The organism is Halorubrum rutilum (assembly GCF_024494565.1).
Genome location: NZ_JANHDN010000010.1, coordinates 1 through 57,671 on the forward strand (window position 1 = coordinate 1; position 57,671 = coordinate 57,671).

Genomic DNA, 57,671 nt, shown 5'->3' on the forward strand with positions numbered 1-57,671 from the left:
ATTCCCACCTTGATCGGTGGTGGTTTGATTCCCACCTTGATCGGTGGTGGTTTGATTCCCACCTTGATCGGTGGTGGTTTGATTCCCACCTTGATCGGTGGTGGTTTGATTCCCACCTTGATCGGTGATCGGAACCGTCGCGCTTGCTGTCTCTGTGCTAACGTGAGCGCCAATGAGTGGCAGACTCACGAGACAGAGCACAACCACAAGGAGTCTGAGAGAGCGATAATCAGATGACTGCACGTGAATACTCTCACGACGGGTGGCAACCATACTAATTATTTCGCATTCAGTCTGCTCACGAATCACAGGTCTGTCTGTTCTGCTGTCCACAACCATGAGGTCGGCTGTGGAAATAGGCGCTGGGCTCCCACCACCCTCAACGGAGCGATCGAACGGATCGGAGTCCGATCTGGTCGTTCACGATTGTCCGTACGCAGTGACAACGTCACCGAGTTCGGCAGCAGAGAGGTTATTCTGACCATATGCGGTGACGGCGTCACCAAGCTCGGCAGCCGTGATTGACCCATCGCCGTCAGTGTCGTATCTCCCTGCCGTGCCGTCAAGCGGTGAGGTGACCGTCCGAAACTCCGTATCCCCACCGATCTCAATTGTCGTGTCTGGCCCGTTCGTAGCTGTGCCGGCAATCGTTACTGCTGTCCCGTTTGTCTCAGGCGCGGTCACCTGATACGTTATTGTGACGTTTGTCCCGTCGCTGAGTGCGGTTGCACGGATCGCCGTGGTCACGCCTGTTTCGTCGGCGGCACTAGCCGTCAGGTCGGTGGGCGTAGCTGGCTCGCCATCAATCCGCACTGCTTCGATCTCGGCCCCGCCAACTGTCGGCGTGAAGCTCTCGCTCACCCCAAGATTCGCGCTCCCATTACCTACTGTTACGTCTGTGGTAACCGTTACGTTCCCTCCCGGCGTGGGGTTTTCACCGATGGCCCGAGTTGCCTGGAACGTCGCGTCGCTGTCAGTTGTGTTTTCGGTGAGCTGGGCCGTGACCGCGGTCGCATTCACGACGCCGGCCCCCGACTCGGTGTCACGTCCCGATGGACCAACATCCACTGCGGTTGTGTCCAGTGCCGACGCCAGTGTATCAGCCGTCACGTCAGGGCCACCGGCATCGGCCGCTAGGGCGGCCACCCCGGCCACCTGAGGCGCAGCTGCTGATGTCCCAGTAAATACCGTGTTACGGACCTCCACGTTCGTGTAGCCCGCCACGTCAACGACATCCTCTTCAGCGTCGTTCGGGCCGACCGAACTGTATGACGCGATCTGCTCATTATCACGACGGTACGCCGCGACACTCACAACTGATGGGACATCCGCCGGCGGCTTGACGGATGACCGAGCGACCGGGTCCTCAATCGTCGGTGCTCCGAACACGGTGATTTCGAGTTCGTCATCGGCTGGACCACCGGTGTGTTGAACAACCAGGTCGATCGGCTGCTGGGGAACGTTCGTCCTGATCCGCTCGAAGCGCTCATCAGGCTCCGATATGATCGTGGTTGAGCCAACTAGGTACTCCTCTCTAACCGGATTATAGAGATAAACCCGGTAGCTGCTGTCGTCACCGTCGGCATCCCAATGAAGATTCACCTGTAGACTGCCACTGAAAACCGTCTCACAGTTCGGGACGCAGGCCGTCTCGTCAGCCGGATCGAACTCATGGAGGCCATCACCATCAGTATCGGTATACTCACCCTGCCAGTGTCGTTGGCGGTCATTTCCCGCACTGTTGATCACAAGAATTCCGTCCGCCCGCGTCTGATCGACATCGTCGGTCAGCGGATGGTCGCCGTCATCGTCGAAGCCTGGAAAGGAGAGTGGCGCCACAACAACATCAACATCTTGCTCACGGAAATACTGGAGCGCGGCCGCAAAATCCGTCGCTGTCTGAATCGTCGCAAGTGAGAGCTGTGCGTCTGGTGCTGTTTTCACCACCGTCGCAGCAGCGTTCGTCCCGTGGTCTGTGGATCCGGTGGCGGCGAACTGCTCGGTGTTAGCAACGTTCTCCGCAATCGCCGGATCTGTGGGATCGAAGCCACCATCGATCACGCCGACAGTGACATTGTCCCCGGTGATCCCCTGCTCGTGGAGGCCACTCACCCCGAGCGTGTCAGCTGCCCCAGGCCCCGAAACATCAGCAGGTTCTGCCGACTGAGCGAGATGGACCTCACTCACCCACGAGAGGTTTCGAACTGCAGATATCTGGTCGGGCGTCGTCGTTAGCTCCACTTGCGTCTCCACCTGCGTTCCAACAGTGCCGTACGCTTCGAGCTCCTCGATGTCCATGGCAGTACTGTTGGTGGCGACGACGGTGTACTGTTGTGACTCGTCACTAACCTCCGTCTCAACTGCCGATGTCGTCGTGTCGGCTGGCGGTGAGATATTTGCGTTCTCCGGCCGCTCTGCCTCCTGTGAGAGTACTGGTGCTACAGCCGCCACGCTGACGGCCACTACCACCACGACAACCACAAGAGCAAGACGAGACCGGCTGAGCGAATTCATTATCAGTATCATCAATGCCGTCGCAAAAGTATTACGGGAAAAACACATCTGCGGTGCGTGACTGCAAATCCTCATACGCTACCGCTCATGATTCCTCCATTTTCAGGCAGAGGAGAATGTCAAGACTGACCGAACGCCGTGACGACCTCACCAAGCTCACTGGCTGTCAAGTCTCCCTCTCCAAACGCCGTAACGGCGTCGCCAAGGTCATTGGCCGTAACTTCTCCGTCATCGCCGCTGTAGCGGGCGACGACTGACTCAAACTCGTCGATCATTTGTTGTCGGTGAAACGCGAGAATATCGTTGGTCACTGAAGGGGGAGTCTCATGTCCGACTCCATCGTACACACTGAACTCGGCTGCAGCCCCGACATTCTCAAAGATGTCGCGACTCGTTGCGAACCGCTCGTCAACCTGCTCCCAGCCAAAAACATCCACGAGAAGCTGCTGTCGCCGGTCTCCCCAGGCGTTATAGCTCTTCGCGTGGATATACTCATTATCGAGATCTGATTTGTCGGGATTCCCTTGATCTTCGCCGCCAATATACCGGTACTGATCGATATCAAGCCACGCTTGCTTCTTAAACGCTGTCCCGGTAAGCTCAGCGAGGTCTGCTGTCCCTACCGGCCACGGAAGCGTGGTGGTGTCAGGATCGGTTCGCACAGGGATCGCTTCATCTAGCTGTGCCTGCGGGATCGTGGCGAATCCGTTCCCACCACTTGAGACTGCGTTGACCCGATCAGGATGCAGAATCGTGAACTGGTCGTTGAACCGGCCGCTGTTTGAGAACCCGTACAGCTGGACCGTGTCTGCGACAGTGTATGGTTCATCATTAAGTCGGCTTCGAGCGTCATCGATCATCGCGAGCAACTGCTGATCAAGCCGGTCGTACGGCGGTTCCGCGTTGCGGAGCGAATTCTGATCGAGCAGTTCGAATGAACCGTCTGGGGGACTGCTCGGAAGCAGCGCAACCACAGCAGGCGTATTCAACTCATCCGCGATTGCGCGGCCACGCCCTGACTGGATCTCTGCCCGCCCATCCGCAATCTGTTGATCGCGTGGTTCTGTTCCCGCTCGCAGTACGACACCGACGACCAACGGTCGGGTCTCAATGCTGTCTAAGACCTGATCCCCGCTGTTCTGTACCGTCTCCGCTGGAGGCGTATACAGGAAATACGGGAACCGGAACCCGGCCTCCGAATCCGCGCTAATTAATTCGAAGTTGTACGTATACTGCTGTGGATTCGATACCGTGACCTCAATCTCGGTCGCGTCGGTCACCGTGATTGTCCGGAGCGATTGTACTTGATTGGGATCTGCTGGTGATTGCACCTCAATTTCCGTTTCGCCGGCGAGTTCGACACCCCGACCGGCCGCATCGAAGTAGGTGACGTACCCATCAGCATCGGTAGTGAACCGGCCTGGCGGGAGTCCCGTTCCGTTTGCAGCCCGAAAATTGACCGGGAGACTTTCGATGGGGTTGCCCTCCGTATCAACACACTGTATCAGTGTTCGGTATCCTTCGGGTAGTACAAGCTCCCTGATATCTCCATCCGTCGTAATCTCAATATTGTCAAACGAATAGATGGCTGGAATCTGGTTTCGTTCTCCGCTCTCATCGATAGTCGTCACTCTGTATGTCCCAACGGTAAGTGACAGCTCGATGCCCCCATCTGCGCCGACCGTATACTCGATCTGCTCTCCCGTCTCGACATTGCTGAACTGGATCACGGTCCCATCAACGCTTGTGTCTGCCTCTGAGCTGAGGCGCCCTGTAGCTGTGACCTCCTCTTGTCCAGCCGCGGTTCTAACGGTCGTAGCCAGCACCCCAACCGCCCCGGCAAGACAAAACTGACGGCGAGTTACCATGTCACATGATACTGAATCTTCCCACTAATATTGTGGGTTGCGCTGAAACTCTCGAATTAGTTGCCGACACGTCTCTCGATGGAGGTCAAACTCCTCACGGTGGAGGTCGGACGGCTCACGCCGACGCAGGGCGACCGCACGCGGCTGTGGACCCACAAGAAAGATCGGCTTGGAGACAGCCCGTGCGGCGCCACAACGCTGTCGGCTGGGACGCTGACGCGGGCATTCGCGAATACGCGACGCTGTTCGCAAGACGAGCAGTTCACGCCGAGCGAGCAGGCTGTTGAGCCGCTCTCGACAGTGTAGTCACTGAGTCATGAAGCCGTCCAAAAAATGGAGCCGCAAGCCGCAGCCGCACTGCAAGGAACCCGTGTGGGAGCGGGTGGTTAGTTACGACTGACCGAACGCGTTGACGACGTCACCGAGTTCGGCAGCGGTCAGGTTGCCCTGGCCGAACGCATTGACGGCGTCACCGAGTTCGCTGGCGGTGATGGTGCCGTCACCATCATCGTCGAACTCGCCAGCCGCACCGTCAAGCGGCGAGTCGGTCGGAGCGACGACCTCTGCGTCGACAGTGAGTTCGTCATTGTCGGACGCGAACACGTGAGTGTAGTTACCCGTGTCGAGACCGGCCGTCGCGCTGGCCGGCACCTCGAAGGTGATCTCCGTCGAGTTGCCCGCGTCGAGGGAGACCTCCTGACTGGCCGAGAGCTGGCTGATGCCAGTCTCGTCCTCGAGATCGTACGTGATATCCTGCGTGGTCGCAGCGTCACCGACGTTGGTGACGTTCAGCGTTGCGCTGAAGGACTCGTTCTGGGTGATGGTCGTCGGACCCTCAACCAGGTCGAGCGTGAGGTTGGCCGCTGCCGGCTCAACCGTACTAATCTCGACGTTGTCCGCGTTGTTGTTGGAGCCGTCGATGCCGGTCACGGTGAACGTTTCACCGGCCGTCTCGGCGGTCACCGTCAGCGTGGCCTGACCGTTCGCGTCAGTGTTCGTGTCAGCGCTGACACGCTCGACGCCAGCGGCCTGGTTGTTATCGATCGACCAGCTGATGTCGCCGTCTGTGAGACTCCGCGGAACGGGGTTCCCGTCGCTGTCGACCAGCTGAAGGGTCACGTTCGCGGTGGTCTCGCCGTCAGCGGCGAGGTTGGTCGTGTCTGTGGTCACGTTGACATCGGCAACGGCGCCCGAGAACTGCTGGACGGCCGAGCCACTGTCAACGGCGTCCTCAGTGTTGACCGCCTGGATCTCGTAGTCACCGGGCGTATCACTCTGAGGAACGATGCTATCAGTACCGAACGTCGCGGTACTCCCATCTCCGTCAGTACCGTCTGGCACAAGCAGCGGACTGACTGCGCTTAACTGACCGTTCACCGCGTTTTGTCCAAGAGATTCCTCACTGCCAGCAGTGTCAATCAGGGTGTCGGGCCCGTCAACGACGAAGGTCGTACTACCCGGATTGACATTGGATTGACCGGCAAGGTCATCATCAAGAACGGCCACAAGCACCAGCGCACCTTCGCCACCAGTGGCGTCAGCGGGCGGTGCGGTCGGATCCGTGACGACAACCATGCGGTCCTGCGGAAGCTCCGTGTAGGAGCTCGTCAACCACGGCCGGAGTTCAGCGTCTGTCCGGGCGAGGTTGTCAGTGTTGCTGACAAGGATATCAGCATCTGCGCCAGTTTCTTCAGTGATGGTCGGGCCATCTTCGCTACCCCACCAGTTGGCCTTTGCGCTGAAGGCGGCACTGGCGTCAGCAAATTCAACACCCACCTCGTTGCTAACGATATCGTTGAAGTGGATGACGTGGTCGTTGTCACCAGTATCCTGGATGTTCACGCCGAGGGTATTCCCAGCGATCTCGTTCCGGACAAGCTGCACCGACTCTCCAAGCCCACTCTGGAGCGTAACACCGGTTTCGCTCCCGGTGATGACGCTGTCTTGGACCGTAGCCGAGCCAGTAACGCCACTGACTGTGATGCCTGTGGCGTAGTTGGAGACCGTAACGTTACTCACTTCAGTCGTATCGCCCTCACTATCAGAGATCGTGATTCCGACTCGGTCCGTAGTGCCAGCCCCTTCAAGTGTGCTGTTGAGGAGCTGGGCATCCGCACCGCCACTAATCGTAACGTCAGACTGGGCACTATCAGTAGTTGACTGGAAGGTAAATCCGTCAACCTCGTGACCGCTGTCGATAGCGAGGATTGTGGATTCCGCGTCGGTAGTCAGCACCGTCTCATCTGCCGAGCCGGTCGAAACTACGTTCGCGCCCGCATTATCTCCAGTTCCGACTCCAGACTCAACGTAGGTTCCGGGGCGGACCTGCACGTAGTCTCCGGCAGTACTACCGGTTACACCCACATCACCAACACCGCCCCCAACAGTCCCGTAAATCCGCTGGGTGTTAACGAGGCTATTGGTGAAGTCATCCTCTTCGTTACTGGTGATGTAGACGAAGCTATTGAATTCGTTGTCAGACTCGAGCGCCTCAGCTCCGTTGGAAGCACCATCACCAGCTCCAACGTCAGCGTCAAAGTCGATGTGAACGTCGTTATTGTCGAAGGTATTGTCCTGGACAGTCGCTCCGGTACCTTCGTCTGCAATCACGAGACCGATGCTGTCATGATTGCTCGTCGTCAGCCCGGAAATATCGTTCTCGGTTACTTCGACGCTGTCACCTTGGTCCGTTGAATCAACACTGATCCCGGTGAGCGTGGTACCAACGGTGCTACTGTCGTCAGCTCCGAGAATCGTATTACCCGAGACTACAAGTGACTGAACCGTGTTCGCGGTGGCCGTGATTCCCGTGCCGTAATTCACACCGACAATTTCGTTGTCAGTGATTTCGACGGCCGCACCGTCATCATTCACACCAGCGAGATCGATCCCGGTGAAAGCACTCGAGACGGTGCCATTGATGGTATTGCTATCGACGGTGACAGTCGCGTCCTCACCGACGAGGTTGTCACCGAGATCAATGGCGTTGTAGTCGTCATTACTCGGATCAACTGCCTCGAACCCATTGTTGCTGAGTTCAATATCGTTGATCGTACTGGCACCAGTCAGGTCCACCACGGTGTCGCCACCAGCCGCTTCGAAGTCAACGTTCGAAACGGTCAGACCGTTCAGGGTCCCGAGATTGTCACCCGAGCCTTCAGCTATCGTGCCCTCACTGTTACTGTTGTCATCGTTAATGAGGGTCAGCCCATCAATCGTCACATCGGACACGGTGTCAGTGTCGGTGTTAGTACCAAGCTGGACGCTCGGTCCACCGCTGCTACTTGCGAGAGTCACATTCGTCGTATCGGCACCAGCACCCTGCACAGTGACAGCATCCGGCTGTGCGCCGATACGGAGTTGGCTGGTCTGCGTGAAGTCGCCTTCACTCAGCTCAATCGTGTATTCACCAGATGTGGTGACTTCAGGAGTGACACCGACGTCACCATCAGCAAAGGCGCTTCCAGCTAGTGTGTCACCACCAATTCCGAGGATGAGGCCTCCAGCTTGACCGCGCACGGTCTGGCCGTCCTCGTCGACAGTGACAGCCGTCTGATCGAATTCATTGTTTTGGAAGATTGCGCTCAGATCTAGCGACGGATCTCCGGTGACATCACCGTATTGGGAAGCTATGTCACTAATGTGGTAGCTGTTACTCTCGAAGGTGTTTCCGCTGAAGTCAGCAACATTACGGAACGCACCACTCTCGGACGTCTGTACCGCGTCATTCAGGTTCGTGAATGTGTTGCCCGTGACAGTGAGCTCAAGACCCTCATCACTGTCGACAATCTGGACACCATCGACGGACTGGTCATTACCCTCGAAAGTGTTGTCCTCGAGAGTCAGCGCGTCGTCAGCACCGCCACCGACATCTGCATCTATAAACGGTGCGCCGGGGTCGGTGAAGTTACTCCCGGAGACAGTCAGCTGAGCATCATCGTTCACCACAATCGCGTCGTTGGCATTGCCAGCCTGATCGAAGGTGATGTCACTGACCTCGACGCCGTCATTATCCGTTTGGAGAGTCGGAGCAGCGCCGTTGTTCTCGAAGGTAACATCCGCACCATCAGCCGTGATACGCGTGTTGTCCGCGTTGATGTCAAGCGCAGTATCGATGGTGTACGTGCCTGAACCAGGACGGATCTCAATCTGATCCGAAGCTTCCCCGTCAAGATCAGTGGGGTTGTTTGCCTCATCGATTGCGTTGCTCAGGCTACTCTCGGTGACGACGGTCCCAGTGTCAATGTTCTCGACCTCAACCGTGGCAATCGAGAATGTGGGCGTCTGGGAGATTGCAGCGGTTTCGAAGTTCGTGTTGAAGTCACCGCTGTTTCCATCGTCCACACGGATCGTATACCGTAGCCCTGAGGCGGTCGACACACCGCTGGTGCCAATGCCGCTCAGTTCAAGCGAATCGATGACAATGTTACCACTACCATCATCAGTCACAACGAGTTGGATTTCCTCATCCTCAGCGTCGACGTTTTGGAAATTAACAGTCCCAGTCCCGGCGTTAACATCCGAGATGGTGACATCACTCAGATCTGCCCCCGCGTTTTCAAGCTCACTGAGGCTGATCCTTATGGCGTCTTGATCTCCGCTAGCCGACAGACCAGTAATGTCGATATTATTGCCTGAGTCCGCAACCAGCTTCTGGGACGTGTCGGCGTTGTTGCCAGCGATATCAACAGGACTGCCGCTCCCGCTTTCCGCAAACGACTGTGCTGCCGCCGTTCCAGCGAACGCGGCACCTCCAATAGCCACCATGGAGGTGACCATCACGAACGCGAAGAAGACGGCACCGAACTTCTCGCGGATATTCTTTTGACCGCCTGTCATGCGATTCCTCCGTCCGTATACCCGAACGACCGGGCTTGCTTATCTACCATTATAAGTTGGTTACGCAGTGTCATCCTCGAGCTCGACATGGTCCCGAAGGATCTCCTCGAGCTTTTCGGAGACGTTTTTGCCTTCACTCACGGCCTCGGCGCGCACTTGCCGCCACACCTGGCGGTCGACCTCGATTGTCGTCCGCGCCATCGGGCCGTTGCTATCCTCGTTTGTCATTGCTTCACTCATACCGCTATCATCCGGCTATCATTTTTGTGGTAGTTCAGTGTAGCCTGTCGGCACGCTACGACTTGCACGTCGGGCGCACCTGTGTTAATGCTAACGGTGACGCGAACGTGTGCCGCAAGCAACATATGAGGGAAATAGAGCGGCTGTACCTCGCAATTCGTTACCGTGACTCCCTATTCATGTGAGTCGATCACACGGGCTCTGAGAATCAGTCGGCATCCTCGTCTTTCTCCTTTGCCACGTCGTGTCGCCTCCTACTCGTCGTCTCTCCAGCTCCCCCACACTTCTCGGTACTTGCCGAGTTCGCGGTACTCCTTCTTCCGCTCGAAGGCGTCGATGGCGTAGATCACCTCGTTGTCCTTGTCCCAATCGATCAGCACGCGAAAGTCGCCGACGCGAAGCTTGTAGCCGGGATGGTTCTTCAACCGGTCAAGGAAATGGTCCGGAAAGTCGCCGATGTCCTCCAGCTTGGTGATGATCCGCTCGGCGTCCTCCGTCTCAAACTGTTCCAGCGTTTCGACCAACGTCTCTGTCAGAACGATCTCGTGAGCCACCGTTTAGCCCTCAGTCGTCGATGCCGAGGCGTTCGCGGGCCTCGTCCGTGGACATCGTCCGCCCCGCTGCAACGTCCGCGTAGCCCTCCGAGACGCCCTCCTGCGCGCCGGGCGTCAGAATCGGCTCCGTGGTATCGCGCAGAACCTCACGGATGAACTCCGAGCGGTTGGTGTAATTCAATTCCTCAGCCAGTTCGTCGATTTCTTCGAGAAGCCGCTTCGGGACTTTGACGTTCAATTTGACCATGTCTCCGTCGCCGTTGTCGCTCGCGTCCGTACTCATAATGCGTGGTATGCGGGTGGTACTCAAAGAACTGTCGCTCAGTCGTCGCGCGGATCGGCGACCGCCCGGTGGAGACCGCGAAGAACGGCCTCCAGCGGGTCGGCTCACACTCCCGATACGGCTTCGGAGAGCTTCGAGTGAAGCCCGTCGAACCCCGGTCAGACCAGTGTAAGAACTCAGAGAAGAACGGCGAAACAACGGAGTGAGAAATCCGACTGATGACAGGCGAATCGGCGACTAAACATCACGCGGTTCCGTGAATAAAAAATCGTATTCACAACAACTGCTAACTGGCCATCAAACACCAGAATAAAGAAATCGTATTACCAACAACTGTCAACCGTCAACTGTTAGAGGGTGCTTTGTTCGAAGATGCGCTTGGTATCGTCGTGTGGCGTGGTGTCGTCAGCCTCGGCGAGTTGCTCCCGGCCGGCCGCGGTCAGCCGCCAGTGATTTGTTTTCTGGCTATCGTCGCGCTCGACGAGCTCGTCGTCGTGCATTCTTATCAGCCGGACGCGAATCGTCGATTTCGCGTATGGGAGCGCATCGTACAGCATGCTCGTCGGCGTCCACTCGGCTTCATAAATCGCAATCTCGTGGAGGATGGTGTTCGGGTTAAGGCTGGTCTGGCGTCCGGCGAAGTACTCTTCGAGATCCACCTTTTCGATCGGCGGGAGATCGGCCTCGTCAACTACGGCGCGACCAGCATCAGTCAGCCACCACCTGAAATCGCGTTGTGGGGGTTCCTCGTGCTCGACGTAGGTGCCATCAAACCGTCGCAAGCGCATGTAGGCGCCCTTGTATGAGGTTGGGAGGTGCTCGGCAATCTCACGTGTACCCGCCGGGCCAAGCCAGTCGAGGACCCAACAGAACTCGGCTTCGGTGACGAGAGAATAAGACATGCTACATGATACCACCGGCTGACTGATAACGCTATCGGCGAGAAACACGCTTCTGGCCGGCGAGCGAGCGTGTCTCCGCCGCGAGCGGCTTTTATTTCTGGATTTTGTATGCGCGTTCGCATGGCGCGCTCGCGAGAAGGAAGATGTTGAGGCGAGCGAGTAGCTTTGCTTTCTGCTTCGCCCACGTGCGCGGCCTCTCGCTCTCACATAAGGCGCTGGCTACCGCTCCCGTCATTCGTCGACCGCCTCGATATCGACCGAGAAGGTGACACCCCACGAGTAGTGGACGCCGATCGTGCCGTCGTGATCGGTCATCGGCCTCTTCGTCGTGCCACAGCCCGGACAGTCGACAGCGAAAGTTTCGGCCATACGGGCTGTCTATCCCAAATCGAAAAGAGCGTGTAGGATCGTTCTCTATTGTTACGAAGCGAAGTATTTTGCCACGTGGTGTGATACTGTCTTCTGCTGGCACCCACCTCCGAGATGGAACGAGACATGTCACGCACACGCGGCAGCCCATGAGGGCCCGGGTGCCAGCCCCCTGCTGTAGGGGCTCTCTGGTATGATGGCAACTAGTTACGACTCCAACTGCGAACAGAGGGATGTCGTGTCGCAGTACTTCGAAGAGCGATTCGTCCGGTCGGAAGTGGACCGCTCAGACGGCTGAATCCCATCTCGGTCGCTCATGGCAGAATCCCAAGACGGAACGACATCAACACTGTGATACACATATGTATTGTATTATTTCAAAACTGTCAGATGTCACCTAATGTTTAAGCCACGGTAGTGTCACATGGAGTTGAGATGAGACTAATTGTGATCACTCTCCTGGTGATTGTCGCTACAGTGAGCGGCGGTGTCGTGGCTGCTGACGGTGCAGCTATTGAGACGAGCAGCGACATGAACAGTGTTCAAGATGCTAATGCCGTCTCTGAAACGCAGTCCCTACAGGAAACTACCGGAGCGAGAGAAACAACGACTTCTCGTGATCTGAGCGGTTCCAGCTGGGATCTCGCTCTCGGAAACGGCGCGCTAGTTGCCGACACAGCGAATCAAACCGCTGGCAACAACAGTTCAAGTAGTGAGCCCGCTGCTGAACGCACACTGAGCTCTGACCAGGTCGTCCCTGGTGGGGAGGTAACCGTTACTGTGGAGGCGGAGGCACAAGGTGACACGTTTACCGTCTCTGAGAACTTCAATCCGACTGTTGATGACGCGTCGATCGAGTCAATTACTGTTAATGGAGACCCGCCGATCCCCATTGCGAGCGCAGCAGATTCAACTGGTGCAACCGTCGCGCTTGATGGACTGAATCTCGGTGACAATATTGTCATCGAATACCGTATTGGAGTGTCTACTGATGCAGAAGTTGGGACAAACTACTCAATCACAGGCGATGTCACAAATGATGGCGAAGCGTCCCTCGGTACTGATAAGATTGATGTGACAAAGTACGCTGTTGAGCGCAACCTGAGCTCCAATCAGGTGGCACCTGGCGGAGAACTGACGGTCACTACGCAAACGGAAGCGCGAGACAGTACGCTTACGATCAGTGAAGTAGTTACGCCTGCTGTCAACGAGACGGAAATTGAGTCAGTGACTGTCGGTGAAGATTCTGTCACGCCAGCAACTGAAACAGCAAATGCAACTGCTGTCACGGTCACAGTTGATGACCTCAATTCTAGTGATAGTGTTAGAGTGGAGTACACGCTGAATATCTCGACGGATGCAGACGTTGGAACGAACTACTCGATAACAGGCACGGTCGCAGACAGCAATATAGAAACGTCCACAAAAAGGACTGAATTTACTATCAAGGATGCATCACCACTCGACGGCGCTGCTGGCGAGTATGATGAGGACAATGACGGTGATGTAACTGCAAGTGAGTTGGGGAGCGCAGTCGCCGACTTTGGACAAGGAGACGTGTCTGCGAGTGAACTCGGTGAGGTTGTCACTGCGTTCGGTCAGTCATAGGTGTGTGAGTCGTGTTCCGGCGAGTGAGGGCGTGCGGCGCCCTCACCAATTGCGGCGAGAGATTTACGTTGACATCCTCCTCGCGCTAAACAGTAGTTGCCGAATCAAATCTTGTTCCGTAGTGAACTACCCCTGCCTACTCGCCGCCTTCGGCGGCTCCTTGAGGCAGGGGCTTCCTGTTTCCACGACGCGCTTTGCAGACACAACCGCAGTGTCCACAGCGAGCGCAGTCTCCACAGGCGGTAATTCGGAGTGTCCCACTCCTAGATCGGTGAGTCCGCGAGAAAGAATGTTCCACGCTGCGTTTGCGTCTCTGTCCGCCTTGAAGCCACAGGCAAGACAGGAGTGCTCACGCACCCACAGAGGTTTATCGGTTTCGACGCCACACTGGGCGCACTCTTTGGTGGTTCCTTCGGGTTCAACTTCCGCGAAATACGTGGCTTCCCGCTCGCACTTCGTTTCGAGCATGTCGGTGAAGATATTCCATGCTGCTAACTCTGCGATGACGTGAATTTGGTCGAATCCACGGTCGAGGTAGGCGTGTCGAATCGAGACGTACTGTTTGGCTGTCTCGGGCAAGGAACGAACGGCTTCGCGCTTGGCGCGAAAGCCGTTCGCGTCCATCGGGACCACCGCAAGCGTAAATCGCGTGCGAGGAGCGACAATATACAGTGTTGCGAAGCAAAACGCTTTGTTCGTTCCGAGATCTGGATACGTGGTTAGGACGTGGCCTGTGTCGGCAGACCCGTAGAAGCGCCACTCGTGGAGATCGATGGCAACATCGACGAACGCAGGAAGTTGGCGCTGAGACTAGGGGACTTCGAACACTCGATCTCGGACGCCATCGAACTAGTCAGTGACGGCGTCTGGTGAGGGATTGCGCAAGTGGTACAGCAGCGATTTAGCGAGCGAATTTCGAGCGTAGCGGTGATATCGACGTGCTCGTCACGATCAAGCTGGAGCGTTTTCCCACCCGTATTTGCGAGCTCCTGATCAAAAGCAATCCGAGAGAGGATTTCTTGGAAATCCTCTCTCGTGTACTTTCCACACGGTTTCACGCCGAATTCGAGCTCTGGGAACAGCACCGCCGACGCAGCACGGCAAACCTGTTTCGCCTCAGCTGTCTGGATCATCTGTTAACCAACACAGCCCAGCATCAAGAGCCTCAGTCAGATTCGGCAACTACTGTAAAGGGCGTGGCGTTCTCTTTGCACTTCCATAACAATCATATCCCCGTTCTTAATCCCACACTGATCGTAGCCTGTTTGAAAAAAAATATATTCACTCTTTTCATGTAGTTAGTGGAAATGGAACTCGCATTCGAGTGTTCATGCGGGGAGTCGGTGGTAGTAACATCGACGGATGAGCGATCGGTTACTGATAGACCCGTGTGTCCACACTGCGGGACTACCTTCACTGTCACCGTCACCGAGATGCAGCGGCCGCGAGATCGCAACTAGGTCTAGCGCGACCCCCACCCTGAAAGTACACCCTCGTTTTACCATGTATCAACCCTTCGCTCCGGGTATGCCCTCATAGGCTACGCGGATGACGGTCGACCTCCCAGAGCTCGGCTTCGACGCTGACGACGCCGTCGCGGTCGCGATCGACGAGCGTGACGAGACAACGGTGGTTGAGGTCGAACACGACATTGACGACTGGACGCTCACGTTCAACGAGGACGGCGAGCTCACGTGGCCGCCCGGCCAATCGGCGCCACGTTGGCTCGGTCTCGTGATCAAGACGGCGGCACCCGAGCTGCGGGTGACGAGAAATGGGCATCCACGTCGATCGGTCAGGCGTGCGTCGATGGCGCTACACCTGTCCGCGCATGTTCAGGACACCAGCAAAATAGGAGACACGGCTCAGAAGTAATACAGCAGAAACCCCACGGTTTTACAGTAGTTGCTGAAGTGGGAGAGAATCGATTGTCGTCGCGGTCGTTGTCTCGATATGGTCGAGACAGCCGAGGCGAACTAGGTGAGTCGTGCCGCTTCGTCGATGCTGTTCCCGGAGCTGAATTTCGGTGTTGCGGACAACGGCACCCATCCGAGCGAGGACTTCCAGCGAGTCCTCGCTCGGATTGCCTTCGACAACGAGTTTGCTAACGCTGGCGCGAAAGCGTATCAACTTGCTCGTGGTGATGACATAGATGTTGGAGCTAAGTCACGGAATTCACTGGCGAGAGCCCTGCTGTACCATCTTCGTGGACTGGAAGCGGAGGCGGTCAACGCTCAGTTTGACCGCGTCCGCGATGCTGTTCTCACTGAAGCAACTCGCAACCGGCTGTTCACACAGCCAGTTGATGTTGCAATCGACGTTCACGACTGGCTGTATTACGGCGATAGCGACACATCGCACGTCTCGCGGACTGATCCTGACCGAGGAACCGACTGTGCCTACAAGTTTGCCACCATCTGTATCGTCGATCCACGTGTCCGATTTACACTTGGATGGGTCGCGCTGGACGGTGATGAGACCGACGAGCTGGCGGAGGCGCTCCGCCAACTCATCTCACAAGCACGGGAGTACGTCGAAATCAATCGTGTCTACCTCGATCGTGGCTTCTACCGCGTCCATCTCGCGTTGGCGCTAGAAGAACTGGGCGTTGAGTTCGTCACGCGTGCGCCACAGACGCGGAAGGTACAGCGATTTATCGCCGACCACGACGAAGACACATTCGTCTCGGAGTACGAGATGGCACGGTCGAATCCACCGACGGGCCGGACGACAGTCCGGCTCGTCGTTGTCCCGCATCGCTCCCGTGAGGACGATCACTTCTGCCTCGTCACCAACCGCGAAGTCACGCGTGACCTCGCTCAACCGCTGGCAGAAGCCTATCGTCATCGGTGGGGTATCGAAACATCCTACCGAAAGGTCTCGGAGTTTCTCCCGAAAACGTCCTCACCGACATTCTCTGTCCGGTTATTCTACTTTCTGTTTGCTGTAGCTCTCTACAATCTGTGGGTATTAACGAACTTGCTACTCACACCAGACCGGGCGGTCGGGAGAACACCAGTCCTCCCGACCGCCCTCTTCCAGCAGTTTCTCGGTCCAATTCCAGATGGATAGCGTGTCACTCGGCGGCTGACTCGGGTCGTTTGCCCGAGTCAGTACGCCGCTGACTACTGGCGAGACTGCCAGAACACTCCTCGTCGGAGGTTCTTGGCCGGCAGAGACTCATCAATTCCCGCTCAAAATAGAACCAACCCTGAGAGGCGGAGATAGATCGAAGTTTACTCCGCAAATCTCTCTGTCGAATCAGCAACTACTGTTTAGCGGTGGGTAGCTCAAAACACGTGTCTACGACTGCCCGAACACAGTAACAACGTCTCCGAGTTCACTCGCAGTCAACTCGCCCTGCCCGTAGCTATTGACTGCGTTCCCGAGCTCGCTTGCGGTGATCGTCCCATCACCGTCATCGTCGAACTCGCCGGCGCTCCCACTGAGCGGCGAGCCGGGCTGACTCTGATTCCCGACAGGGCCACTCACGCGCTGCTCATCAGTGATCTCGAGTAAAAAAGGACTAATCACCAAGTCGTCCGGCGCAAACTCGTCAGGCCCGGGCTCGTCTTTATATATTCCTATCCCGAACGTTCGGCTTTCATTGAACTCTGTGTTCTCCACTGATGCTACAAAATAATCAGTGCCACCCTGGTTCCTAAATTCAAGAATTTTTTCATTCGCAGCGCTCCCGCTCACATTCTGTTCGAGTTCAACGTACCAGTCTGGATTTACTTCTGGGTCACGAGAGATGGCAATCGTCGAGCCATTGTACTCGATATCGACCTCATACAGGACTCCACGTGTTCGTGGCTCTGTTGTGGCGACAGGATTTCCGTTCTGATCCACGATTTGGACTTCATACGCAGCGAACGTTTCACTCTCAAACATGCCAAGATCGCCTTGAACCGAGACATCTGGGAACGCAGTGGTCTCGGGACCAGAAACCGTCATCTGCGTCTGGCCCTCAATCAGATTACCCGGGTTGACCGACAGGTCACTAACAGTGTATGTCTGTGTCGCATTCTGGAGCGGTAGCGTCACTTGTTCGCCTGTGGCGGGTTTGACGACTCGGACAGTGTACTCTGATTCTGGCCCGAGTTCGAATGTCTCACCGTCAACTGTTTGGACACTCAAATCCTGACTGAACGGCGACGGGCCATCTGTCCCACTACCGCTATACTCAATCTCAAATTGGCTTCCACTCTGTGCAGCCGTCGTACTCACCACAACAGAGACAGCGCCAATGGCAATGATGAGTGTGAGCAGCCACACCAGCCATCGCCGCGATGATCGCTCGTTGGTAGACGTATGGGAACTAGTATCAACCACACCACAATGTTCCCGTACATTTCAATAAATCTTATTTTTATTACGGATAATAGACGCCACGGTACATGACCCACGACGCCTCCGTGACTCCAGTGGACGCATTCCGGTGTTACGTGTTGGACAGGACACAGACCGACACGCCCACACCGCACTTCTACCCAGCTAAGCATTGGGCCCTCTAATCTCCCACCTGAGAATCCCAATACCAGACTTCTATACCTGGCAGACAGTCTTTCTGTATGGCGTGAATTCAGACGCTCTCTCTTATTATCGGTTTCCCTGTTCTTGCGATATGCATCCACGAAATAACACATTTAGTGGCTGCTCGGATGGCCTACCCAGTTTCAATCGAACAGGATTCATGGATTCCATTTCGGATTCGGCTTGATTTCGATCAGCTGCCCTCAAAGGCTACACTTCGGACGATTGCGCTCGCTCCGCTACTTGTTGGGTGTATGGCTGCTATTATCGCTGTTCACACCGGCGTCTGGACACAACTTAAAGCCGCTGACCCGTACTACCTCCACTACCTTGCAGCCGCATACTGGACTCTCTATAGTATCCCGAGCCCCGCGGATCTTCGACTCGCGCTACGGCCGCCGACAGATCGGATGGCGGACGTGCAGCTGAACGCACAATGAGCCCACAGCCAATCGCCCCGGCATGGGGTGACGACGGCCGTGCTGTCGCACCGGTAATTGGAGTCGTCATTCTCTTCGGATTCCTGATTTTGACACTCTCGGTGTATCAGGTAGAGGTTGTTCCACAGCAGAATGCGGAAGTTGAGTTCCAACACTTCGAGGACGTCCGGAACGACCTTATCGAGCTAAGAGCGAGTATTCTGCAAGCCGGGAGTATTGACCAGCCACAGTACCAGACAGTTCAGCTGGGGACTTCCTACCCAACCCGTGTCTTCTCGGTGAATCCACCAGCGCCAGCCGGAACGATACGGACGACATAGTCGTATCCGATCACGATCTCGAACGGGAGTGACACACCAGACGGGACGATAACGGTTCCAACGCGGTTTATTCTGTATCGGCCGGGCTACAACGAGCTTGATCGGCCTTCGACGTGGTATGACGCATCCGTACTGTACGTTGACGCTCGCGGTGAGGGGGTGGAATCGCGGTGATTGAAGATCAGGCGATCGTTGAAAGTGGAGAGGTACAACTTACGGCTGTTCAACGAGAGTTTCAACGAAGCGGGACCGGTCGGGTGACGCTTGAACTCCGCCCAGCTCAAAATGACATTGGTGAGATCCCTACTGGGGATCTCACCGTCACTATCCCGACGCGATTGAGTGAGAGCGACTGGGAAACGAAGACTGATCTTCCGACCAACGATAGTGTCTACGTCGGCGTGACGGACACAGGCAACGACGGTGTCGATGGCTTCAATATATATAACCTAACCCTCAATACAACATCTGATAAGCTAACTGTGGATATCGTTGGCGTGCAGGAAGACCCTGATGAGCCGACGCAAACAGATAATGCACGCATCCCCGATGGCTCAGGTAGTGATGGTGGGCCGGGCAATGATGGTGGAACTGGTGGCGACGGTGGGACCGGTGGCGATGGCGGGACTGGTGGTAATGTGGGTGAGGACTTTCAGGTTACGTTCAAGCAGTTCGATGGGGACAGTATTTGACTCACATTCCGAAATGAAAACAACGTTGAGGTGGATGTTACGCGGATCCGTCTTGACTCGTACTCCGATGCAAGTGGGGGAGGGAACCCGATCGACCGGATTGTATTCCAAGGTGATAACTCAAATACTGTGCTTATACAGGATGGGCAGCTCAGGAGTGTTGATGTACAACCGTTCGGCAGCGGCAGCAGCCAGGACTACACCGTCTCTGTACGGCGTCCTTCGGGTGGATCTGGCGGCTCAAAGGCGGAGCCGATCGAGAGTGGTGACCAGTTTATGATCACTCTTGAATTTGGAAACGGTGATATGCAGCAGTATACCATCTCGGTTACCTAGTAGCGAGAATTGCTGGGTTCGGTGTGTCCAAGCCGAGGGGGCCGGAAGTACAACCTCGGCGGCGTCAAGCTTCTCGTCGAGATAGGCGTGGCCGTCGCGGTGAGACAATCGAAGTCACGAGAAATGCGCTCGAAAGATCGTAACCGGTCACGCATTCAGCCGTTAGTCACCGAAGATCTTTGTACTGTGTACCGCACTCTGGACACGTGCGAAGGTCAAACAATTCGTCCGGATCGGTTGTCGTCTTCAGCACCTTCTCACAATCTGCACATTTAAGCCGCCCGTAGGTATCCTTAAAAAGATCATCGTCTCGAAGTCCCTTTCGTGTAGATTTCATCTGACTTTGAGGTAGATCAACATAGAACAAAAGCCTGCTCCTCTGGTTGCTAAGTATTCGAAATTGTCACTTGTGTCGTTTATTAAACGTGGTCAAGGATTAGTCAATTCGCAACTTTTGAGCAGCGTCTGCGGAGATCGTAATCCCGCCTCACTACTTATGATGGTTCTATCACACACCGCATCGAAGAGCTTCCGAAGGTCCGCGATGTATGACTGCGGCCGTTTGGTCTGTATTCGTCTCGTCGCTTTGTCCGTATCGTTGAGCCATCTATGACGGACGTAGATGTTCGCGAACGAATATTGACTCTTCGGGGGAACTCACAAATCACGGGTGGGAGGTAATCAAGATCTGTTTTTTTTTTTTTACCGCGGGGCACGTCTATAGCGACAAGACACCCTTGTCATCATCGGATTCAATAGAGTATTTTAATCACCCCACCTAATATAAAATTCGTCTGATCTGTTGAATCCCTGACTGCACGAGATTACGATCTCTGGAGGCGAATTTATTTTCTTCTTTTGCCGCAATGAACTGAACTAACCCGCCTAGTGATCTCGATATTCTTGCCTTCTGTCATGATCTCCTCCCTAAATTCTCTCGGCAGCGGTCCTGAACAGAGTACAGGAAGACCCGATCCCGACGCATTCCACGGATTCAACAGCGCGCTCAATTTAGTAAGATACAATCTGCTCTCCAATCGAGGATTTCAACAGCGCCGAGTAAACTTGATTACTCTGTTTGTAGAAACCGCCGAGTATGAACGCAAGTCCTCCTAGACGGCGGATCATACAGGGAGTGGGAGTGGTTTGCATTTCGACGACAGCTGGGTGTTTCTCTCAACTTGAAGCCAGCGAGGGACAAACATGGCCGGAGGCAACCCGAAATACACTCACCCAGCCCGAAATTGAAGTGATCACTGAAGCAGGCTTACCCCCTGAGGAGATCGACACAGAAACTGACGCAATCAGGGCGTGCAGGATCGTAGGATGGTTTCGAGCTCTTGAGTCTGTGGAGGACTCTGATTTACAACCGGTCGAATCGTTTTTGCAAACAGCCTCGGAGACAGAGCAAACGCTATCTGAAGTAGAGTCGTCACTCTCTGAGATAAGTCAGCTGATATCAGAGCTCAAAGAGACTGAATATGGAGGTATTTCCGCGTGGGACATTGCGACCAGTATTAGTTCATCTATGCGAACCTTCGACACTGCTGTCGATACGTCGCTGCGTGAAGTCCGATACTGGCTTCAGCTGTTTTCCGCTGTGAACGATACTCTTTCGGCGAGTCTTGAAATCATCCGCACACAGCTGGAGTCTGGACCGCCAGAGGAGATCTCCGAGTTAGATACCAACATTGAGGATTCAATTGAAAATCTTAATGAATTGGAAACGGAATCGAGCACTATTCGGCAGAACCTCTCTTCATTCGCAGAGACGACTGGAACAGTAGCAGCCAACAGTAATGAGTTTCGAGATTACAGTAGTCAGGTTGAATCTGTCTTTGGAGCGGCCAGCGAGATATTCGCAGATGCTGGATCGGACCTACAGCAATTTATTGAAGACCTTCGTGAGGCTCGGTCAGTGCTCTCAGAACTGGAGAGCGAGGCACAAGAGATCCAGACTGAGAATCTCAATGGGATTCGCGGTCGGTTCTCACCTGGGTAGGTAGCTCGTTACTGTCCAACAACTGGAGGAGAGTTGGACGCGATCAAGAGCTTCTGCAACTAGATCGATGATCAGTAGTATAAGATTTTGAACACAATACTGCCAATATGACGCCAAATTCCAAATTTCGCTCTTATGTAGAACTGCGGAAAGACCCGATAACGAGACACTCAACCGCTGTCTCGACAGATCCGCCGGCAAGAGTGAATGATCGAACGATACCGAAGGTGTGAGCAGCCTGTTCCAAGCCCTGCTTGGACAGGCCGCGGAACTTCCACAACCACGGCTGGACGATCGAAAACAGGCACTCAGCTTGATTGATGTGGACTCCGTCGGGCGATACGTACCTCTCTTTGTGGATGACTGTTCGGTGGATCCGATCCATCTCTCGGTACGCTTGGAGTCTATCGGTCCATACCTCCCCCAGCGGCTGGGAGAGGTCTTCAGCCTCCTGAATCACTGGCTCAAGATCGTCTTGGTAGTCGGCTCCACGGTGTCCATGAATCACGCGCAGTGAGTCGCGGCACGCCGCGACGAGCGTCAGCTGATCAGCTGGTCAGGAACGTGGACCGTCTAGGCGGCTACTCAGCCTCAGCCCTGTTCGGACTCGGTGGCGTCGTCGCCGGGGTCGCGCTCGTCGCTGGTGAAGCGCCCCCGATCTGAATTTCAAGGAAGTGAACGACGTTCATGCGGCAGTCGCCCGGCGAGTTCGTCTATCATTCTCCAATGCGGGAAGCAGAACTCGGGAGCGACCCGGCTAGGAGCCGAAGACAAGTGTCAAACGACCCGTCGCCACACCACGGCTCACCCGTCGGTCGTGTTACCGTTGTCTTCCTGCTGGGTGGCGATCTGTTCTTGGATCTGCTGTTGCTGGATATACTGATCGTAGTACTCACTGGGCAGGACCGCGCTCACATCGCCATCTTGAAGCCCCCTGACGAACGTCGCAGCAGGCGCGTTGACACGGAGAAGGCCGTACTCCGGTCCCGCGTCCTCAACGGAGACGCCGTCGGCGTCCGCCGCGGTTTCCTCGTAGGCCCTTACCGCTTCCGCCGTCAATTCCGCTTGTGTGCTCTGAAGCTCTTCTTGCGCCTCTTGTCGGGTGAGTTCCCCCTCCTCGATTTGTTCCTGAAGATTCTCTTGAGCGGTCGTCAGTGCCTCTTGATCCGGTTGGACCTGGAGCGTCAGTGTCGCTTGCGTCGCTTCCGTCGGGTCTGTCGCTTCTGCCTCGGACTCGTCGTCATTCTCTGTCGTCTCGTTACCGTCATCGGTTTGGGGCGGCGACCCTCCAGAGCAGCCGGCGAGGGCTGCAGCGGTACTCGTCCCAGTTGTAGCGAGGAAAGATCGGCGATTTGTCCCGTCTGTCATTGCTCGTGTACCATCGTCTCCCTCCGAGGTATAGCTCTTCTGTACGCTCTTGCGTAGCACATTGTTGATTTCAGAGAGTGGCTTTGACGGCGTGTTTGAGCGCTTCTCGTCCGGGTTTGCGGTAGAGTTCTCGTCTGAGTTGGAACGCGCGGAAATACTGTGTGAGACGATCTTTTGAGATGCCTCGATGCGGCGAGAGCCACCGTCGCGCCAGCGACGCGTGGCTCTCGCAGGTGTTCACGTGGACCGTCTCGGCGGCGTATTCACCGTCTCCGTGAACGACGTATTCGCGGTCGAATTGGGCGTCTTCTGTAAGCGGATCGTACGCGCAAAATCCGTCGGTATAGACGGTGAGAGGCTCCTGCTGGCGGTCAGCCAGCAGGAGCCGGATCGTCGATTCGTCTGCGGATTTCGCTGGCACAACGTACCGCTGCTCGGTGCCACGATCCACGAGAACGAACACAGGCGGTTTGTCTTGATCATACGTTCCGCGTCCGCGTCGAGAGAGGCCGCGAGAGCGCGACCAGCGGTCGCGCTCGCGGCCTTTCAATCCGGCAGAGACGTAGAACTCGTCAATTTCGACTGGTCCAACGAGGTCGAGTGACGGCGCGTCGAGCGCTTCGGCGAAGCGCTCGACACGCCTGTGGATCGTCTTGTAGGTGATCTCAATTTCGCACTGTAACTGCCTGAGGCTCGTGTTAAACCGCAAAAACGCGTAGATCGAAAACAACCATTTGCGGAGTGCGATCTTCGAGTGAGCGAAGATCGTGCCGGTCTTATCGTTGAACGTGCGGTCGCAATCCTTACAGAGATACCGCTGAAACTGCTGATAGCTGCCGTTTCTGACCGTTCGGTCAGAACGGCAGCGGGGACAAGTCACACCGTCACGCCAGCGAACCTGTTGGAGCAGGTCCGCTGCGACCGATTCCGACCCAAACACATCCAGCGGAATCATTCGTGTCGGACACCGCTGACGCGGTTTCCTTGTCCTCTTCGACTCAACAGCGGCAGCTCAGCAGTATCAACAATCTCCTACAGAAGAGCGCTTCTGTACATTCCCGGCCAGTGGCCCGTGCTACGGGGGGCATCTCCGCCAACGACGACTCCGCGAGAGCGACTGCCGAAACAGCCGCCGAACGCTGGCTGAGCAGGAGACATATTGCCAGATTAGAACCGTCTCAGTGTGATTATACGGGCTTTCCGCGTTTCTACATAAGAGCCAGGGCGACACTGAACATGCGATTCACCACGACGGATGTGGTGGTCTCACAGAGGTATTAAATGATATATTAGGCTCTGTTGAGATCCTTTGGGGCTGATAGAAGCTACGTGCGAGATACAGAGGGTGAGTTCTTTTGTTGCCCGTCAATAGAGCGATGAAGTTCCAGTTCCTATGATGAGCGAAGAACAGGCACGCATCCTCGGTATCATCGGTATTATCCTGTCCGTTCTGACCTTGAGCTATACCGGTCTCTGGTTCGCTGGAATCGTGTGTACTGTCTGACCGACTCGCGCCCTGTATACAGCGTGACGTAGACGAACTATTACGCGGAGGAGGATGTCAACTGTAGAGACACAATCACTTGCAGTGTCGTTCCCTCAACAGTATTAATATCGCACAGTCGTGTTTATGTTTCACATACGTCAACCCATCAATGTACGTGAATATGGTGTTGCCCACATGGTTCGGTGTATCGACAGTAGCCAACTCAACCATCACACACAAGTTTCACACTAAGAGTACGAATGACGACGACACGTAAGCAAGCTAGTGCGATTATTTGGTCCGCTCTCATAATTACCGCCATGATCGGCGGATACGTTGCAGTTGGGGGGGCCGCAGCAGCTGATCACTCCGTAAACTCAGTACATGCAGACGTAGACCCGAGTGCATTGGAGGGAGACGGAACCGAGGCCAATCCGTATCAGATTACTAACGTCTCCGAGCTGCAGGCGATGGAAGATGATCTTGACGCTTATTATGAATTAACCAGCGATATTGACGCTTCAAACACGGCAGAATGGAACAATGGAAGCGGGTTTGACCCAGTGGGAGAGTTCACTGGCACATTACACGGAAACGGATATAATATAACTGGGCTTACAATTGACCGGGCAGATGAGTTCGGTGTTGGACTTTTCAGCCGAACTGACAGGGCTACCGTAACAGCGGTTTCGCTGATCAATGTGACAGTCACCGGACGTGACCGGGTCGGAGCACTCATCGGAGGGAACGATGGGGGAACGGTGCAAAATGTGACAGCCAGGGGGAGTGTGTCTGGGACTGACCGCGTTGGCGGGCTTATTGGAACAAATAGACCTGGATCAGTGGTAAATAATTCATACGCCACAACGACGGTTACAGGTGCGGGTCAAGATATCGGTGGCCTTGTCGGAACAAATGGACGTGAATCGGTGATTGATAGCTCATACGCAACAGGAGCGGTCACAGGCGATGATACCGACGTAGGAGGTCTTGCCGGGAGAAATATCGGCAGAATAATTGACTCTCATGCCACAGGCGATGTTGAGGCTAATATTAACGGCTCTCAGTCTCGATCTGGGAATCGTGTGGGAGGGCTTACTGGATACAATCAAGGGAACATCGTAAACTCATACGCAACAGGTACTGTCACGGGTAGTAGCCGAGTTGGCGGGTTAGTTGGCGTGAACTTTGATTATAATGATACTGAAACAGTCGTGAGGAACTCATACGCCACGGGTGATGTCACCGGAGATAACGGGAGCATCGGAGGACTTGTCGGAGGGAATTTTGAGGGAGCTCCTGTGGGAGATCTTGTGCCGTCTCTCGAAATACGAGTGACCAATTCATACGCGACGGGTGACGTATCTGGGGACATCAATACTGGCGGATTGGTTGGGTATAATAACGGAAGCGTTGACCAGTCATTTGCAGTTGGTGATGTCGAGGGCGATAGCGATGTTGGTGGACTTGTTGGTCAGAATGACGAGCAGGTTGAGAAGTCATACTGGGATACCGACGCAACCGGACAACCCACCTCTGCTGGCTCCGCGACTGGACTAACAACTGCTGAAATGGAAGGCGAAGCCGCCCAAGTGAATATGGACGGATTTGATTTTGAGGCGATATGGATGACAACCGAGTCGTATCCCACGCTCCGTGATCTTCCCAACCGACCTACTCAAGGTGAACAGTCAGTTGCCTCCATCATTGCCCCACCTGACGCCTCTTACACCCCATCTGCTCCATATACCATCGGAACCTTCCACAACGCTACGGGAACAATTGACAGTAACGACGTTGGAATTAGACTGGTGAACGCTACCGCTGACAACGGAACCGTGGTCGTACTCAACGATGCGGTGCCGGTTACCGGTAACGTAAACACCACCATTCCAGCTGGTAGCCTATCAGGTAACGTAACAATTGCTGCGCAACTCTACAACCTCTCGAGCCAACAGGTGGTTGCAAGCGATACGGTTAATCTAACGGCCGAGACATCTGTTGAACAACCTGGGCCGTCGGTGACGTTCGATGACCAGACGGTCGAGAACGGCTCCAGTACTGTGACCGTCGACTCGGCGACTCTCCCTGATGGCGGTTTCGTCGCCATCCACTCGACGCCTGTCGTGCCCGACTACGGTACGGCCGTCGACAGTGTGGTCGGCGTCTCGGAGTACCTCGAGAACGGTACCTCTGAGAATATCACAGTCACGCTCGACGAGCCCGTGACGGAGAGCCAGACGCTGGTTGCAATGCCGCACCTCGACACCAACGGCAACGAAACGTACGACTTCGTCACGTCGAACGGTTCGGCTGACGGCCCGTACATCGCTGGTGGTGAGGCCGTGACCGACAGCGCGTCGGTCACGGTAGACGCGGGCTCGCCGCTCGACGGTGCAGCTGGCGAGTTCGACAACGATGGTGACGGCACTGTTTCGGCCAGCGAACTCGGTGACGCCGTCAACGCGTTCGGCCAGGGCAACCTGAGCGCTGCCGAACTTGGTGAGGTCGTCAACGCGTTCGGCCAGTCGTAACCACCCGCTCTCACACGGGTTCGTTGTGGTTTGCGGCTTGCGGCTCCATTTTTAGCTGTCTCGTGGCTCACACGCTGAGTCAAGCGATCCGACTTGTAGTCCTCTCGCGGAACCGCGTCCCGATCCTGATCGAGCAACAGCGAGACGAATCTGAGCAAACTGAACCAGTTTCACTTTCAGTTCACATAGCTGATTGATTTATACCGCGGAGAAGACGGTGAGCTATGACCGATCTCAGCGTCCTCGATTCCGAACGGATTCCGTCTCATCTTCCAGATCAAAGTACTGAACTACAGACAATCCGGTCGGCCTCAGGCGGAGTTCAATATGGCGATCAAGGCCATCCGTCTCTTGCTTACTCATCCAAGATCACCGAATGGATTAGAGTTCCGGCAGACATGCCTGTGAACCAGCCAAACAAAGCAAAGAAATTGGTTCCAGGTGCTTTGTTGAATCCGATGATGGCGTGGGGATCACTGTTTGAGAGCCTGTTCGAGGTTGTAGACTGTGGCGGTCAACACGAGCTCGCGGAACTCGCGGTACCACGCGCGAGGGTGGACAGCGGGGCCTAACCGACGCTTGATGGCCGAAAAGGCGGTCTCGGCCATCCAGCGCTGGCCGTATAATTCGCTGTCCAACCGTGCGTTGTGGGCGTGATCGTACGCAGCAAACAGCCGGTGACGCAGCAGTGGCCGGACGCCCTCTGATCGGAGGGCGTCCCGGAGAGATTGGTCGTCATAGCCTTTGTCGCCGGCGAGACTTCCGATTTTCTCGGTGTTGCGAAGGGCAACTCGACGGCCAGTTTGGGTGTCGTGAGGCCAGTGTGCCGAGCAGTGAAGATCGAGGATGGCACACGAGTCTGCTCTGATGGGATGAAAGCCTGCTAAGTCCCCAGCGTGCGTGAAGAGGTACTGGGGTGGTCAAAGGCCGATGATTCAACAGCGTCATAGAACGCGTGGCTCTGATTGGCCTACCTGCCAAGGAAGCACTATCATGCGAGGCCGCCCGGATGCCGTCAGCATCCGGGCGGCGAGCCCGAATAGGTGTGGCTCCCTTCACGCACAAACAGCCTCACAGGAACCATGTACTACCTCGGAATCGATCTTCATAAAGATGAGTCGCACGTCGCTGTTTTGGACGACGATGCCGAGGTCGTCGAAGAGATTCGCGTCACAAACGCGAATCTCGACGACGTTGCCGAAGAATACGCTGGAGCCAAAGCGGCGCTCGAAGCAACCAGCAACTACTACACGGTCTACGACACCCTCGACGAACACCTCGACGTGGTTATCGCAGATCCCACACAAACCAAGGCGATCGGCTATGCTGAGGTGAAAAACGACCGGCTCGACGCGAGGTTGCTCGCGCAACTTCGCCGAGTCGGCATGATCGCTGAGAGTTATGTCCCGTCCGAAGAGCTCCGAGAGCGCCGCGCACTTGTGCGCGGCCGAAAGAGACTCGTCGAAAAGCGTACGGACTTCAAAAACGAAGTCCACTCTCTCCTCGACAAACACGGGATCACCTACGACTGGGATCCATTCAGCGTGAACGGGCGAGAAATCCTCGCCGGCGAGGATTTCTCGCTCGGTGTGGTCGGCGATCAGCTGATGGAGTCGTTCCTCTCGATCATCGACGAGCTAACCGCTCAAATAGAGGAACTTGAAACGTTGATCGAGGAAACCGCTGCGTCTCTTGAGGAGACGCAGCTGTTGATGACGATTCCGGGCGTGAGTTTCTACTCGTCGCTGCTAATCACCTCGGAGATCGGTGAGATCGATCGATTCGACGAGGCGAAGCAGGTGGTAAGTTACGCGGGACGGGATCCGGTCGTCCGCGACTCAGGCGACTCGCGGACGGAAGGATCGATCTCGAAGCGCGGAAGTGGAGACTTACGCTGGATCCTCGTTCAGTGTGTTCAAACGGCGGTTCACCGGTGTAACGATCCGTATCTTGGACGGTTTTACGCTCGACTGAAACAGCGGAAGAACCATCAGATAGCGATTGTCGCAACAGCGCGAAAACTGCTCGTGTCGATCTTCCATATGCTGGAGCGTGAGGAGGTGTACGATCCACCAGAGGTGAGTGCCTGAGGGCCGCCGGCTCGGCGGCCCTCATCGGCCGGTCGCAGCGGGTGTGAGCTACAGCTAACGCGTTCACGTTCTGACCGCCTGCCGGCTGGTTCCTGAGCCATCTCCGTGTCTGCGTGTGGTTTCTCTCTCGTGACTAAGCTCGGATCGATCTCGGCGAAAAATATAGTATCGCAGACGTGGTTTGTTGCGCCAGCAGGCTTTCATAGGTGTTGAATCCGATGACGGCACGGAGATTACGATCTCTGAAGGTGCGTTTATTTCGCTCTTCGTCGTTGATACATTGGATCGATCCACCTAGAAATCTTGATCTTCTCTCTCCGCCAAGATTCCATCTCCAAATTCTCTCGGTAGTGGTTTTAATCGAGTACAGAATGACCCGAACCCGACGCTTTTTGCGGATTCAACAGAGCATTTTTTCCAATGTTCGTCGCACCGTTTTATCATCGTTGTCGTCCAACCCACACTCGTCACAGAGATGCCGACCTTTTGTCCTGATTCTGGACGTCTTCAAGATGCCCGATGATGATGATAGCATTCCGCTCTTTAGCGTCCTCGACAATCTGTCGGCTAATCTTGTGGAGTCGGTCGTCAATCGCTCACCACTCGTTATCCTTGGCTGACACGAATGTATCGTACGCTCCCTTCTCTTGTTATGCTGTACTGCGTTTCTGTGGCTGTATCGGAATAGCGTACGGCTGTATCCCGCCATACTGCGCTACTCACTCGTTTCGCTCGTTGCGTTGCTCCTTGAGGACGAGGATTTAGCCTGCAAAAATTAAAAAGCGAATCTGAAACTTGTAGAGAGATTAGCTGGAGTCGGCGACCTCGAAGGTCCGCACCACTGTTTCTCTCCCATTCTCCTCATTAATTGCAACAGCTGAATACGAACCCCCAGAGTTAATTGTGGTACTGTTACCAACAGTCTCTAGCGATATACCATCAGTAATGTCACCCCCTCTAACTTCAAGATCTGTCGACGTACCTTGAGCTGTGTAAGTGACTGTCCGGGAAGTGGAATCATCGGTACCGTTGATTGTAACACCAGCATTCACTTCTGACTCAATGCTGTCGCCGAGCCCAAGCACGAACGTGCCAATCACAGCCGCTAAAATTACAGTTATTGCGACCATGAGAATAACCCCTATAACGGGGCTGACGGCCCGTTCGTTGTCCTGAAACGCTGTTTTGAGATTCATAGTTTTGTTTTGTCTCCAACAACACAGATGCGAAGGTTGACTACAGTTGAACGCTGAAAGACGGACGCCTATTAGGGGCATCCTGCCTTGCGTAGCCGAGATGGGTGGTCGAGCCACCCTACCCTCGCTCTGTTTGCTGGTATGAATATACATTCACTGTGTACAGTCATAAACTTCGTGGTTCGAATATCGGTTTTGAAAATAAGTGCCCGCAAAGTGTATTCCCCCGTCCAGTTAACACACGATTTATGAAACCGACGGCGCGCTCAATAGCGCGGACCTACTCCGACCGCGTCTACCCTGATCCGTGGGAGAAGGTCGAGGACTACCAGCGCGTCCAATCGTATGCTGCAGAACATCCCAACGCTGGCCGGACGGCTGTGGGGACGGCACTTGAATTACCGGCCGGTCGGGTTCGGCCGTGGCTCAATGGCGGACGGCCCGATCCGGTACGTGGGATCGAGACGGCAAGCGCGAACGGGTGGCTCGACCCCGACTGTGAGATGGCTGGCGCGCTCGTCGAGTTGCTCGCCCACATCCTCGCGGGCGGAAGCATCAACGAAACGTTTGTCCCCGCGATCTCGGTTGGGCGTCGGATTGATCGTGAAGCGATCGAAACAGCGTTTCGCGCGGTCGGCGTTGATACACACTGCCGGCATCTGGACAGTGGCGCGCGCGCGACTGAACTGTACCCAGCAACGGACGCCTCGGTACTTGGGCGGTGTCTCGTCGCGATGGGTGCCCCACAGGGCACAAAGACAACTCTTGATGCCCTTCCGGCAGTCGTCAGGGAAAGCCCCGAGTCAGTCCAGCGTCGGTTCGTTGAAATCTACGTTGCACACCGTGGTGCGCATTTCGACACGAAGGCGACAACACGCATCCAAGAGGAGCGCCCACCATCATATGTCGGTGATCTGTATACGCTCATCAGCGATACCGTCTCCGGCAATGTCACACGCGGAGAGCGTGGGATTACGATTTCGGCGGATGCGGCTCGTGAACTTGGGTTTAATTGATCAAGCTTGCCCGACTCTTGCTCACCCAACATCTTCCACCTCCTCGTCAGGGTTGAGCCACGCTAGAATCAACGTGACTCGCAGGGTGGCGACTGCAGCGCCAGTTACCCCTAGTTTCGACCTGTCGGTGTGATTCAGCGAACTCCATTGCGGTCGTGCCGGTGAACCAGAGTCTGGCCAATAAAGCGCACGTTCCTCCGCTGATTAACAATACCGCTGCGAATCCACAACGTGGCTGTTGCTCAGCGTGTGAAAATTGACATCCTCCTCCGCGTGAACGCGGGGGAATCTGCCCGCTGTCGCGCGCCGCACCGTGTTGGTGCGGCGTTTCACGACCGTCTAGCGTCGTTCTCCCAGGCAACTCTGGACAAATGTAAATAATCGAACAGTTGTCTTGACTGACCAGATAGTCACAACTGTCCCCTCTCTGTCTCCCACGGACCCGCGTCCGTCGTCAGTGCGGCGTTTTTTGTGTTTCGCCCCTGACAAATCGGCGCGCAATCGGCAGCACCTCCTCAACCGCCTCCGGTGGGTTGGGATCACCAGCAGCGCGTTCGACTAGCGCTGAACACGACCAGACATCGTAGCTGTACAATGCTCTTCCGAGCTGCAGGAGATTTATTTGGTCTGTCGGCGGCGCCTCTGTCGTGGCCTCAAATTCCGCTTGAAGCGCCGCAATAACCCCTTTGCCGGACGGTGGCTGTGGCGCTGGGGGAACTGCTGTGGCTTCTGTGTTGGAAGTCGTGGATGCAGCCGAGTCGCATGTAAGTGACTCAGCACGTGCCCGCGCAGGTCTGACGTCCGTCTCAAATTCAAAGTTGTGCTCTGCAGGCATGGGACACACAAGTTCCGACGTTTACTTGTCTCCAACTTTGGCAGGTACCAGCATAGATGTTTTGCCGACGCTGTTGTGTCCAGCGGGCGGCTGCCGTACTCGCAGCACTGGAGAGTACAGTCATCCAAGGAGAAACCTCACAGCTTCCGCCGGCGGCGGGTGTCAGGACCGGGTTCCTCGGTTGTGGCAGGGAGTGTTCAACCCTAGGACGCTTCGCGTCCACAGCCCGCCCGATAAACCGCTGGGAAAGCGCGTAATCCTGAGTTCCTCTCTGGAGGGTCCCACCCCCAACTGGGCGAGAGCGGGTTGAGAGACACCCGTCGATAACGAACGCACCTTGTTGGTGATAAAGAGCGACGAAACCATTTCCCCGCTACGAGCGTATTGGATTCTGTACGCGTGTATGACACGGCAGCACAACCATTCCGCAATGCCTGTTACCATGCGACGTCGAGCGCCGCTGGGATGCGTCGGCAGGCGTGTCACCCAGCTAACCCCGGTATTCATCGTCGGGATGATTTTGATCGGCCTCGTTGCGTTTGCCGGAAGTGGTGTTTTTCTCACGGCATCGCCAGAAACACCGCCTGTAGGCGCCGACACACCGGTCGCCACAGCCGATACGTTCGAGCACGCACCGGCAAGCATCTCGATCACGGCTGTCGGTCCAGTTGACAACGAGACCGCTGTTGAACAGCCAACGACCAGCGCGACGATACGGCCAAACGAGACGACTCCCGTCCGTGGGGAGACGAATCTGGCCCCTGATGACACCGTCGTGATCGTCGAGTTGCGGACTGAAAATGGCACGTTCATCGCCAGCAACACGACCGACGAGTGGGGCGCTGACGGAGCGTGGTCAACAGCGCTCAACACGAGTGGGCTGACACCGGGCATATACGTTCTGGAGGTTGAAACGACCGAGACCACCGACCAAGTTGAGGTTGCGGTGGTACCATCAGACTCGGCGTCGACTACGACCAGCGAAACTCACTCGACTGCAGCCACAACCCAGTCGAACACGACCTCTCCTGAGACCGAAACAACCGTGACGACCGCCGAAGAGCCGTCAACCAACAGTTCACCAGCGGTTACTGAAGCTGGCGGCTCGGATGCCGACGGTGGTTCGACAAACGCGACAGCAACGACAGAGGGGAGTGACCTGTCGACGCCAGGATTTGGATTCCTCACCGCACTTGTCGCGGTCGTTATCGTCTCAGCGGTCGCGTCGAGACGACGGTAAAGTGGCTGATAGAGCGGTTTTATACGAAATCGAGGAGAATACCTGCGGCTTTAGCCGCAGGATGAATCCGACAACTCGGACGCAATCCACGTCCGACCGCTAGCTGGGATTTCTACCCAATAGTTTCAAGCGGCAGGCAACCAACTCTGTAGATAGGAATCAGGCTGGGAACGGAGCGATTCCGCCTACTCCTACGATGGCGGCCTGCCCGCCCCAAGCAATCAAACAATAATCGGAACCAGTCGATAACCGGCGAATCCTCACAGGATTCGACCGGAGTTGACTGCTGTACGCACGAAAAAAGTAACTCCGAGTCCGTTGAGGTCTGCCGGACTCCCCGAGGCAAAAACAACTCTGGGAGTCCGAAATTGACGGAGGATAGGAGTACCGGGGGCTTGGCACTCCCAGCAGTCCCACCCGCCACAGTCCATGAGCATCCCCACGGATTCTCACCGAGGTGGATGCTTGGTGGTTCTGCAAACCTGAAATCTCCAACGCTCAGGATTCCTCCGCGTTCACGCGGAGGAGGATGCCAAAAATGAATCGTGGTCCTGGCAACTGAGTATAATATGGAGATCACCTCGCCCACGGCAACATCTCGATCGCTATCAGCAGCTAGCGTCGCTCTCGCCGGTGAATTAATGTAATTTCAGCTGTTAGCATATGCCAGACAATGAATCGGATCGTCACGCTGCTCATGGCAGTTGCTGCGGTGGTCGTTTTGACCGGTACCGCTGCCGCTTCGGGTTCTAGCGGGCCTGGAGTTGAGGTAGTCCCAGTCCTCGAAGAACTCATTTCGTTTTTTGAGGGACTGTTGGATGTGTTCTCCCAGTTTGGCTCCAACACAGCCGCGTGAACTACCCTACTCGCTCACGGTTTCGCAGAGGAACAGGGAGGAAGCCCATGGCTTCAGCCGTGGGAGGAATCCGACAACGGCAGGATGGGGGGGGGAGAAGAGGTGGACGCTCCAACAGGCGGAGGGAGCTGTCCACCTCCTGCAGGGACCAATGGTCCCTACAACTGCGTCCAATTTCAGGCATAGAATATTTTTCGATTCCGTCCAAGGAAAACTCGGTGGTCGTCCACACGGAGATCAGCAGGAGGCAGACAGATGCCACGACAGCGAACACAGACGCGAGCCCACGAGGTCAGTCGTGAGAGGTGGTCAAGCCTCTGATGTCTCTGTCCGCGCCAGTTCCCACGTCGTTCCATCGGAGGCGCCACCGCGGCGCTCCATCTCGACACGAGGGTCGTCGCGCTCGATCCGAGACAGAACATGCCCAGCCCGCTTCGCTGAGATATCCAGATCGGCCGCTACATGTCGACTCTTCACGAACGGGGTGCCGTCAGCAAGGCGGTCGAGAAGGTAGGTGACAACCCGATCTTGGACGGTGTCGCGGTCTGTAGCAGGCATTGGTTGGCAGGTAGGTGTCCGTTGTGGCTCCGTCGGTGTTCGAGCCGCCCGATCGCGCCGGAGGTAGGTATACACCTCACAGCGGGCAGCCGCCCGAGCCGCGAGCGGTCAGTACAGTTCGACGGTTAGCTCAACCGTCTCTGCCGTCTCCGCGGCACTGTCTGTCTCACTCGTATCGGCAGCGTCGTTTGCGGCGGCCCCTGACACAGAGAGAAGTGATGCGCTACTGCTCCCCGCAACAAGCATCAAGAGCTCACGTCGGTTCATAAGCCGCCATTTAATGCAGGGTGATAAACGCTTTGTGGTCTCAACACAGTAAACTACCCTACCCTACTCCCTCGTCGCTACGCGCCTCGGTCCTTGAGGGTAGGGCTTTGATGTGGACTCCCGGCAATCAGTCGCCAGCAAGAGGCTGGTAACTCTCGCCGTTCAACGTCCCACCATTCACACGCACGTCTACTGGTGCGTCTCCGCTCCCCGACTTGGGCGAGGAGCGGAGTTTGTGTTGTCGCTTCCGAGCGTACCGCACGCCAGTATTCTTTGCAGCGTTGTAATCCGCGTTCACCTCGTACCCGCATTTCTGGCACTCGAAGTGTTCGCCGTGGCGGTTGCCGTCGTGCGTAAACCCACAGTCTGTTCGAGAACAGCGTTGGGATGTGTGGGTCGGCTCGACCTGCTCTACGGAGACCCCCTGTTCAGGGGCTTTGTAGGAGACGTATTCAAACAGGCGTCGGAACGCCCAGACGTGGTGCCACTTCGCGTGTGGAAGCCGCTCTCGAATGTCGCTCAACTCCTCGAACGCGATTACGTCGCAGTCGTGTTCGACGGCTTCCGAAACGATCTCGTTGGCGATCGTGTGGATGTACTGTTTGCGCCAGGCGTCCTCTCGCTTCCCGAGGCGAAGAAGCGCCTTGTGTGCGGCCTGCGTGCCGCGTTGTTGCATCTCACCACGTCGCTTCTCGAACTCACGACACCAGTGGTCGTAGTCGTCCCCCTGCCAAAACGTGCCAGTTGAGGACACAGCAAGGCTGTTGACGCCGAGGTCGATACCGAGGACCGTTTGGTCGGAGTGCCCGGTATCTTCCGAAACCCCATCGTCACCGTCTGTCCGCCGCGTCGAAATGTTGAGGTGGAACTCGTCAGTGGCCGCGTCGTACCGAAGCGTACTCTCGCGGAACTCGTAGTTCTCGGAGAGTACGTACCGCTCGTAGGGCGTCGGACTGTCTGCCGGGAGAACGAACGACGGTTCAACTCGGCCCTCAACAGTTGCCAGCGACACCGTGTTGCGGTAGAAGGTGGCGCTCCGTGTGTCGTAGTCCATCGTTTCAGCGGTGAACGTCGGTTGAGAGACGCGCTGTCGTTTTTTCCACCGTTCGACACACGCTTTGACGGCTTCGACAGCGCGTTTGATAGCGGCTTGGACAAGTTGGGCCTGTAGGTCTGTCTCCTCTCGAAGGTCGGCGTAGAGCGCGTCACGAACCTCTCGCTTGTTGGTTTTACACTCCGTGTGGGAGGTGTCGGACCAACAGTAGTCGGCGGTTCAGTTCGCGCAGTACAGGTATTGCTCGGCGGTTCGGTGGAGTGCGTCGCGTTGCTCGTCGGAAACGGCGAGTTTCACGACGGCGGTTCGACGCACGCCCATAGTTTCAGAGGATACCCGACGGTACTTATAAAAGGCAAGGAGAATACCCGCGCCTTTAGGCGCGGGATGAATCCGACAACCCATTCCACAGTCTACCGTCGATAGCACCGCTAGATATTCCACCTCTCTCATCTCGAACTTTTACAAGAAAGTGAGTATAAGTGATTATACAGGCGTTCAGAATGCTGGAAATCCACCGCACCTATCGAGCGAAAATCCGCAACCACTCACAGGTTGAGGAGTCGCTCGATCGGCACGGGTGGAGTGCCAGCAAACTCTGGAACGTCGCCAACTACCACTCCCGCCAAGTCTGGGAGGAAACCGGCGAGATTCCCGACCACGAAGAGTTGAAAGACGAGTTGAAGACTCATCCAAAGTACAAGGGACTGCACAGCCAGTCCAGTCAGCGGGTTCTGGAGGAACTCGCTGAAGCCTTCAACTCGTGGTACTCCAGTGATGATGACAGGGACACTCCGCCCGGCTACCGCAAACAAAACTACTACGACGACGAGGGCCGCCGCGTCCACGAAGAACACCCCCGCTCGACGGTCACGTGGAAACAGAACGGCATCCGCCACGACACCAAACACAATCGTGTTCGCCTCTCAAAAGGGGCGAATCACAAGGAACACCCGAAAGCGTGGGAGTACATCCTCGTCGAGTACGAGATACGCCCCGGCGTCGAGGTTGAAAACCTGCAACAAGTCCGCGCCGTCTACGACCAAGCAAAACAGCGATGGGAGTTACACCTCGTCTGTAAGGATGAGGTCGAGACGCCCACCGCTCCCGGCACCGAAACAGCGGGTATCGACCTCGGCATCAGTAACTTCGCCGCTGTCGCCTACAGTACCGAGGACGCCGACCTCTACCCCGGCAACCGCTTGAAACAGGACGGCTACTACTTCCCGAAGGAGATCGCCAAGTGCGACGACAGCGGTGGTGAACGAGCCACACGTTTCCACGCGAAGTGGTCGGAACGTCGCACTCACTTTTTCCACTGCTTAGCGAAACACATCGTCCAGCGGTGTGTCGAGAAGGGTGTTGGCCAGATTAACGTCGGGGATTTGGAAGGCGTCCGTGAGGACGAGAACGGTGAGTCGAAGAACTGGGGACGGCACGGCAACCTCGACCTGCACGGGTGGGCATTCGACCGCTTCACCTCGATTCTCGAATACAAGGCGAAGGTCAAGGGAATCGAGGTCGTGGAAGTGTCCGAGCGCGACACGAGCAAGACGTGTTGCGCCTGCGGTAGAGAAGACGACAGTCAGCGCGTTGAACGCGGGTTGTACGTCTGCAAGACGTGTAATGCGGCGTTCAACGCGGACGTGAATGGAGCGGAGAACATCCGTCTCGACCTCAACAAAAGTAACTCCGAGTCTTTGTCCGAATTGGCCGAAGATAGGAGTACCGGCTGGTTGGCACAGCCAGCAGTCCACCTCTATGACCTCTCCCGAGGATTCCAACCTCGGACAGAGGTGGTGGACTGCAAATCCTAATATCCCAACCTCGGGATTCCTCCGCCTTCAGGCGGAGGAGGATGTCAATGCTCATAGATTTCGGTCACCTCGGTTTGGAAGTCGTCGACCAGGTCGGAGATGCCCGTGAACTCCAACGCCGTGATATCGCCCTCGGGAGGATGTCGGTGGTGTCGTCAGACGTCCAAGTGATAGGGCGAGTTATCGTACCGCAGGAGCGTGTTGCCGTCAGCGTCCATATACCGGAAGCTGTACTTGAGCCCCTGTGGGACGTCTTCGGTCGCCGGGACCTGCCACGCGATCATCTCGTACCTGCTGCCGTCTGGTTTTTCGCCTTCGTCGCGGTACACGACGTTGGCAGGCATTCTTCTCCTATGTTGGGGTACGACCCCAACTGTGTTAAGCCTTAGCGTTGAGAAGCGATATCTTCCCCGCAGTGAACAGTTGTTTACCAACTACTGTGAAGCCGTGGGAGGAGGTCAAAGATGCGACATCCTCCCACGGCTGAAGCCGTGGGCTTTCTCCCTGTTCCGCTGTGCGCCGCCGCGTGGGTCGACGCCACGGCTGCCAACCCGAATTTCCCCGCGAGATCGGCCATACCGCCGCATAAACGGCGATGATCAGGGAATCTTCCCACCGCAATAGATCGTGTGACAACGAGTGAAACACTGCGGCGGCACACGTCACCAGCCGCCGCCGCGCAAACGCAGGGATAACCGCTGTGCCGCGGTGGCCACACACACCAGCAGATCGCCAGACAGCAGCCGGATCACAGCGCTGCGGTCCCAGACCTGGTGTTGTCGCTGCTCGCCGTCTCGGTGCAAACAGTTCACTAACCCGATATATCGAATCGCCCCTACCACCCCCGGTGTGTCCGGGGTGGTTGCCGGAAGCGCGCAACACTCATCAGTACGTTGAGTATCCGTACGCGCCCGATGATTGTTTGGTGGCCCGGCTTGCCGACGCGTCGCTTGTCGTGGGTTCCGCTTCGTCCCGGAACCCGGCCACGCTCTCACACGGTGCCCTGAGCGTGACACACAGACTACGAGAGCAGTATCGCTCTCGCTGTGTTCGTTTCACACGTTGTTCGTGATAGTGTTGCGGCAGGGCGCATGCCTGAAACACACCGAATTTGACCTCTTCCTCCGCATGAACGCGGAGGAATCCCACCACGGAATTTTAGGTCGTGATCACTGCCGCATCGTCAGATTCCGGATCGAAAGGAAGGGTGATGACGAGTTCGTCGAACCAGACGACCGGGCGCTTCCGCCGGCCGTCCTCCTCGAAGAAGACGAGACCGAGCCGGGAGCTCCCCGTGGACGTTCTTCGCGTCCCGGTCGACGACCCGCGCGGTCTCGTTGCTGCTCGCCGGCTCCTCCCGACGGACGGCCTCGATGAGATCGAGGACGCGTGGCGTCAGCGTCCCCATGAGTTCGTCGTCACTCGCGACCGAGAGCGTCGGCGTGGACTCCGCCGACTCGCCCCGTTCGAGGGCCTCGATACCGTCGGTACCGTCATCGTAGAGCTCGCCGGACGATTACGGAGAATCAAGGAGAAAGCCTCGCGCTTCAGCGCGGGAATGAATCCGACAATTCTCTACAGCAACCACAAACTTCTGTCCGGGTGTTTTAAGTGAGTAATTGTCGTACCAATAGTTATCCGAGGCGGTCTATCCGCCCACCTAATCGGACAATATCGGGATTCCCGACTACACACAGAAAACACCCTTTCTGTTGTAGTGTTCGGGTACAGTAAGAAGTACCTCTGAATCCCATGCCGGGATAGGAGTAACGGCTGATTGGCACAGCCAGTAGCCGTCACCGGGACAGCTACAAACCGTAAACACCCCAAACCAGCGGTGCGGGGCCGTGGGAATCTTCGCCCTTCAGGACGGAGAGGATGTCAAGGGAGCAGATCGTTCGGGAGATACTCCGAGCAATCGACCGGAATCGCGTCCCACGCCGCCTGAATCGCTTGATAGCCAGTCCAACCTTCCCCTCGAAGCATCTCCCCACAGGCCTGACAAAACTCCGCTACGGTACACTCTCCCTCGTCGAGTAACAGATACAGCAGAAACGTCGGAGCAACGGCTCTCCCGGTTGTCGCTCCCGTGTCACCGAATACTCGATTGATACTCTGACGCCCGCGCGCGTCCATCAAGATAGCGAACCGATATCGCTCCGTGTTCTGTTCGATCTCCGTCTTCACGGACTTCTCCCCGGCATCTTCTCCGTGCGGTCGAGGAACACACGGAACCGTGGTAAACGAGTTATCGTCGTCGTCGAACGGCTCAAGAGCCCTCTCGCTCCCGTCGTGAACCCATTGCTCTTTCGTCCCGTCACGCGCGTACTCAGACAGCTCCCGAACGTGACGCTTGAGCTCGTGCTGACATGTAGCGAGCGGAAGCCCATCCCATTCAGAGGTGGGTGCAAGCGATAGGCACACAGAACTAACCCACAGGCGACACTCTATCCGTAATTCCCACGTTATGATTCGTCGGTCGGCCACCAGACGACAGCACGACTGCCAACTTTCCATCGCTCAACCTGTCCCTCTTCTTCTAACTCCTGTAATCGTCGGAGTACTGTCTGTTTCGATACGTCCAACAGTCCAGCCAATAGTGTCCCAGTCGCCACTGGTTTGTCAACATCGTCAAACGCTGTCAACACGTCCTCAGACGTCACATCTCTCGGTCGTCCGATCCCGTCTTTTGCCATATAGTACTGTATCCATCCCTCGAACAAAAACACCAGTATCCCACAGGACTTATAATTCTGGAACACAAGTAACAAAACACGACGATGGCGGCCACAAACGAGGAAAAGAGAACGCGAACGAACACCTTCGCACTCGCTCCGAAGGCGGAGTGGAAGAAGGTGTGTCTCATTGAGTTACTGGACTCGGCAGCCGCCCTCGTCAACATCGTCACCTACTACCGCCGCCAAGCTCACTTCGACGGCAATCAGACGCGAACTGACGTGTGGAGTGCCATCACAAAAACCGAGATCCGTAACCGCTTCCAGTCAGTTCTCGGTCGAGCAATCACTGACAAGATGCTCGATAAGTGTGATGAACAGTGGAGAGCGTTTTTCGAGCAAGTCGACAACTATGAAGGCGGTGACCGTGAGAACAAACCCGGCGTCCCCGGCTACTGGAAAGACAATAATAAGCGAGTACTGAGGGCGTGTATTCGCAACGACGCTTACACGGTTGAATGGGGCGAGCACAGCCGGATCGAGCTTGCACTTGGTAGCGACTTGAAAGAGAAGTACGACATTCCACTCAATCAGCGGATTCGCATTCAGATCAAGGGCAATCCACAGTACGACGGTCACGGTGGGCGCTTGGAACTGGGATACGACAGAACCACCGAAGCATTCACGGCAAAACAGCCGGTCACGTTTTCCGACGACACAACACGGGCTACGGATTCCAGCGACGAGGAATGCGTAGCCGCTGTGGATGTCGGTGCTAACAATTTCGTCGCTGTCACTACAACCAACGGCCACCAGCGCGTGTTCCACGCCCGTCCGTTGTTCGACCGCTTCCACCACTACACTGAACGGATCAGTGAGTTGCAGTCCCAGCTTCCCGAACAGATGGACAGCAGTCGGTTGATAGAGAAGGTGTATGCGAAGCGCACGAGACACCGCAATCACGCTCAAGACGCTCTTGTTTGCCACCTTACACGTCTCTTCTCAGAGTGGGGTGTGAAAGCAGTTTATGTCGGGAAGCTAGACGATGTCCGTGAGAAACACTGGTCAGCAACGGTTAATGAGAAAACGGATCTGTTCTGGGCGCACGGCCGCTTCCGTCGCAGGATGCAGACCGTCCTAGAGGGGCAGTATGGCATCAGTGTCGAAGAAAAGTCAGAGGCAGGTACATCCAGTCAATGCCCACGCTGCGATGAAGGGGCGCACGTCGCGCGCAACGGCGACGTGTTCCAATGTGGTGGATGTGGCTTTGAAGGTCACAGCGATGTGGTGGGAGGCGAGAATTTCCTGCAAAGCGTGGTGGATGACGATGTTGATTTCACCGGAAGAAGGCCGATGGCACGGCCTGTGGACTCAGGTCAGAACGGGCCTGAGAGGGGACACCAGACAGTGCCCCGCCTTGAGTGGGACGATCACTGCTGGCGACAGCGTGGTCACGCGACCAAAGAGGAGCCCACAAACCAAAGTACCCGCAAGGGGAATCTTACCTCAGAGGCAGGGTCGGCCTGAATCACCCACCGAGGAGTCCCACGGCTGAAGCCGTGGGAGGATGTCAAAGACGTTCGTCGTCGTCAACTGTATGTTGTCCGTAATTCGCGCGTCCGTATCGACGATAATTGGATGGCGCACATCATCGTCCGCCATCTTCACCTCTGGAACACGTCACTCGTGTCGAGCTCCGCGGCCTCCTCGAAGGCCTCCCGCTCCCGCTCAATTTCGTTCAAACCGTCGCCGAGAAGGATCTCTGCGACTTCCTCGGAGAGCTCTCCCCGCTTGTATCGCTGATGGAGAGTGATTTTCTCCTCGTCTGAGAGGACTTCACGGAGCTTCTCTCGGAGACCCCGCCGAGCAAGCTCACTGACGTTGATCCCACCGAGACGCATCTGATCGACGATTTGAGTCGCTTCCTTTTCCGTTTCGCCTCGGAACTGGATCTTGTCGCTATTCGTGGCCATCTCGCCATATATCCTCACTCTATGGTAATAGCTGTTGTGACACGCCATCCGTGTCAGTACGATACATTGTACCAGGCACTACCATGACGCTTCGACGATGCTAAACGAAGCGATCACAGTACCGTATATCAGTGATCGCCATGGCCTGCCGAGTCGGAGTCCGCGACGGTCACTCCTCAGTCGTCTCGTCTCCTGCGAACAGCCCGGCGACGACCGTCTCGATCAGCGTCTCCTCGACCGCGTCGTAGGTCCCGTCCGGGACGACCGGCGTCTCCCGCGCCTGCGTGACGAAGAGCAGCGACCGCAGGAGCCCGCGAACGATCTCCGGGTCGTCGATCCGGAAGTCGTCGCGGGCGACCCACTCTTCGGGCTGCGGGAGCACCCGTCCGAAGCCGGTCCTGCTGTCGCCGTCTCCGCTGTCCCCGCCCGTGCCGTCGCCGCCCGCGGTGCAGGCTCCGGCGTCGTCACCCTCGCCGGCGTCGCCGAAGCCCGTCCCGTTCAACTGCGCCTCGACGCGCCGGATCTCCCCGTCGACGAACAGCCGCCGGATCAGGGGGTTCGACCGCACCTGTCCGAGCGTCGTCCGCAGGACCGTCTCGGCCTCCGCCCGCGGGGTCTCCGCCTCGGCGACCGCCGCTTCGAGCTGGTCGAACAGACGCTCGCGCTCGGCGACCAACACCGCGAGGTACAGCTCCTCCTTCGAATCGAAGAACTGGTAGAACGTGCTCGTGCCGATCCCCGCCGCGTCCGTCACGTCGCTCACGCGCGTGCGGTCGAAGCCGTGCAGCGCGAACAGCTCGTGGCCCGCCTCGGTCAACTCGCCCCGAATGCGCTCGCGGTCCTCGTCGGAGAAGCGCGTCACGACGCCCCCCGCCGAGCCGGCCGTCGACCGGGCCCGGCGTCTCGGTTTCTCTGTCTCATACTCGGCCATGCGACTCCACGAAAGAAACGTTTATTGATTCGTGAGCTAAGGTGCGAACGTGCAACGAGCCTGCTTCCTCTCGCCGACCAGTCCCGCTCCGGAGTCCCTCCGACCCCGGAGCGCGAACGCCTCGACCGCCGCGACCGCCGAGGCGCGGTAACGCATGCGGACGCGACAGCTGTCTGTCGTCCTCGTGAGCGTCCTGCTCGTCGCGAGCGGCGTCGGCGTCGGCGCCGTCGGGGCGTCGCTCTCCGGCGGCGACCCCGTGGACACCGCCGGCGCCGATGCCGCTGCGAGCGTCGCCGGCGACGCGCCCGCGCAAGCGGGGAGTAACATCGGCGGATCGCCGGACCTCGACGTGTTCGCGCCGAACCCGAACCTCGTACCGGGACGGACGAACGAGGTCACCCTCCAGATCGCCAACGACGGGAACTTCCGGTTCGGGAACGCCGCGAACAGCGAGCTCGTCACCACGGCACGCGATGTTCGCGTCGATGTCGAGGCGAGCGGTCCGCTCTCCGTCGAGTCCGGCGAGACGTCGATCGGCAGCGTGACGACGAACGCGCCCGGTGAGCTACCGGTGAGCCTGAACGTGCCACAGGACGTCGAGCCCGGCACGTACACCCTCGACCTCGACCTCACGTACGGCTACATCTCCGCCGGTGAGAGCCGGACCGTGACGGTCTCCCGCGATGTTGACGTGCGCGTCCGCGACGACGCCCGCTTCCGCGTCGTCGGCGTAGAGACCGACGCGCAGGTCGCCGACTCAGGGATGCTGACGGTCGAACTCGAAAACACCGGGTCGGAGCCGGCTACCGAGGCGGACGTCCAACTCACCTCGGCCGCCGGGGTGCTCACCTTCGGCGGCACCGGGTCGAGCACGGCTCGAATCGCCGAGCTGGCGCCCGGCGAGACGGCAACGGTCACCTACGACGTCGAAGTTGCCCCCAACTCGGCCGTCCGGTCGTACGTGGTCACGGGACGGGTCGCGTTCAAGGACCCCGACGGGATCAGGCGAACCGACGAGACGATCTCGCTCGGAGTCCGCCCCCAGGGCGAACAACAGTTCTCGATCGGCAACGTGAGCGCGGATCTCCGCGTCGGTGAGGACGGAGATGTCTACGGGACGGTGACGAACGACGGCCCCGCGACGGCGCGAAACGTCGTCGTTCAGTACGCCGAGGAATCGCCGAGTCTGATTCCGGTCGAGGAATCTGTCGCCGTCGGGACGCTTGAACCCGGTGCCTCTGCCGACTTCCGACTGCCGCTCGCGGTGAGCGGCGAGGCGGAAGCGGTCGCGCGCACCGCCGACGTGGCGGTTCAGTACCGCAATGCCGAGATGGAGCGACGCAGTTACCAAGATCTCGAGCTGTTGTTCGACATCGCTCCCGAGCGCGATCGGTTCGACGTCGCGGTCGCGGACCGGACCATCCAGGCGGGCGGCGAGCGCACCATCTCCGTCGAGGTGACGAACAACCTCGACGAGGAGGTCAGCGACGTCGAGGCGCGGCTGTTCGCCGACGACCCGGTCGCGACCGGCGACACCGACACCGGCTACGCGCAGTCGATCGCGCCCGGCGAGAGCGTGACGATGACGTTCGACCTGTCCGCGACCGGGTCGGCGACGCCCGGCAGCACGTATCCCATCTCGTTCGACTTCCGGTACGACGACGCCGACGGTAACAGCCAGCTGTCGGACACCGTTCGCGTCCCCATCGACGTGACGGAGTCGGAGGGCGGCGGGCTACCGCTACCGGCCCTCGCGGTCGTGCTTCTGGTCGTTGTGGCCGGCGCCGCGGTGTTCTACCGACGGAGGGAGTGACCGATGAGCCAGCTCGGCGATCGGATCGAAAACGCGACGATCGCGCTCAGCGAGATTGTCGTCGTCCGTCGAAGGGCGGTCATCGTCGCCTTCCTCCTCGTCACGGCGGTGTTCGCCGGCGGGATGACGATGGTCACGACCGAGTCGGACGCGACCGACAGCTTCACCCAAGACGTTCCAGCACAGAACGCCCTCGACGCCGTTGAAGAGGAGTTCGAGGCGCCGTTCGCCCCCGACGACGAGTCCACGCAACTCGTTCAGACCGGCACGAACGTGCTCTCGCGAACGGACCTCCTCGCGAACCTCCGCGTACTCGAACGCGTCGACGAACGCGAAGAGCTCCGGATGGCGTCCGCGAACGGTCCGGCGACCCTCGTCGCACAGCAGCTCGACCCGAGCGCGACGACGCCGACGGAGCAACAACGGGCGATCCGAACGGCGACCGACACCGAGCTCCGAGCGGCGATCCGGGCGGCGAACGAAGGCCCGCGGTTCGACAGCCTCGTGTCCGACGACTTCAATCCGAACGAGGCGTCGGCGTCCGCCTCGGTGACGGTGATCACGCACGACGTGCCACAGGGGTTCTCCGACGGCGACCTCCAGACGGTACAGACGACCATCGAGACGATGGCGGCGGACGAACCGGCCGACATCCGCGCGTTCGGCAGCGGGATCATCAACGCGGAGACCGGCCAGATCATCGGCGACTCGCTGGCGCTCGTGATGCCGATCGTCGCCGTGTTGCTGCTGGGCTTTCTCATCATCGCCTATCGGGACCCGATTGATCTCGCGCTCGGGCTCTCGGCGCTGGTGATGACGCTGATCTGGACGTTCGGATTCCTCGGCTTCTCGGGGATTCCGTTCACTCAACAACAGATCTCGACGCCGGTGTTGCTCCTCGCCGTCGGCGTCGACTTCGGGATTCACATCATCAACCGGTACCGCGAGGAGACGGTCACCGGCCTCGAGGCGGTCCCGTCGATGCGGATCGCGACGCGGCAGCTGATGATCGCGTTCGTCATCGTCACGGCGACCGCGGTGTTCGGATTCGGCGCGAACGCGCTGTCTGACCTTCCGCCGATCCGGAACCTCGGCATCATCTCGGCGGTCGGGATCGTGTTCACGTTCCTCATTTTCGGGCTGTTCCTCCCCGCGGCGAAGCTCGAAGTCGATCGACTCCGGGAGCGGTTCGGCGTTCCCGAGTTCAACTCGGAACCGATCGCCTCCGAGGAGTCCTCGCTCGGGCGGCTGCTCTCGGTGTTCGCAACGGCCGGCGATCGCGCACCGATCCTCCTCGTCATCGTCATTCTGCTATTCGGCGGCGGTATGGCCGCGTACGGCACCGGCGTCGACACCTCGTTCTCACAGGAGGACTTCCTTCCCCCGGAGGAGGAACCCGCGTACGTCCAGTACGTCCCCGAACCGTTCGCCCCCGGCGAGTACACCGTCTCGTCGACGCTCGACATCTTGGAGGATCGGTTCGCCACGAATCAAGACGAGTCGATCACGATATACGTCGAGGGGCCGATGGAACGCGACGACGCGTTGGAAGGGTTGGTACGGCCGAACGACGACCCGCCCGAAACGCTCGCTCTCGGCGACGAAAACCGGGTCCGTGCGGAGAGCATCGTGACGGTGATTCGTGACCGCGCGGACCGCGATCCGGCGTTCGCCGCGCTCGTCGCTCGGAACGACCGGGACGGAGACGGGATTCCCGACCGGAATCTCGACCGCGTCTACAGCGCCTTGTTGTCCTCGCCGTCCGGCGACCGGGCGGAGCGGTATCTGACCGAGGACCGTCGCAGCACACAGGTGGTTTACAGCGTCGAACCGGACGCCGAACAGGGGGTGGTGACCGCCCAGAGCCAGGAGTTCGCGACCGAGTTCCGGTATACGGCGACCGCAACGGGAAGTATCGTCGTCTTCGACGCGATCTCCGGGATCATCTTCGACTCGGCGATTCAGGGGCTCCTGTTGTCCCTGTTGCTCACGGCCGTGTTCCTGATGATCGTGTACGGAGTGCTCGAGTCGAAACCGCTGTTGGGGATCGTGAACGTGTTTCCGATTCTGGTGTCGGTGGCGTCGCTCGTAGGTACGATGCGACTGCTCGGTCTCGCTCTCAACGCGCTTACGGCGACGTTGCTGTCGATCGGCGTCGGGCTCGGGATCGCGTACTCCGTACATATCACCGCACGGTTCGTCGACGAGTACGACCGACGTGGAGACGCGCTCGACGCGATCCGCACGACGCTGACCGGCACCGGCGGCGCGCTCCTCGGGAGCATGCTCACCACGTCGCTCGGCACGGGAGCGCTCGCGCTTGCGATCACGCCCGTGCTGGGTAACTTCGGGTTGTTGATGGGGTTGAGCGTCGCGTACTCGTTCATTATTTCGGTCGTCGCGCTGCCGCCGGCACTGATACTATGGGACCGAGCGTCCGGGGCCGAAGCGCGAGCCATGGCGGCGCTCCGAAGCTGAATCCGGGTCGGCGAGGAGCCGTGGGGTCCCGCTGCCCGCCGCCGCCCGCCCGGGCGTCCCGTTACGGCGGATTCGCGCGCCGGACCGCGATCTCCAGGTCGAACTCGGCCGGGTCGGTCGAGTCGTTCGCGTCCTCGGCGTCGTACCGCACCACCACGTCCTCGAACGTCCGCGTCCCGGAGTCGAACGACTCGAAGTCGCCTTCGACGTAGGTCCGCCCAACCGCCGTCCGCTCGTCGACCCGCGGCGGGTGGTACGTCCGGTCGTCCTCCGGCGGCTCGTAGTAGGCGTCGACCCGGAGTTCGAGGGTGCCGTACGCCTGCTCGCCGGTGTTGCGAACGGTCACGTCGGCGACGATCTGCGACAGGAGGTTCGACTCCACGATCCGAACGATCTCGGTCTCTTCGACCGTAACTCCGGCCGGACCGGGCGACGCGTCCCCGTCGCCGTCGGCCGCGTCCGCGGTCGGTTCCGCGTCGTCGGAGCCGTCGGTCGCCTCGCTCGCAGTCGACTCGTCGTCCGCCGCCGGCGCCGTCTCCCCGGACTGGTCGCCGCCGGCCGTCTCTCCGGTCTGGTCGGCCGCGTTCGATCCGTCCTCGACGAGACACCCCGCGAGCGCGATCGGGACGGCGGCCGCGAGGAACCGCCGCCGCGAGGGCGGTCGGGTCACGCCGCCACCCAGGCGTCGGGAAGCCGACCCTGCCAACGGGGGCGCTCCTCCCACGCGTCGCCGGAGAAGCCGGTCGCGAGGACGAACTCGCCGGCCTGTAGCAGGTAGCCGTACTGCACGCCGGCGAACTCGCCGAGGTCCGTCCGGTCGCTCCCCACCTCGCGGTGGTAGTAGCGGTGCCACTCGACCGCGTCGTCGGCCGCCTCCGTCGCCGGCGAGATCGGCTCGCGGCCCTCGGTCGCGCCCGCCGCCAGCGCGTCGGCGAGTCGGTCGCTCGCGGTCTCTGCGTCGGCGTACCGCTGGACGTGGAGCGGCGCCCCGTCGAGCTCGCTCGGCGGCCCGCGGAACGCGTCCCCCCGACGGTCGGCCGGCTCCGGACGGTCCGCGAAGGTGAAAAACAGCTCCGCGGTCCGGCCGTCCGGCCGGACGACCGGGCCGAGCCGCTCGCGGAGCGACTCGCGGCGCGCCGCGGGCAGCGCGTCGTCGGTGAACGTCGGCGGGTACGTCTCGCCGTCGTCCTCGTCGTCTCCGTCCGGGTACGGCCGGTGCGCGAGCGTCGCGAACCGGCGGCGCTCCGGGACCGCGAGCTCGACGACGACCCCGTCCGGGTCGCCGGGGGCCAGCCGGTCGAGCAGGCGGTTGTGGATCGGGTCGCGCGAGAACCGCCGGCCGACGTAGATCGGCGTCCGGATCTGGAAGAACGACAGGCGCATCCGTTCGAGCTCCTCCGCGAAGCGGTCGGCGTCGTTCCGCCGGGCGAACCGATCGAGCACCGGCACGTGTCTGTCGGTCCGCGAGCGGAGCAGTCCCGCGGGGTAAAAGTGCGGTTCGAGCGCGGCCGCCGCGCGTTCGGCCGCGTCGTACCCGGCGGCTTCGAGCCGCTCGGCCATCCCGACCGTCGGATCGGTCGCCTCGCGGACCGACTCCCGGACGGCGTCCACGTCGGCGAGCACGTCGGCGGTCGCCTCGCGGTAGACGCGGATCGCGGCCTCGTACGACGTCGCGAACCACAGCGCGTCGCCGACGACGCCCCGCGTCGCGGCGGCGAGCGCGGGGTTCGGTCCGGACCTGCCGTCGTCGTCGGATCCGTCGTCGTCGGATCCGTCGCCGTCGGACCCGTCGCCGTCGGACCCGTCGGGCGCCGTCCCGCCGTCGGCGTCCCCCTCCGAGTCCGGCTCGTCGGGATAGGTGACGCCGTCGACGCCGAGACAGCCGGCGAATCCGGCGGCGACGCCGACGCCAGCTAGGAGGTCGCGTCGCGTCCGTTGCACGCACTCCACTCCGACGGGGGAGAACTTAAATTGCCCCCGCCGACGACCGGGCCTCACTCCCCCCGGTCGTCGCCGGCGGTGAAATCGAATCCGTGGACCGATTCGTCGCCGTCCTCGCTCACCGAGTTGTCCGTCTCCGCCGCCGCCTCCGAGTTCGCCCCGTCGGGCTGCGCTCCGGTCACTCCGTCGGTCGGATTCCCAGTCTGTACCTCTTCGGACGCGGGCGAGTCGCCCGTCGCGTCGTCGCCGGCCGCGCCGTCGGCCGGATCGGCGGCGGACCGCGCGGCGGCGTCAGCGGCGCCGTCCGCCGCGTCGCCCAGCACCGTCGTGCCGTCGTCGCCCGCGTCCGACGCGTCCAGCGCGGCGACCGCCCGGCGCTGGATCTCGTCGATCCGGGGCACGTCCGTGACGTTCGAGAGCACCACGGTCGCGGTGACCTCCGTCGCGCCGGGGACCGGCTCGTCGCCGGCCAACACCTCGACGGTCCCCGTCTCCTCTTCGAGGAGGTACCGCCCCGTCTCGAACCCCTTCCGCGAGATCGCGTCGGGCGGCCCGGAGAGGATCACCAACACCCGGTCGGCCGAGTCGACCGAACAGGGGAGCGTCAGCGTCGATTCGAGCGCCCGGCGCACCAGCCGCTTCACGGTCGCGGCGTCGGCGTCCGCGCCGTCGCTCTCCGGCGCATCGGCGATCCCCAGCAGCCGGAGCAGGCGGGTCACCACGCCCGCGTCGTCGGGCGTGAGCTCGCGCGTCGCGTGGCCGATCGAGGCGACGCCCCCCACTTCGAGCGTTCGGGTCACGTCGGCCGGGTCGATGCGCAGCTCCGAGACGGACTCGGGGTCGCGCTCGCCGGCCCCGAAGAGCGCCAGCACGCGGGCGGCGATCGCGTCGTTGATCGCGTCGTACCGCTCGGTCACCGGGTCCCCCCGGCGCCAGGCCTCGTTGTCGACCGGGAAGACGGCGTCCGCGAGCGGCACGACCGTCCGGATCCCGCGGGCCGCGGTCAGCGCCCGGCGGTCCGGCTCGGTCGCGGCCGGCAGGGCGCCGAGGACGTACACGGGCGTCTCGTAGATCGAGTCGAGCTCTTCGAGCAGGACGCTCCCGACGCCGGTCCCCGTCCCGCCGCCCAGGCCGGCGACCAGCATCGTCCCGGCCACCTCCGTCTCGTCGATCCGGTCGAGCGCCCGGCGGATCTCGGGCCGCTCCGCCTCGGCGACCGCCGCACCGGTCTCGGGGTCCCCGCCGACGCCGAACGGGTCGATCTCGCTCGTGTACGCCTCCGTCTCGTCGACATCTCCGGCGCCGTCGGCGGGCTCGGCGCCGTCGACCGCGTCGGCCTCGGCGGGATCGGGACGCCGTCTGACCGCGGGGTGCGTGTCGCCGAGCAGGACGCGCCTGTCGTCGGGGACGGCCGTCGCGGCCCGAAACGCGGCGTCGTCCGTGTTGAACACGAGGACATTCCCGTCGCTGACCGACCGCCCGGAGGCCCGCTCGGCCCGGACCAGCCGGTCGACGATCCGGGTCCCGGCGTCGCCGACGCCGACGAACGCGAGCTTCATGCGACCACCGGCGGCGACCGTCCACCGGCGACCGAGCCGGCGCCGTGGCCCCGGTCGGAGCGCTCGCCGAGGGGACGGCGCCTCGGACGCTCGGTGACGCGAGCGCCGTCGGGGCGCCCGGCCGCTCTGGTTCGGGGCATTCAGACGATCGGGTCCAGGTCGTCGTCGTCGTCGGTGATCAGCGACTGGATCTCCTCTTCGCGGACCGCGTCCTGCTCTCTGATCTTGTTCTGCGCGTCGACCGCCTGGCTCTGGATCTCGTCGATCCGGGGCGTCTCCGTGACGTTCGAGAGCAGCACGACCGCAGCCAGCGTCGACGAGTCGGGGCGCGGGTCGTCGCCCGCGAGCACGTCGACGGTGTCGGCCGCGTTCTCCAGCCACTCGCGGGCGGACTCGACGCCCTTCCGCGAGATGACCTCCGGGGGTCCGGCGAAGACGATGAGCGCGCGGTCCGCGCTGGATATCTCGCAGGGGACGGTGAGCCGGGAGTTGACCGCCCGGCGGACGAGCCCCTTGATCTTCGCGGCGTCGGTGGACTCGCTCTCGGGCTGGTCAGACTCGTTGAACTTCGACAGCAGGCCCTGTTTCGCGGGCGCGAGCTCGGTCGACGCGTAGCCGATCGAGGAGACCCCGCCGACCTCCAGGGTCCGCATGATGTCGCTGGAGTCCATCGCGTTCTCGCCGACCTCGCTCTCGTCGACCTCGCCGGCCGCGAGCAGGGTGACGATCCGGGTCGCGAGCTCCTCGTTCATCTCCTCGTACCCCTGCTCTATCGTCTGTCCCCGCGAGCGCCAGGCGTCGTTGTCGAACGCGATGAAGTTGTCGACCTTGGTGACGAACGACTGGAGCGAGCGGGCGGCGTTGAGCGCCGGCCGACCGCCCTCGTACTTGCCGGGGAGCACGCCGAGCCCGTACACCGGCTCGTCGTACATCTTCTGGATCTCCTCGATGACGACCGGCGCGGCCCCGCTGCCGGTGCCGCCGCCGAGCCCGGCCGCGACGAGCACCGCGTCGACCTCGTGGATCTCGACGTCGTCGAAGACGCGCCGGATCTCGTCGATGTCGGTCCTGGCGACCTCCGCGCCGATCTCGGCGTCGCCGCCGACGCCGTGACCGCGGGCCTTGTGGTGCGTGTCGCCGATGAGGACGCGGCGGTCCTCGGGGATGTTCTGCGGCTTGGCGAGGTCCGTCCGCGCCGTGTTGATGACGAGGGCGTGCCGACAGAGGTTCCGGCCGGTCTCGACCTCGAACTCGATCATCCGGTCGATGAGCTTGCTGCCGGCGTTCCCGACCCCGATGGTCGCGAGCTTCATCGGTTCGCCTCCGGTCGCGGCTCGACGGTTCCGTGCGATCGCGGCCGCGTTCGGGTCCCGACGGTCCGCGCGCGAATCTCGGTTCTCATGTGATTGTCCGGTCTCTCGGGCTCGACGGGTATTAAGGTGTGTCAGACGCGGGCGGCGCGGTCGCCCTCGGAGACGAGTCCCGTCCGCCCGGAGACGACCGACTCAGCGCTCCCGGACGACCACGAACTCCGCGAGGTCGCGGAGGTACTCGATCGCCTCCGTCTCCGGCGGGTCGGCGTCGTCGAGCGCCGACAGCGCCAGCTCGGACTGCTCGCGGGCGCGCTCGTCGATCTCCGCCGGCGACAGCGACGTGACCTGCACCACCGAGGGGCGGTCCATCTCGGCGTCCTGCCCCGTCGGCTTGCCGAGGTCGCCGGCGTCGGCGGTCGCGTCGAGCACGTCGTCGCGCATCTGGAACGCGACGCCGACGCGCTCGGCGTACTCGCCGAACGAGTCGATCGCGTCGGGGTCGGCGCCGCCGGCGACCGCGCCGAGCTCGGCGGCGGCCCGGAACAGCGCGCCGGTCTTCCGGCGCGCGAGCTCCATGTACTCCGCCTCCGTGGTCGGGCGGTCGGCGAGCTCGGTCGCCTCGCCCTCGCCGAGCTCGACCATCGCCTCGGCGACGGTCCGCATCGCGCGCGGCTCCGCGGAGAACAGCCCGAACGCCTCGCCGAGCAGGCCGTCGCTGGCGACGATCGCGGGGCCGTACCCGAACTCCGCCCAGGCAGAGGGAGTGCCGCGTCGGACCGCCGAGCGGTCGATGATGTCGTCGATGACGAGCGACGCGTTGTGGACGAACTCGATCCCGGCCGCGAAGTCGACGGCGTCGTCGGGGTCGCCGTCGAACGCCTCGCAGGCGAGGATCGTCACCGCCGGGCGGACGCGCTTGCCGCCGGCGAGGACGACGTGGCCGACCTCGTCGGACAGCTCCTCGGGCTCGACCTCGTCGATGACGGCCTCAAGCCGGTCCTCGACCAGCGCGACCCGGCGCTCCAGGTACTCCATCTATCGTCCGGAGGCGCCGGTCGCGCAAAGGCCTAACGGAACGGCGGTCGCCACCGCCTACTTGAACTCGATCCCGAGGTCGTGAAGCCCGTCGTTGTTGCTCGCGACGTTGATCAGGAGCGGCGTGAGTCCCTCGATCTCGGGGGCGTTGGCGAGCCCGCCGGCGTCGAGCGCGCGGAGCCCGTCGATCCCCTCGGCGACGTCCGCGACGGTCCGCTTCGCGTCCTCGTCGTCGCCGATCACGAGCGTGTCGATCCCGAGGTCGGCGTCGAGGTTCGCGAGCCGCGCGGCCGCGAGGTTGTGGAACGCGCCGACGACGGCGACGCCCTCGGGCGCGGCGTCGGCGACGATCGCCGTCACCGAGCCCGCGCCCGGCTTGTGGTAATGAAAGCCCTCCTCGTCGCGTTTCATCCCCGTCGCCGGCGAGACGAGCACGTCGCCGTCGTCCAGCGCGTCCGCCACCGCCTCCGCGGTGTCGCCGACGTGGTACGGCGGGACCGCGAGGACGACGATCCGGGCGTCGGCGGCCACCGCGGCGTTCTCGCCGCCGGTCACCGCGGCGTCGAGCCCGCGGCTCTCCAGTTCGGTGGTGTACTCCTCGGCCTTGTTCTCGGCCCGCTCCGCCTCGCGAGAGCCGATCGAGACGCGGTGGGACGTGTCGGCCGCCAGCCGGAGCGCCAGCCCCTCGCCGATGTCGCCGGTACCGCCGAGTATCGCGATTTCCATGGGATCGGATGGGTCGCTCGCGTCTTGAGGGTTGCGTGACCGGCCGTCCTCGCCACCGTTCGGGGCGCCGACCGGAACGAGGACTTTTTGCCGGACCGCGCGGAGGCGACCCCCATGGACGAGCAGGACCGCGTCGCCGCGTTCGTCGCCGAGCACGGGTTGGAGACCGACCTCGCGTACCGCGTCCTCGACCTGGAGAGCGAGGTCGGGGAGGTCGCGAAGGAGGTGGCGACCTCGACCGACTACGGGAGCGACCCGGACGCCGCCGCGGTCGCGACCGACGAGATCGGCGACGCGCTGTTCGCGCTGCTCGCGCTCGCCGAGGCCGCCGGCGTCGACGCCGACGAGGCGCTCGCCGAGTCGCTGGCGAAGTACGAGGCGCGGATCGAGTCGTCCGGCGACGCCGGGTCCGGGCGGTAGGGACGCCGCCGAAGCGTCGGTTCAAGTGTGTCGGCCGCCTACTCCACCCATGGCCGACGCCCCGTCGCTCGCGCTCCGCTACGTCGCCTGCGACGCCTGCGGGACGGTGTTCGCGGTGCCCGACGATCCCGACGAGCCGACCGCCTGCGGACGGTGCGGCGCCCGCCCGCTGCGGGAACTCCGCGGGGTCCGGAGGCCGGACGCGTACTTCGCGCCCTAAGACCGGCTCTCGGGCCGCGGCCCTCGCGGCGCGACCGGCGCGTCGCCCCTGCCGATTCACCGCAGGTCGTCCATCTCTAGCTCCCCGGCCGCGATCGCCCGCAGCTCCGCGTCGGAGAGGCGCTCGATCACGAACTCGGGCATCCCCTCGGGGAGCCCGGGCGGTATCGAGGGACCGCCGTCTGTCAGCGGCGCCGCCCGGGACCCGGCCTCGGCGCCGTCGACGGCCAACCGACGCACGGTCCGCTCGACCTCCCCGACCGCCGCTGACTGCCGCTCGCTCTCTTCGGCCACCTCCCGCATCCGCTCGCTGATCCGGTTCGACTGCTCGACCACCCCGTCGACCGTCGCGGCGATCTCCTCGGCCGCGGCGGCCTGCTCGTCGGTCACGTCCGAGACCTCGTCGATCCCGTTCGCCGTCTCCGTCACCGCCTCGGCGATGGCCGCGAGGCTCTCGGTCGCGTCGTCGACGCGCTCGCTCCCCTCGTCGACACGGACCGTCGTCTCAGAGAGGCTCTCGACGGTCTCCTCGGTGTCGGTGCGGATGCCCTCGACCATCGCCTCGATGTCGCTCGCGTGGCCCTGCGACTCCTCCGCGAGCGACTTGATCTCGTCGGCGACGACCCCGAACCCGGCGCCGGCCTCGCCGGCGCGGGCCGCCTCGATCGAGGCGTTCAGCGCGAGCAGGTTCGTCTGGTCGGCGATGCCGTTGATCGCGTCGACGAACTCGTCGATCTCCTCGACCCGCCGCTGGAGCGTCTCGACGTCCTCCGCCACCTCGTCGACCGCGGCGCCGATGTCGTCCATGGCCCCCGCGGCGTCGTCGGCCGCGTCCGCCCCGTCCTCCGCGAGCGTCTCCGCCCGGCTGCTGGTCCGCTCGACCTCGTCGGCAGTCGACGCCACCTCCTCGACCGTCGCCGAGAGGTTCGCCACCTCCGAGGAGACCTCGGCGACCCGCTGCGACTGGTCCTCAGCCGCGTCGCCGACCTCGGCGGCGCTGTCGGCGACGTCGCTCGCCGACTCGCGCAGGTCGGCGATCGGCTCTTCGACCTCCGCTTCCACGTCCGCCATCAGCCGCTCGTTCCGCTCGACCGCCGCCGAGAGCTTCTCGCTGTACGAGTGGATGTACGTGTCCGTGACGACCTGCATGTCGAGGTTGACGATCCGGAGGATTGAGAGCAGGTCCTCGACCGCGCCGTCGACCTCCTCCTCGACCGCCGCCGCGGTCGCGTCGTCGACCGTCTCACCGGCGGCGTCGGGGGCCAGCCGGTCGGTGAGCGAGTCCGCGAGCCGATCGCCGACGATCGGCAGGATGAGGTCGTAGTACACGCCGTACTGGCCGAGGTAGTGTTTCATCGGCATCTCGAGCATGTCGTGGATCTTCCCGATCCGCGCCCGGTCCTCGAAGTACTCCTCGCCGTACTCGCCGCCGGCGAGCGTCACGAGGTACGCCGACTGCGTCCGCTTGAGCTGTTCGATCCCCTTCTCGGACCGACCGATCACGTCGACCGTCTGCTGGTGGCCGGTGAGGTTCTCGTAGAAGTCGTCCGCTATCTGGTCGGCGTTCTCCGCGAACGCGTCCTCGTACCGGCTCAGTCGGCGCTCGTCATCCGCGTCGAAGCCGACGAACTCCTTCCGCCACGCGATCTCGTCCGCGTTGAGCCCAATCTCGTCGACGAGCTCCGACGCGTCGAGCCCCTCGTTCAGGCCGCCCTGGCCGAAGTCGTCCCGGCCGTACTCTCCAGATGTAGCCATACTGAGGGTTCTCCACCTGGATTATATAAACAATAACCCGTGCTTCTCACCGGTGGTAATCGGGGTCAGCGGCGATCTTCGGGGACGGACGGCCCGGAACGCTGCGTCGGCGAGTTCAGTCGTCGCCGGCCGCCTCGCTTCCGTCGGCCGCATCGGCGGCGGGCTCGACGGCGACCGCCGAGTGCTTGAACTCGGGGATCTTCGCCGCCGGGTCCAGCTCGTCGCCCGTCAGCGCGTTCGCGAGCGGCTCGGCGTAGTGGAACGTACAGAAGACGACGCCCTCGCGGACCGCCGGCGTGACCTCGGCCGTCGCCTCGACGGTCCCGCGCTCGTTGGAGACGGTCACCCGGTCGCCGTCCTCGACCCCGCGGTCGTCGGCGTCGCTCGGGTGGACCTGCAGGACGTCCTCGCCGCGCATCGCGGTGAGGCGGTCCGAGCGCCGGCTGAGCGCCCCGCTGTTGAAGTGTTGGAGCACGCGGCCGGTCGTCAGCGTCAGTTCCCCGGCGTCGAGCTCGTCGGCGGGCGGGACCGGGTCGACGACCGCGAGCGGCGCGGCGCGCTCGCCGGTCAGGAACGCCTCCTCGTGTAACACCTCGGTGCCGCTCCCCTCGTCGGCGTCGAACGGCCAGCGCTGGTAGCCGTCGCCGATCCCCTCGTAGCTCATCCCCTCGTAGATCGGGGCGACGCGGGTCAGCTCGTCGAACGCGTCCTCCGGACCGTCGTAGTCGAACGCCTCGGGACGGTCGGTCAGCCGCCGGCCGAGGGCGGTCAGGACCTCGAAGTCGCGCCGGGCGTTCCCCGGGAGGTCGGCGTTGGGGCGCATCCGCATCACGCGGCGGTCGGTGTTCGTCACGGTCCCGGCCTTCTCGGCCCACGCGCTCCCCGGGAGGACCACGTCCGCGTGCGCCGCCGTCGCCGTCTCGAACAGGTCGACGACGACGCAGAAGTCGAGGTCGTCGAACGCCGACCGCACCGCGGTCGCGTTCGGCTCCGTGACCGCGGGGTTCTCGCCG

At 60.0% G+C, this 57,671-nt stretch carries 49 protein-coding genes and 6 pseudogenes (1 of these 55 running past the window's edge); 21 read left to right on the forward strand and 34 right to left on the reverse strand.

The annotated features are described in order from the left end of the window. Positions 1-237: hypothetical protein (locus NO900_RS16200; RefSeq protein ID WP_256410066.1), on the forward strand; the 237-nt coding region annotated here is incomplete at its 5' end. A gap of 183 nt (positions 238-420) precedes the next feature. Here NO900_RS16200 and NO900_RS16205 read toward each other — a convergent pair. Then, positions 421-2,514 carry a S8 family serine peptidase gene (locus tag NO900_RS16205; RefSeq protein ID WP_256410067.1) on the reverse strand — a complete coding sequence of 698 codons (2,094 nt, stop codon included), beginning with the start codon at positions 2,512-2,514 and terminating at the stop codon, positions 421-423. Between the two features lie 119 nt (positions 2,515-2,633). Beyond that, positions 2,634-4,382 (reverse strand): hypothetical protein, encoded by a 1,749-nt coding sequence (locus NO900_RS16210; RefSeq protein ID WP_256410068.1) that lies wholly within the window; start codon positions 4,380-4,382, stop codon positions 2,634-2,636. Between the two features lie 78 nt (positions 4,383-4,460). Here NO900_RS16210 and NO900_RS16215 point away from each other — a divergent pair, with 78 nt between their 5' ends. Further along, entirely contained in the window at positions 4,461-4,688 is a 228-nt protein-coding gene (locus NO900_RS16215) for a hypothetical protein (protein WP_256410069.1), read from the forward strand. Between the two features lie 84 nt (positions 4,689-4,772). Here the strand turns inward: NO900_RS16215 and NO900_RS16220 are convergent, their stop codons facing one another. The 6 genes from NO900_RS16220 to NO900_RS16245 all read right to left on the reverse strand — a co-directional run bounded on the left by NO900_RS16220 (position 4,773) and on the right by NO900_RS16245 (position 11,569). Next, entirely contained in the window at positions 4,773-9,221 is a 4,449-nt protein-coding gene (locus NO900_RS16220; protein ID WP_256410070.1) for a beta strand repeat-containing protein, read from the reverse strand. A gap of 60 nt (positions 9,222-9,281) precedes the next feature. Further along, positions 9,282-9,461, reverse strand: a complete 180-nt coding sequence (locus tag NO900_RS16225) for a hypothetical protein (RefSeq protein ID WP_256410071.1) — start codon at positions 9,459-9,461, stop codon at positions 9,282-9,284. Positions 9,462-9,715: 254 nt separating this feature from the next. Beyond that, entirely contained in the window at positions 9,716-10,015 is a 300-nt protein-coding gene (locus tag NO900_RS16230; RefSeq protein WP_256410072.1) for a type II toxin-antitoxin system RelE family toxin, read from the reverse strand. A gap of 10 nt (positions 10,016-10,025) precedes the next feature. Further along, the gene (locus NO900_RS16235) at positions 10,026-10,298 is read right to left on the reverse strand and encodes a ribbon-helix-helix domain-containing protein (protein ID WP_256410073.1); all 273 of its coding nucleotides are present in this window, start codon (positions 10,296-10,298) and stop codon (positions 10,026-10,028) included. Positions 10,299-10,648: 350 nt separating this feature from the next. Beyond that, on the reverse strand, positions 10,649-11,200 hold the full coding sequence (locus tag NO900_RS16240) for a hypothetical protein (protein WP_256410074.1): 552 nt from the start codon (positions 11,198-11,200) through the stop codon (positions 10,649-10,651). A 231-nt stretch (positions 11,201-11,431) separates the two neighbouring features. Continuing rightward, positions 11,432-11,569, reverse strand: a complete 138-nt coding sequence (locus NO900_RS16245; protein ID WP_256410075.1) for a hypothetical protein — start codon at positions 11,567-11,569, stop codon at positions 11,432-11,434. Between the two features lie 435 nt (positions 11,570-12,004). Here NO900_RS16245 and NO900_RS16250 point away from each other — a divergent pair, with 435 nt between their 5' ends. Continuing rightward, a complete protein-coding gene (locus NO900_RS16250) occupies positions 12,005-13,177 on the forward strand; it encodes a COG1361 family protein (protein WP_256410076.1) in 1,173 nt (390 codons plus the stop codon). A 126-nt stretch (positions 13,178-13,303) separates the two neighbouring features. Here the strand turns inward: NO900_RS16250 and NO900_RS16255 are convergent. Then, positions 13,304-13,669 (reverse strand): annotated as a pseudogene (locus NO900_RS16255) (zinc ribbon domain-containing protein); the annotation flags it as partial. Positions 13,670-14,115: 446 nt separating this feature from the next. On the opposite strand from NO900_RS16255, the gene NO900_RS16260 reads away from it, so the two are divergent. From NO900_RS16260 to NO900_RS16270, 3 genes are all read left to right on the forward strand, one after another. Then, complete coding sequence (locus tag NO900_RS16260) at positions 14,116-14,475, forward strand: hypothetical protein (RefSeq protein ID WP_256410077.1); 360 nt, start codon at positions 14,116-14,118, stop codon at positions 14,473-14,475. 250 nt (positions 14,476-14,725) lie between these two features. Then, positions 14,726-15,052 carry a hypothetical protein gene (locus tag NO900_RS16265; protein WP_256410078.1) on the forward strand — a complete coding sequence of 109 codons (327 nt, stop codon included), beginning with the start codon at positions 14,726-14,728 and terminating at the stop codon, positions 15,050-15,052. Between the two features lie 126 nt (positions 15,053-15,178). After that, positions 15,179-16,249: a transposase gene (locus NO900_RS16270; RefSeq protein WP_256410079.1), complete on the forward strand. Its 1,071-nt coding sequence runs from the start codon at positions 15,179-15,181 to the stop codon at positions 16,247-16,249. Between the two features lie 231 nt (positions 16,250-16,480). Here NO900_RS16270 and NO900_RS16275 read toward each other — a convergent pair whose 3' ends face one another. Beyond that, positions 16,481-17,455 (reverse strand): EF-hand domain-containing protein, encoded by a 975-nt coding sequence (locus NO900_RS16275; RefSeq protein WP_256410080.1) that lies wholly within the window; start codon positions 17,453-17,455, stop codon positions 16,481-16,483. 694 nt (positions 17,456-18,149) lie between these two features. Between NO900_RS16275 and NO900_RS16280 the strand changes: the two genes are divergently transcribed. Continuing rightward, positions 18,150-18,473 carry a hypothetical protein gene (locus tag NO900_RS16280; RefSeq protein WP_256410081.1) on the forward strand — a complete coding sequence of 108 codons (324 nt, stop codon included), beginning with the start codon at positions 18,150-18,152 and terminating at the stop codon, positions 18,471-18,473. A gap of 170 nt (positions 18,474-18,643) precedes the next feature. Beyond that, a complete protein-coding gene (locus NO900_RS16285; protein WP_256410082.1) occupies positions 18,644-19,165 on the forward strand; it encodes a hypothetical protein in 522 nt (173 codons plus the stop codon). 502 nt (positions 19,166-19,667) lie between these two features. Here the strand turns inward: NO900_RS16285 and NO900_RS17505 are convergent. Beyond that, on the reverse strand, positions 19,668-19,838 hold the full coding sequence (locus NO900_RS17505; protein WP_303654831.1) for an HVO_0758 family zinc finger protein: 171 nt from the start codon (positions 19,836-19,838) through the stop codon (positions 19,668-19,670). A 759-nt stretch (positions 19,839-20,597) separates the two neighbouring features. Here NO900_RS17505 and NO900_RS16290 point away from each other — a divergent pair. Beyond that, complete coding sequence (locus NO900_RS16290) at positions 20,598-21,503, forward strand: hypothetical protein (protein WP_256410084.1); 906 nt, start codon at positions 20,598-20,600, stop codon at positions 21,501-21,503. Between the two features lie 133 nt (positions 21,504-21,636). On the opposite strand, the pseudogene NO900_RS16295 reads toward NO900_RS16290, so the two are convergent. From NO900_RS16295 to NO900_RS16305, 3 genes and pseudogenes are all read right to left on the reverse strand, one after another. Beyond that, positions 21,637-22,053, reverse strand: a pseudogene (locus NO900_RS16295) (IS1595 family transposase); the annotation flags it as partial. A 254-nt stretch (positions 22,054-22,307) separates the two neighbouring features. After that, positions 22,308-22,871, reverse strand: a complete 564-nt coding sequence (locus NO900_RS16300; RefSeq protein WP_256410085.1) for a hypothetical protein — start codon at positions 22,869-22,871, stop codon at positions 22,308-22,310. 70 nt (positions 22,872-22,941) lie between these two features. Further along, positions 22,942-23,826, reverse strand: coding sequence for an IS1595 family transposase (locus NO900_RS16305; protein WP_256410086.1), 885 nt, complete (start codon positions 23,824-23,826; stop codon positions 22,942-22,944). Between the two features lie 791 nt (positions 23,827-24,617). Here NO900_RS16305 and NO900_RS16310 point away from each other — a divergent pair. Both NO900_RS16310 and NO900_RS16315 read left to right on the forward strand, forming a co-directional pair. Beyond that, positions 24,618-26,891, forward strand: coding sequence for a beta strand repeat-containing protein (locus NO900_RS16310; protein WP_256410087.1), 2,274 nt, complete (start codon positions 24,618-24,620; stop codon positions 26,889-26,891). Positions 26,892-27,115: 224 nt separating this feature from the next. Continuing rightward, positions 27,116-27,463: a hypothetical protein gene (locus tag NO900_RS16315; RefSeq protein ID WP_256410088.1), complete on the forward strand. Its 348-nt coding sequence runs from the start codon at positions 27,116-27,118 to the stop codon at positions 27,461-27,463. Here the strand turns inward: NO900_RS16315 and NO900_RS16320 are convergent. Then, positions 27,365-27,742: pseudogene (locus NO900_RS16320) on the reverse strand (transposase); the annotation flags it as partial. The gene NO900_RS16315 and the pseudogene NO900_RS16320 overlap by 99 nt on opposite strands. A 231-nt stretch (positions 27,743-27,973) precedes the next feature. Here NO900_RS16320 and NO900_RS16325 point away from each other — a divergent pair. Continuing rightward, the gene (locus NO900_RS16325) at positions 27,974-28,981 is read left to right on the forward strand and encodes an IS110 family RNA-guided transposase (RefSeq protein WP_256410089.1); all 1,008 of its coding nucleotides are present in this window, start codon (positions 27,974-27,976) and stop codon (positions 28,979-28,981) included. Between the two features lie 467 nt (positions 28,982-29,448). On the opposite strand, the gene NO900_RS17650 is transcribed toward NO900_RS16325, so the two are convergent. After that, the gene (locus tag NO900_RS17650) at positions 29,449-29,574 is read right to left on the reverse strand and encodes an IS200/IS605 family accessory protein TnpB-related protein (RefSeq protein WP_379792345.1); all 126 of its coding nucleotides are present in this window, start codon (positions 29,572-29,574) and stop codon (positions 29,449-29,451) included. Between the two features lie 213 nt (positions 29,575-29,787). After that, positions 29,788-30,177: a type IV pilin domain-containing protein gene (locus NO900_RS16330; protein ID WP_256410090.1), complete on the reverse strand. Its 390-nt coding sequence runs from the start codon at positions 30,175-30,177 to the stop codon at positions 29,788-29,790. Positions 30,178-30,425: 248 nt separating this feature from the next. Between NO900_RS16330 and NO900_RS16335 the strand changes: the two genes are divergently transcribed. The 3 genes from NO900_RS16335 (at position 30,426) to NO900_RS16345 (ending at position 34,124) form a co-directional block, all read left to right on the forward strand. Continuing rightward, the gene (locus NO900_RS16335) at positions 30,426-31,193 is read left to right on the forward strand and encodes a hypothetical protein (protein WP_256410091.1); all 768 of its coding nucleotides are present in this window, start codon (positions 30,426-30,428) and stop codon (positions 31,191-31,193) included. A gap of 1,265 nt (positions 31,194-32,458) precedes the next feature. Beyond that, positions 32,459-33,268, forward strand: a complete 810-nt coding sequence (locus NO900_RS16340; protein WP_256410092.1) for a PGF-CTERM sorting domain-containing protein — start codon at positions 32,459-32,461, stop codon at positions 33,266-33,268. 673 nt (positions 33,269-33,941) lie between these two features. Then, a complete protein-coding gene (locus tag NO900_RS16345) occupies positions 33,942-34,124 on the forward strand; it encodes a hypothetical protein (RefSeq protein ID WP_256410094.1) in 183 nt (60 codons plus the stop codon). Positions 34,125-34,433: 309 nt separating this feature from the next. On the opposite strand, the gene NO900_RS17655 is transcribed toward NO900_RS16345, so the two are convergent. The 3 genes and pseudogenes from NO900_RS17655 to NO900_RS16355 form a co-directional block, all read right to left on the reverse strand. Next, a complete protein-coding gene (locus NO900_RS17655; RefSeq protein WP_425492679.1) occupies positions 34,434-34,682 on the reverse strand; it encodes a DUF7123 family protein in 249 nt (82 codons plus the stop codon). A gap of 108 nt (positions 34,683-34,790) precedes the next feature. Next, positions 34,791-34,949 (reverse strand): hypothetical protein, encoded by a 159-nt coding sequence (locus NO900_RS16350; protein ID WP_256410095.1) that lies wholly within the window; start codon positions 34,947-34,949, stop codon positions 34,791-34,793. 127 nt (positions 34,950-35,076) lie between these two features. Then, positions 35,077-36,324 (reverse strand): annotated as a pseudogene (locus NO900_RS16355) (RNA-guided endonuclease InsQ/TnpB family protein). Positions 36,325-36,506: 182 nt separating this feature from the next. Between NO900_RS16355 and NO900_RS16360 the strand changes: the two are divergent. Further along, positions 36,507-37,820, forward strand: a complete 1,314-nt coding sequence (locus tag NO900_RS16360; protein ID WP_256410096.1) for an RNA-guided endonuclease InsQ/TnpB family protein — start codon at positions 36,507-36,509, stop codon at positions 37,818-37,820. Between the two features lie 44 nt (positions 37,821-37,864). Here the strand turns inward: NO900_RS16360 and NO900_RS16365 are convergent. The 4 genes and pseudogenes from NO900_RS16365 to NO900_RS17665 form a co-directional block, all read right to left on the reverse strand. Beyond that, a pseudogene (locus NO900_RS16365) lies at positions 37,865-38,164 on the reverse strand (toxin-antitoxin system TumE family protein). Between the two features lie 814 nt (positions 38,165-38,978). Further along, positions 38,979-39,336: pseudogene (locus NO900_RS17660) on the reverse strand (HVO_A0114 family putative DNA-binding protein); the annotation flags it as partial. Positions 39,337-39,701: 365 nt separating this feature from the next. Next, a complete protein-coding gene (locus tag NO900_RS17720; protein ID WP_465261789.1) occupies positions 39,702-40,337 on the reverse strand; it encodes a hypothetical protein in 636 nt (211 codons plus the stop codon). Next, complete coding sequence (locus NO900_RS17665; protein WP_379792177.1) at positions 40,286-40,516, reverse strand: winged helix-turn-helix transcriptional regulator; 231 nt, start codon at positions 40,514-40,516, stop codon at positions 40,286-40,288. Before NO900_RS17665 ends, NO900_RS17720 begins: the two co-directional genes overlap by 52 nt. 84 nt (positions 40,517-40,600) lie before the next feature. Here NO900_RS17665 and NO900_RS16375 point away from each other — a divergent pair, with 84 nt between their 5' ends. Further along, complete coding sequence (locus NO900_RS16375) at positions 40,601-42,022, forward strand: transposase (protein WP_256410098.1); 1,422 nt, start codon at positions 40,601-40,603, stop codon at positions 42,020-42,022. A 137-nt stretch (positions 42,023-42,159) separates the two neighbouring features. Here NO900_RS16375 and NO900_RS16380 read toward each other — a convergent pair whose 3' ends face one another. Continuing rightward, positions 42,160-42,468: a DUF8065 family protein gene (locus NO900_RS16380; RefSeq protein WP_256410099.1), complete on the reverse strand. Its 309-nt coding sequence runs from the start codon at positions 42,466-42,468 to the stop codon at positions 42,160-42,162. 169 nt (positions 42,469-42,637) lie between these two features. After that, the gene (locus NO900_RS16385; RefSeq protein WP_256410112.1) at positions 42,638-43,330 is read right to left on the reverse strand and encodes a TetR/AcrR family transcriptional regulator; all 693 of its coding nucleotides are present in this window, start codon (positions 43,328-43,330) and stop codon (positions 42,638-42,640) included. Positions 43,331-43,553: 223 nt separating this feature from the next. On the opposite strand from NO900_RS16385, the gene NO900_RS16390 reads away from it, so the two are divergent. Both NO900_RS16390 and NO900_RS16395 read left to right on the forward strand, forming a co-directional pair. Then, complete coding sequence (locus NO900_RS16390; protein WP_256410100.1) at positions 43,554-45,212, forward strand: COG1361 S-layer family protein; 1,659 nt, start codon at positions 43,554-43,556, stop codon at positions 45,210-45,212. A 3-nt stretch (positions 45,213-45,215) separates the two neighbouring features. Beyond that, entirely contained in the window at positions 45,216-47,690 is a 2,475-nt protein-coding gene (locus NO900_RS16395) for an efflux RND transporter permease subunit (protein ID WP_256410101.1), read from the forward strand. Positions 47,691-47,751: 61 nt separating this feature from the next. Here NO900_RS16395 and NO900_RS16400 read toward each other — a convergent pair whose 3' ends face one another. The 6 genes from NO900_RS16400 to npdG form a co-directional block, all read right to left on the reverse strand. Next, on the reverse strand, positions 47,752-48,360 hold the full coding sequence (locus tag NO900_RS16400; RefSeq protein ID WP_256410102.1) for a hypothetical protein: 609 nt from the start codon (positions 48,358-48,360) through the stop codon (positions 47,752-47,754). Continuing rightward, entirely contained in the window at positions 48,357-49,631 is a 1,275-nt protein-coding gene (locus NO900_RS16405) for a hypothetical protein (RefSeq protein WP_256410103.1), read from the reverse strand. Before NO900_RS16405 ends, NO900_RS16400 begins: the two co-directional genes overlap by 4 nt. A gap of 53 nt (positions 49,632-49,684) precedes the next feature. Continuing rightward, positions 49,685-51,190, reverse strand: a complete 1,506-nt coding sequence (locus tag NO900_RS16410; protein WP_256410104.1) for a tubulin/FtsZ family protein — start codon at positions 51,188-51,190, stop codon at positions 49,685-49,687. 140 nt (positions 51,191-51,330) lie between these two features. Beyond that, the gene (locus NO900_RS16415; RefSeq protein ID WP_256410105.1) at positions 51,331-52,503 is read right to left on the reverse strand and encodes a tubulin/FtsZ family protein; all 1,173 of its coding nucleotides are present in this window, start codon (positions 52,501-52,503) and stop codon (positions 51,331-51,333) included. A 192-nt stretch (positions 52,504-52,695) separates the two neighbouring features. Beyond that, positions 52,696-53,538 (reverse strand): polyprenyl synthetase family protein, encoded by an 843-nt coding sequence (locus tag NO900_RS16420; RefSeq protein ID WP_256410106.1) that lies wholly within the window; start codon positions 53,536-53,538, stop codon positions 52,696-52,698. Positions 53,539-53,595: 57 nt separating this feature from the next. Then, entirely contained in the window at positions 53,596-54,264 is a 669-nt protein-coding gene (gene npdG, locus NO900_RS16425) for an NADPH-dependent F420 reductase (protein WP_256410107.1), read from the reverse strand. A gap of 114 nt (positions 54,265-54,378) precedes the next feature. Between npdG and NO900_RS16430 the strand changes: the two genes are divergently transcribed. Next, positions 54,379-54,684: a MazG nucleotide pyrophosphohydrolase domain-containing protein gene (locus tag NO900_RS16430; protein ID WP_256410108.1), complete on the forward strand. Its 306-nt coding sequence runs from the start codon at positions 54,379-54,381 to the stop codon at positions 54,682-54,684. A 49-nt stretch (positions 54,685-54,733) separates the two neighbouring features. Beyond that, a complete protein-coding gene (locus tag NO900_RS16435) occupies positions 54,734-54,904 on the forward strand; it encodes a hypothetical protein (RefSeq protein WP_256410109.1) in 171 nt (56 codons plus the stop codon). 56 nt (positions 54,905-54,960) lie between these two features. Here the strand turns inward: NO900_RS16435 and NO900_RS16440 are convergent, their stop codons facing one another. Beyond that, on the reverse strand, positions 54,961-56,658 hold the full coding sequence (locus NO900_RS16440) for a globin-coupled sensor protein (RefSeq protein WP_256410110.1): 1,698 nt from the start codon (positions 56,656-56,658) through the stop codon (positions 54,961-54,963). A 115-nt stretch (positions 56,659-56,773) separates the two neighbouring features. After that, a protein-coding gene (gene fdhF, locus NO900_RS16445) for a formate dehydrogenase subunit alpha (RefSeq protein WP_256410111.1) crosses the window boundary here: on the reverse strand, positions 56,774-57,671 show its end. The gene runs 1,199 nt beyond the window's last position; the window shows 898 of its 2,097 coding nt (coding positions 1,200-2,097); the start codon falls outside the window, past its right edge — the gene reads right to left on this strand; it ends in the stop codon at positions 56,774-56,776.

What these genes read in the sequence shown, in the direction of transcription:
- NO900_RS16205 (WP_256410067.1), bottom strand. Translation starts at nt 2,514, where the DNA reads ATGAATTCGCTCAGCCGGTCTCGTCTTGCTCTTGTGGTTGTCGTGGTG.
- NO900_RS16210 (WP_256410068.1), bottom strand. Translation starts at nt 4,382, where the DNA reads ATGGTAACTCGCCGTCAGTTTTGTCTTGCCGGGGCGGTTGGGGTGCTG.
- NO900_RS16215 (WP_256410069.1), top strand. Translation starts at nt 4,461, where the DNA reads ATGGAGGTCAAACTCCTCACGGTGGAGGTCGGACGGCTCACGCCGACG.
- NO900_RS16220 (WP_256410070.1), bottom strand. Translation starts at nt 9,221, where the DNA reads ATGACAGGCGGTCAAAAGAATATCCGCGAGAAGTTCGGTGCCGTCTTC.
- NO900_RS16225 (WP_256410071.1), bottom strand. Translation starts at nt 9,461, where the DNA reads ATGAGTGAAGCAATGACAAACGAGGATAGCAACGGCCCGATGGCGCGG.
- NO900_RS16235 (WP_256410073.1), bottom strand. Translation starts at nt 10,298, where the DNA reads ATGAGTACGGACGCGAGCGACAACGGCGACGGAGACATGGTCAAATTG.
- NO900_RS16240 (WP_256410074.1), bottom strand. Translation starts at nt 11,200, where the DNA reads ATGTCTTATTCTCTCGTCACCGAAGCCGAGTTCTGTTGGGTCCTCGAC.
- NO900_RS16245 (WP_256410075.1), bottom strand. Translation starts at nt 11,569, where the DNA reads ATGGCCGAAACTTTCGCTGTCGACTGTCCGGGCTGTGGCACGACGAAG.
- NO900_RS16250 (WP_256410076.1), top strand. Translation starts at nt 12,005, where the DNA reads ATGAGACTAATTGTGATCACTCTCCTGGTGATTGTCGCTACAGTGAGC.
- NO900_RS16265 (WP_256410078.1), top strand. Translation starts at nt 14,726, where the DNA reads ATGACGGTCGACCTCCCAGAGCTCGGCTTCGACGCTGACGACGCCGTC.
- NO900_RS16270 (WP_256410079.1), top strand. Translation starts at nt 15,179, where the DNA reads ATGCTGTTCCCGGAGCTGAATTTCGGTGTTGCGGACAACGGCACCCAT.
- NO900_RS16280 (WP_256410081.1), top strand. Translation starts at nt 18,150, where the DNA reads ATGAGCCCACAGCCAATCGCCCCGGCATGGGGTGACGACGGCCGTGCT.
- NO900_RS17505 (WP_303654831.1), bottom strand. Translation starts at nt 19,838, where the DNA reads ATGAAATCTACACGAAAGGGACTTCGAGACGATGATCTTTTTAAGGAT.
- NO900_RS16290 (WP_256410084.1), top strand. Translation starts at nt 20,598, where the DNA reads ATGAACGCAAGTCCTCCTAGACGGCGGATCATACAGGGAGTGGGAGTG.
- NO900_RS16300 (WP_256410085.1), bottom strand. Translation starts at nt 22,871, where the DNA reads ATGACAGACGGGACAAATCGCCGATCTTTCCTCGCTACAACTGGGACG.
- NO900_RS16305 (WP_256410086.1), bottom strand. Translation starts at nt 23,826, where the DNA reads ATGATTCCGCTGGATGTGTTTGGGTCGGAATCGGTCGCAGCGGACCTG.
- NO900_RS16310 (WP_256410087.1), top strand. Translation starts at nt 24,618, where the DNA reads ATGACGACGACACGTAAGCAAGCTAGTGCGATTATTTGGTCCGCTCTC.
- NO900_RS16315 (WP_256410088.1), top strand. Translation starts at nt 27,116, where the DNA reads ATGACCGATCTCAGCGTCCTCGATTCCGAACGGATTCCGTCTCATCTT.
- NO900_RS16325 (WP_256410089.1), top strand. Translation starts at nt 27,974, where the DNA reads ATGTACTACCTCGGAATCGATCTTCATAAAGATGAGTCGCACGTCGCT.
- NO900_RS16330 (WP_256410090.1), bottom strand. Translation starts at nt 30,177, where the DNA reads ATGAATCTCAAAACAGCGTTTCAGGACAACGAACGGGCCGTCAGCCCC.
- NO900_RS16335 (WP_256410091.1), top strand. Translation starts at nt 30,426, where the DNA reads ATGAAACCGACGGCGCGCTCAATAGCGCGGACCTACTCCGACCGCGTC.
- NO900_RS16340 (WP_256410092.1), top strand. Translation starts at nt 32,459, where the DNA reads ATGCCTGTTACCATGCGACGTCGAGCGCCGCTGGGATGCGTCGGCAGG.
- NO900_RS16345 (WP_256410094.1), top strand. Translation starts at nt 33,942, where the DNA reads ATGAATCGGATCGTCACGCTGCTCATGGCAGTTGCTGCGGTGGTCGTT.
- NO900_RS17655 (WP_425492679.1), bottom strand. Translation starts at nt 34,682, where the DNA reads ATGCCTGCTACAGACCGCGACACCGTCCAAGATCGGGTTGTCACCTAC.
- NO900_RS16350 (WP_256410095.1), bottom strand. Translation starts at nt 34,949, where the DNA reads ATGAACCGACGTGAGCTCTTGATGCTTGTTGCGGGGAGCAGTAGCGCA.
- NO900_RS16360 (WP_256410096.1), top strand. Translation starts at nt 36,507, where the DNA reads ATGCTGGAAATCCACCGCACCTATCGAGCGAAAATCCGCAACCACTCA.
- NO900_RS17720 (WP_465261789.1), bottom strand. Translation starts at nt 40,337, where the DNA reads ATGGAAAGTTGGCAGTCGTGCTGTCGTCTGGTGGCCGACCGACGAATC.
- NO900_RS17665 (WP_379792177.1), bottom strand. Translation starts at nt 40,516, where the DNA reads ATGGCAAAAGACGGGATCGGACGACCGAGAGATGTGACGTCTGAGGAC.
- NO900_RS16375 (WP_256410098.1), top strand. Translation starts at nt 40,601, where the DNA reads ATGGCGGCCACAAACGAGGAAAAGAGAACGCGAACGAACACCTTCGCA.
- NO900_RS16380 (WP_256410099.1), bottom strand. Translation starts at nt 42,468, where the DNA reads ATGGCCACGAATAGCGACAAGATCCAGTTCCGAGGCGAAACGGAAAAG.
- NO900_RS16390 (WP_256410100.1), top strand. Translation starts at nt 43,554, where the DNA reads ATGCGGACGCGACAGCTGTCTGTCGTCCTCGTGAGCGTCCTGCTCGTC.
- NO900_RS16395 (WP_256410101.1), top strand. Translation starts at nt 45,216, where the DNA reads ATGAGCCAGCTCGGCGATCGGATCGAAAACGCGACGATCGCGCTCAGC.
- NO900_RS16410 (WP_256410104.1), bottom strand. Translation starts at nt 51,190, where the DNA reads ATGAAGCTCGCGTTCGTCGGCGTCGGCGACGCCGGGACCCGGATCGTC.
- NO900_RS16415 (WP_256410105.1), bottom strand. Translation starts at nt 52,503, where the DNA reads ATGAAGCTCGCGACCATCGGGGTCGGGAACGCCGGCAGCAAGCTCATC.
- NO900_RS16420 (WP_256410106.1), bottom strand. Translation starts at nt 53,538, where the DNA reads ATGGAGTACCTGGAGCGCCGGGTCGCGCTGGTCGAGGACCGGCTTGAG.
- npdG (WP_256410107.1), bottom strand. Translation starts at nt 54,264, where the DNA reads ATGGAAATCGCGATACTCGGCGGTACCGGCGACATCGGCGAGGGGCTG.
- NO900_RS16430 (WP_256410108.1), top strand. Translation starts at nt 54,379, where the DNA reads ATGGACGAGCAGGACCGCGTCGCCGCGTTCGTCGCCGAGCACGGGTTG.
- NO900_RS16435 (WP_256410109.1), top strand. Translation starts at nt 54,734, where the DNA reads ATGGCCGACGCCCCGTCGCTCGCGCTCCGCTACGTCGCCTGCGACGCC.
- NO900_RS16440 (WP_256410110.1), bottom strand. Translation starts at nt 56,658, where the DNA reads ATGGCTACATCTGGAGAGTACGGCCGGGACGACTTCGGCCAGGGCGGC.